Origin of the sequence: Pedobacter cryotolerans (assembly GCF_005116475.1) — a bacterium.
In the GTDB taxonomy this organism is placed as follows: Bacteria; Bacteroidota; Bacteroidia; order Sphingobacteriales; family Sphingobacteriaceae; genus Pedobacter; species Pedobacter cryotolerans.
This window is the reverse complement of record NZ_SWBO01000001.1, coordinates 461,371-519,041: the sequence shown is the minus strand read 5'-3', so window position 1 is coordinate 519,041 and position 57,671 is coordinate 461,371. Positions and strand designations below refer to the sequence as shown.

The following is a 57,671-nucleotide window of genomic DNA, read 5'->3' as shown; positions in this document are numbered from 1 at the left end:
AACTGCTTCTCCTCAACCAACAACACCTTCTACAACAGCAGCAGGTAGCGGTAAATTAAATCCAGCTCATGGGCAGCCCGGACACGATTGTGCGGTTGCAGTTGGCGCACCTTTAAGCTCAAAAAGCGCTCAAAGCGCTACAAATAATGCGGCACCCAAAATAAATGTTTCGCAACCTACAACAACATCAGCAACTCCTATTTTAAATGAAAAAGGAAAAAAATTAAATCCCGCACACGGACAACCCGGACATGATTGTGCGGTTGCAGTTGGCGCACCATTAACCTAAATAGAGCCATTTAATTTTGCATCTTTGCAATTAATGAAAATTCCAGCAATTAAAGGTTTTGATCAAGATGCACTAAACAAGTATTTTAAAAATACAGGTTGGTTAATGTTGGGCAGAGTTGGCAGCATGGCCATTAAGATGTTCATTAGCATACAACTTGCCAACTTTTTATTACCTGCCGGAAATGGTGTCTTAAAAACATCTATAGCTTATATTTATCTTTTTGCGGCATTGGCCAGTTTAGGTTTAGATAGCTTTATTGTAAAAGAACTCCATCAATATCCAAAAAATCGAGATGCCATTTTAGGCACTGCATTTATATTAAAAACAGCTGCCGGATTGCTCTGTTTACCAGTGATTTATGTTGCTTGGCTATTTTTCCCACTTTCAGATATCCCTTATTTTTTTATTCTCATTTTATCATTTGGTGGAGTATTTCAGTCACTTACTATTATCGATGCTTATTTCCAATCGGAGGTAAAATCAAAATACATTATGCAAGTGCAAATTGTAGGTAATTTGCTCTCGGCAGTCATCAAGCTAGTGCTTATTTTTTATTTTAAAGCAGCGCTGATCTATTTTGTTTACGCTTATGTATTTGATATTTTGTTGGTTTCTGTTGGTTATTTAATCGTTTATAAAAACCAAGGTTTAAGCTTTTTTACTTGGAATTTTGACCAAACATTAGCTAAAAAACTGTTGAGCTTATCATGGCCGCTAATCGTCTCTGGCATTATGGTTTCAGTTTACATGAAGATAGACATGCTTATGCTGAAAGAGATTTTGGGCGATGCTGGTGCCGCAGCATCTGGTGCTTATGACACCGTAGTAATCTTTAGTGAAGCCTTAAATTTTGTACCGGTTGTAATTGTAAGTTCACTTTTCCCGGCAATTTTAAATGCTCGCCGAGATGACCCTGAACGTTATAAAAAGAGGTTACAAAACTTATTTGATTTAATGGTTTGGTTAAGTTTATCATTTGCCATCGTCATTAGCATCGGCTCACCTTTAATATACAAATTATTTAGACCTGAATTTGCCTCAGCAGCACCCGTTTTGGCCGTTCATGTTTGGGGCAGTTTATTTGTGTTTTTAGGAGTTGCCAGTAGTCAATTTTTAATCACCGAAGGCTATAACAAACTCACATTCATTCGTACTGGCTTTGGGGCCATCATCAATATCGTCTTAAACTTCTTATTAATCCCTACCATGGGGATGATGGGAACTGCAATTGCAACTGTTATTGCCTATTTTTCGGCTACATTTTTAATTCTATTTATTCCAAAAACTCGCACACAAGGAATAATGATGTTAAAATCATTATTTTTGGTATCTGCATTTCAAAAAATATTTAAACGTTGAGCAAACTTAAAGCATTAGCTACATTAATTGGCAAACCAAAAAGGTTAGCAGCACTTTTATCATACGGACATAAAGGTTATTTATCAACTATCGGATGGTTTACCGCGTTCGACACACATCAAGCAGTAGATGAATCAGGCAATCCAATTCCATGGGTAACTTATTCATTCATCGATTTTATCAAAACTCGTTTAAATAAAAACTTAACCATTTTTGAATATGGCTCAGGTAATTCAACCTTGTTTTATGCGCAACGTGTAAAACGTGTAGTTTCTGTAGAACATGATGAAGCTTGGTTCAATAAAATTGTTAAAGAGAAAGCTGCCAATGCAGAAATGATTTTTACACATTTAGAAACTGGTGGCGAATACAGCAAAAAAGCATCTTTATTAGGAGAAAAATTCGATGTAATTATTGTAGATGGAAGAGATCGCGTAAATTGCTGCAAACACAGTGTGGATGCTTTATCTTCAAATGGAGTTTTAGTTTTAGACGATTCTGAAAGAGAAACTTATCAAGAAGCCAGAACATTTTTAACCGCAAAAGGGTTTAAAGAATTACCATTTACAGGTATATCTCCTGGATTGTTTTACAACAAAGCCACTTCTGTTTTTTACAAGGCAGATAACTGTTTAGAGATATAAATATTTACTACGTTCGTCACCCTGAATTTATTTCAGGGTCTTTTATGCTAAGCAGATGCTGAAATAAACAACGAAGCTATCTTGAAGACAAAAATCGGTATAAAGCGACTGAACAATTCATCATGACGAGAACAAAATAATAACCGCAATGCAAAACCTTGCTCCTATTGCTTTATTCGTTTACAATCGCCCGCAACATACCGAGCGAACAGTTAAGTTTTTAAAACAAAATGAATTAGCAGCCGATAGCCGTTTATTTATTTTTTCTGACGGAGCAAAAACTGACGCAGATGCCGATAAGGTTGCAGAGGTTAGGGAATTCATCAAAAAAATTGACGGATTTAAATCTATTGAAATCGTAGAAAGTAAAACTAATTTGGGTTTGGCCAATTCGGTAATTGCAGGTGTAACCCGCTTAAACGCAGCATATGGTAAGGTTATCGTTTTCGAGGACGATCTGATTTCATCGCCATACACACTCACTTATTTTAATGAAGCTTTAAATCGCTATCGCGATGAAGAAAAGGTAATGCACATTGGTGCTTACATGTATGTTTTGTCTGATAAAAACTTGCCCGATAGCTTTTTTTATAGAGCTGCCACAAGTTGGGGTTGGGCAACTTGGGATCGTGCTTGGCAACATTTCGAACCGAATATAGATACACTGCTTAAAAAGTTTGATAGTAAAAAGAAAAGTGAATTTGCTATAGAAGGAACCATGAATTTCTGGAAACAGATGCAAGATTTCAAGAAAGGTAAAAACAACTCTTGGGCAATTAGATGGTATGCTTCTATCTTTTTAAAAGGTGGATTGACTTTAAATCCTTCGCAATCTTTAGTAAACAATATTGGTCATGATGGTACAGGCGTACACTCAGGCTTAAATGATATTTACAATGTAATTATCAATCCGCAGCCGATTAAAGATTTTCCAACTGTTGTTGAAGAAAATAAAGCGGCTTACCAAGCGATTAAGACTTTTTTAGCGAATAGGAAGGGTTCAATGCTCAACAGAATTAAAAGATTTGTTAAAGAAAAACTTAATCAGTATTTCTCAATTTAGCAAATAACAATTCTTATCTAAAATTTGTAATTTGCATTTCTAATTACATCATAATGAGATCGATAATCATCTTTTTTTTAGCAGTCTGCAGCATTAATACTTTAGCGCAGCAACCACCCAAACCTTATGGAGCATTACCAACACAGCGGCAATTGGCTTGGCATGATATCGAAACTTATGGATTGATTCATTTTACGCCAACTACATTCGAAAACAAAGAATGGGGATATGGCGATGCTGATCCGAAAACTTTTAATCCGACTAATTTTGATGCAGAGCAAATTGTAAAAGCAGCCAAAGCTGGTGGTTTAAAAGGAATTATTTTGGTAGCCAAGCATCATGATGGTTTCGCCTTATGGCCAACAAAAACTACAGCTTACAATATTAGTAAAAGTCCGTTTAGAAATGGCAAAGGCGATTTAGTTAAAGAAATAGAACAAGCAGCCCGCAAAAATGGTTTAAAATTTGGTGTTTACTGTTCGCCATGGGATAGAAATAATGCTAATTATGGCACAGCCAAATATTTAAAAATTTATCAAGCACAACTTAAAGAATTATATAGCAATTATGGCGAATTGTTTATGAGTTGGCACGATGGTGCTAACGGTGGCGATGGCTTTTACGGCGGTGCTAAAGAAAAAAGAAGCATAGATAACACAACATATTACGATTGGAGTAACACCTGGCAAATTACCAGAAATATGCAGCCTATGGCAAACATTTTTAGCGATGTTGGTTTAGATGTGCGTTGGGTGGGCAACGAATATGGTTTTGCTGCTGATACCAGCTGGGCTACTTTTACGCCAATGCCACCAAAAGGTGTAAATGTTGCAGTACCCGGACAAGCAAATTATCCTGAAAGTCCGATGGGAATTAGAGATGGCAAGTTTTGGATGCCTGCCGAATGCGATGTACCTTTAAGAAAAGGTTGGTTTTATCATGCCAATGAAAAGCCTAAAAGTGTAAGTTCGTTGATAGATTTATACTTTAAAAGTGTAGGCAGAGGTGCGGCCTTAGACTTAGGTTTAGCACCAGATACCAGAGGTTTACTGCACGAAGATGATGTAGTAAACTTGAAACAATTTGGAGATATTATAAAAAAAACCTTCTCATTAAATTTTGCAAAAGGCGCTAAAATTACGGCTAGCCAAACTAGAGGAAAAACTTATGGAGTGAGCTTCTTAACCGATAACAATAAAAAAACTTATTGGGCAACAGCTGATGAAATTCATGAAGCAGAACTCATCATCGATTTTAGAAAACTAATTAATTTTGATGTGATTAGTTTACAAGAGTATATCCCCTTAGGACAAAGAATTGACAGTTTTACAGTAGAGGTTTTTGAAAATAACAATTGGAAACAGGTAAATGCTGGTGCAAGTATTGGTGCAAAGCGATTAATAAGAATGGAAAAACCTGTTAGTTCTAATAAAATAAGGATTAAAGTTAAAGCGCCTGTTGCAATTATGCTTAGTGAAATTGGAGTTTATAAGCTGGTCGATTAAATTTCGAAAAGCTTTTTAAACAATTAAATATAGTACTAGTCACCCTGAGCAGCTTGCCTGCCGTGGCTAGTAGTCGAAGGGCATAAATATTAAGCACTAATTAAACAGAGGCTTCGACTACGCTCAGCCTGACAATCGCTACACCTTCCTTGCCTCCAAAACAATATAGGGAGATAAACTCTTACTCTCAAAAGGGATAATTTTTGTAAGCACTTTCCCGCTAATCCAAACCAGTTTTTTAAACAACTTTACTCCGGTAGATTTCTCTTTTTCGTTTTCTAACCAAACACTAAATTTGCCAAAGTAACTAGACTTAATCTCTTTCAATCCAGCTTTTTCACAAATGGAAGCCAATAATACTGGGTTCATGCTATCAATATTGTGTTTATCGTAATTTTCTTTATCGAAGTTTTTTTGGAACCAACCATTAACCGCGGTAAAGTTTGGTAAAGTAATAAACAATGTTCCGCCTGGCTTTACTAAAGCTATGTGGCGATTAATGATATCTTCTGTATCCTTAAAATGCTCAATTAAACCGCATGAGAGTACCAAATCATATTGTTGCGGTGATTGATAATTGAATAAATCTGCTTCAATTACTTTGATATCATTTTCACTTAATCCATTAGTTTTTAACAGTTGATGTGTTATTGGCGGATGTACAAAATAATCTAAAAGCGTAACATCTAACTTTAAATATTTTTTTAAAAAAACCGCATAATAACCCGGAAAACCACCTAATTCTATCGCCGATTGAACATTATTTTGCTGTACAATATCCGCCAGTTGGCGATGAAATAAATAATTTGAAGGAATAGTTACCGATAAATCTGTTTTACTTTCCCAATACTTTACCCAAAAATTTCTGTCGGTTAAAAGGTTTTCCATACGTTTAGCAAAGAAACATAAACTAACGTGAATTTTAAAATTGTTAGCTTGTTGGATTGATTTATTGTTAATTTAACAAATATTAACAATTTGGTTTACTTGAATAAAATGTATTTTTGACTGATTTGAAAATTGTACACCTAAATACTTATGATGGAAACGGAGGCGCTGGAAGAGCTTGTCTTCGATTAAGCGATGCCTTAAAAGCAAATGGTGTTGATTCTAAAGTATTAGTTTATTACAAATTTGGCGACAACCCAAAAATCACCAATTTAAGTAACGGATTTTTCGCTAAACTATGGGCAATTTTCAACATCATGGCCGAGCGTTATTTGGCAAAGATTTTTGTTAAAGCAGTTAAAACTCCTTTTTCTTTACAATGGTTCGGCAAATCTGTAATCAATAGAAAAGAGTTAAAAGATGCCGATATTATTCACCTACACTGGGTTAATCATGGTTTTTTATCACCCAAATTTTTAGCTGAACTAGATTTATTAGATAAGCCAATTGTTTGGACATTTCATGACAGCAATGCCTTTACTGGTGGCTGCCATGTACGTTACAGTTGCGAAAATTTTCATAAACAATGCGGCAATTGTCCATTGCTAAAGTTTGATGGCAAAGATGACATTTCTCATAAAAATTGGTTACGCAAACAAAAAGCCTACTCAGAATTAAACTTCCACATTGTGGCGCCAAGTAGTTGGATGGCAAAATCTATTAAGGAAAGTAGCTTATTAGGTATGCGCAGTGTTGGTGTGATACCTAACACGATTGAAATTGATGTTTTTAAACCTTATGTAAAGGCCGAAGCGAAGAAAATTTTAAAAATACCCGCAAATCACTTTGTGATAATGAGCGGTTTTATGCCATCTAAAAACGATAAACACAAAGGAACGCAGTATTTAATTGACGCGTTAAATGAGTTGGCAGCAAGACCAGAAATACCAAATAAACAAATAGAGTTGGTTATTTTTGGCAATAAAGATACCAAAGACATGCCCGTATTTCCTTTTAAAACTACTTTTTTGGGCACGATTAATAAAGATGATCATTTGGCTAAATGTTACGCAGCTGCAGATGTTTTTGTACTACCCTCATTAGAAGATAATTTGCCAAACACTGTGATGGAAAGCTTGGCTTGTGCTACCCCTGTAGTTGCTTTTAAAACTGGCGGCATACCCGATATGGTTAAACATTTAACAAATGGTTATTTGGCAGACTATCAATCTGCAACAGATTTAGCAGACGGTATTGAGTGGCTATTTTTACATGATGATAAAGAAAGCATACAAAAGGAAGCACGAAGAACAATTTTAAATCATTTTTCGCCAACCGTTGTTGCCGCTAAACACGAAGAACTGTACCAAACATTACTTAACGCTTTGCCTAAATGACCGTAAATCCTAAACTAAGCGTTATCACCATCGTTTACAACAATGCAAAAGACATTGAGCGCACCATGCTTTCGGTGCTTAATCAAACTTACAGCAATATCGAGTACATTTTAATTGATGGCGCATCAACAGATGGAACGAAAGACATTATTTATAAATATAAAGATCGTTTAGCTCAATTTATTTCTGAGCCAGACAAAGGTATTTACGATGCCATGAACAAGGGTTTAGCTCTTGCCACAGGAGATTATGTTTTATTCATGAATTCTGGTGATGAAATTTACGATTCAGAAACTGTAGATCATGTTTTTTCTTCGGCGCCATCGGGCGATATTTATTACGGCGAAACCGAAATGTTTGATGAGAATTGGAAAAGCTTAGGACAACGCAGACATATAGCGCCAGAACATTTTGATTGGCATAGTTTTAAATATGGGATGAATGTGAGCCACCAAGCTATTTACATTAAGCGTAGCTTAACAGAACCTTATGATTTGCAATATAAATATAGTTCAGATATCGACTGGATCATTAAGGCGGCTAAAAAATCGTCTAATGTGGTAAATACGCACCTTTACGTGGCAAAATACTTAGTCGGCGGTATGTCTAAACAAAAACATTTAGAAAGTTTAAAGGAGCGCTTTAAAATCTTGACACATTATTATGGTTTAGTTCCAAACCTCATCAACCATGTTTTTATTGCTTTAAATTTGGCGCAATATTTTATAAGGCATAGAAGGACTAATGATTAGAAACTCCCTCCACATAGCGTCATTTCGAACGAGTTTTTCACGAGGAGAAATCTGTTCATTAAAGTACTTTATTAGAAAATTATAACTTATTATTAGATTATCTAAAATCCAAAAACGATATATCTTCTTCTTGCAGTTTTGAAATTAAAATACCGTTATTTTCAAATATGATATCGTATTCATAAGTATCTAAATATCGATTTGCTTCGTTAATCTCTTTACAAAAACTTAAGCTTCCTTTTACAATTATATATTCATTATCAACAATTATTGATGTCACACTATTTAAACTTGATTCTTGAATTTCCCAAACATCTTTCTTTATAAATATATTTAATGATTTTAAGGAAAGTAAGATTTCTGCATTATCAAATAGATTTATCTTAAATATTAATTTTTCATCATAACCATTAATCATTTCATTAGATAATGCCACCTTATCTAATCTTAAATTATTGTTTAAAAGTTGGATATTATTACCAGAATATTTTAATAAGATTTTCCCATATCTCCATGACGGATTGTTGACAATCATATCTTTAAAAATTATCTGGATAAATTCCATTATTTAATAACCATTCATTATCCAATTTTCCAAAATTTGGATTATCATTACGAACCCAATGACTTAATAATCTTTCCATAGAATTCCAAACAGGCTTACCTTGACCAGATGGTGTAAATATATTAGTAAAGTGCCTTCCAGAGATTGTAGAATTATTTTTGATCAATTCCCATTCATTTCCCCATATTTCCGTTGGTTTCCTTGTTAAATAAACATGTTTTATTTGCGGATTTGACTTAAGGTATTGAATGATATTTTGTGTATTCCAGTTTACCTGCCTCAGTATGTTCAATTCACAAAGTCCATTAATACCTTTTTCTCTTTTGTCTAGAATTAAATTAAATTGTTCATTGTTGAAAATCACATTATCGTTGGATTGAAGCTGAAATTGAGGGTTACCGGTATGCATAGTTTCAAGAACTATATCTGAGAATGTAAGTTTTAATTTGAAACAAATATCAAGTATTTCAGAAACCGATGGATTAAGTAAAACGGGTGGTATCCCTCTTTGTGGCATTCTCCTCTTACTTAGGATTCTGTTATTATTTATCAAATTTTTTAATGCAGGCCAAAAATAATTTCTTCCATAAAAAAAGTCGGCAAAATTAGCATTTTCAGTACCAGGATTAAATGTTCCTATAATCATTACCTCTGGTTCATAAGGAACAGTATCCAAAATTGCATTATGTGTTCGAAAACCATTTCCAAAATCAGTTTGATAAAATTTGTGTTGAATTGCCATAATTTGAGTGCGTTTTTATCTAAGTATAATAAATTAATTTATATTAATCAAGTATTTTATGAGTTTTCTCGTCGCTGCTCTCTTTTGAGTTGATGTGACTTGTTTTCCCAATTACCAAAAACAAAAATTTCCCATAACTGTCTTTTAATATATCATTCTATTAAAAACAAAAAATTATGGGACAATTAAGTAACCGCACTATTGCAGTGCTATCAGAAAACGGATTTGAGGAAAGTGAATTAACTGAACCAGTAAAAAGATTAAAAGAAGAAGGTGCAACGGTTCATATCATTTCTTCTAAAAGCGGCACAATAAAAGGCTGGAGCGATGGAAATTGGTCGGGCGAAGTTGAGGTTGACCATACCATAAGTGAAGTAAATGCTGATGATTATAACTGTTTACTGATACCAGGTGGAGTAATCAATCCTGATAAACTTCGTGTTAATGAGGATGCTTTAAGTTTTGTAAAAGCATTTTTTGAAGCAGGTAAACCTGTTGCAGCAATTTGCCACGGCCCACAAGTTTTAATTAATGCTGGTGTAGTTGATGGTAGAAAATTAACATCAGTGAAAAATATTTCTCAAGATTTAATTAATGCAGGTGCTGATTGGTCTGACGAGGAAGTTGTAGTAGACCAAGGTTTGGTTACAAGCCGTACTCCAGAAGATTTACCAGCATTTAACGATAAAATTGTAGAGGAATTTGCAGAAGGCGTGCATGAAGGGCAACATGCATAATTTTTGAACCACCTAAGGGGCCAAAGAAAAGTTAAGGCATTTTTAAAGTAGACAAACCTGTTGAGGCAATTTGGTGTATTTTTAGTAGCAAAAGACTTTGACAAAATTCTAGCAAATTTTATAGAATTTTGTCAAAGCTTTATACTTTAATTAAGATGCTGCAATAACTGAAATTATTTACAATTATATTTTATGCCCCAGCTAAAATTCGTATTATCGAGCGTGATTAATGGTTTCACACCGTCCTGACTTTGAATTAAATTATTTTGAGCTACATCTATAATTTTACCATTTGAATCTTTATTATAAATAAAAGTATCAGTAGTATAATACTTTATAATACCTTGATAAGTGCTTTTAGTAATTTTTTTAACTTGATTTTTTGAAACTTTTCCAAATACTCCATTAGGTATAAAAGCATCAACTAAACCTAGTCCAGAATTAAGAAATAATGGATCCGCAAGGTTCACAGAAGTTATAACATCTTCAGTAGAATATTCAAATTTAATATCTTCACTCAAGTTTTTATTATAGTCAAGAATATCAGCCTTTATTAAATTTCCATTAGCGTAAGTTAATTTTGCAACATCTGATAGTGGATTACCTCCATAACTTATCTCGCTAATGTATCCATCACTATTATATTTTAATACAGCAACTACAGTTCCAGCATCCACAATATCAATCACTCTCCCTTGAGCGTCTTGATTATAGACAATTAAATGTTTGTTAGAACCATTAGTTTCAACTCCATAGATATTGTTAGCATTATAAGTGATATCATATAATACGGGGTCACCATCAGAGCTACTACCAGCTAATTTTATAAGTTTATTGTTACTATTATAAGTTGCTTGTAGATTCCCCGATTTACTATTATAAGTCGGTATTATGGTCGTAACCAAACAATTGGTTTCCACAACAGGCTCTTCTGTTTTGTCTTTTTTACATGCTCCAACAGTAATTAACATTAAAGCAAATACAGTTAATAATTTAAAATGTTTTTTCATAAGTAAGTTTTCCTTACTTTATTCAAAACACAAACCATTATCTTAAAAAGAGAACTAAAATATATAACACCCTGATTATAAATTGTTTATTTTATTTTATTTTATTTTATTTTATTTTATTTTATTTTATTTATAAAAATAATTCTTAGTTATTGGAACTTTATACCCAACTAATGAATTAAATTCTACATACTTAATTAGTTAACATATCTAAAAATAACATATTGAATTTAGGTAGATCGAAATGTGGGAGGTAAGTAAGTTGATATTTTTACTAAAAATGTAGTTTTATCCCTCAGACGAAAAGCTTCTCCCGATTTAAGTTATCGTATGGACATAAATATCACAATTTATATTTGCCTCTATGCCGGCAGGCATCAAACTTTTGAAGCATTAAAAGTATGCAAAAATGCTTGTCAATTCCACTGTGTGTCTTTTCACAGGCTCTCGCTCATCAATAAACAGTGGCACTTCGTTTTGTTCGTATGTGATAAATTTAAGTGTCTGCTAATTCGAACACAAAACCACTGCGTTTAAGGTTTATTTATGCAATTTGTTCTTTTGTGCTCCTGTTTTTTGATTTGGCTGGCACTAGGGATTGACGGTCGTTCTTGGTAGAGGCTTGTAATTTATTAAGCAAATATAGCAAATTGCCAACATGCAATGAGCAAAAAAGATCTGTCACACGATAGTATTTAAGGGAACGAATTTCTTTTTGATTTAAGATTAAGTATCAAATCCCGATCATACAGGTCTGGAAGACAAAAACGAGCAAAAAATTCACATCATTTATATTGAATAAATAACCCATCATAAATCTTGGGTGAACTTAGGTTTCCTTAGGTGGTAAAAATAATTTGAGTTATTACAACCACCTATTCGCAGTCATCCAAGCTTTAAGTGTATTAAACCAATTCTCGGTAGTAGTTTTATTATTTAACCCAAATCCATGTCCGCCAGATTGGTAAATATGCATTTCGGCAGGCACTTTAAATTTTGCCAAGTTTTCGTTATACATCAAACTGTTTTTTACTGGCACCGTTAAATCATTGTTGGCATGTACTAAAAAAGCTGGCGGTGTTTGCGCATTAATATGATTTTGGTTAGAAAAATAAGTTTTTTGAGCCTGTGCAGGGTCATCGCCCAACAAGCGCTTAACTGAGCCAGCATGAGTTACTGTACCAAAACTAATTACCGGGTATATTAAAATAGAAAAATCTGGTCTTAAACTAATATCTTCCTGGTTTTCAATTTTCATATCGTTGTAATGTACACTTAAGCTAGATGCCAAATGTCCACCCGCTGAAAAACCCATGATGCCAATTTTATTAGGCTGTAAATTCCAAACGCTGGCATTTTTACGTACTAAATACATCGCTTGTAAGGCATCTTGCAATGGCGCCAATTTTTTATCAACCATAATGGTATCATTTGGCAAACGATATTTTAATACAAATGCAGTTACACCAATTTCTGCAAACTTTTTGGCAACATCATAACCTTCTTTGCCAATGGCTAAAATGCTATAACCACCACCCGGACAAATAATTACGGCAGTTCCATTTGGCTTTGCAGGTGCAAAAACAGTTAAAGTTGGCTCTGCAACTCTACTTACTCTAGCTACACCATCACTACCTGTAACTGTATTTTCTTTAAAATTAGCAGGTGCAGTTTTAGAACCAGGTATTACTCCTTTGTACAACGGAATAACATCTTGGGCTTTAATGCTAACTATGGTAAATAGCAAACTTGCAATAATTAATAATCTTTTCATCTAATAATTAATTTCAGCTTAAATGTATTAAAATAATGTTGGATTGATGTATTCCTCACATCTCATATCTCACTACTCAATTCTGTTCCTAAAACTCCATCAAATAAGCTTTTAAAAACTCATTGATATCTCCATTTAACACTGCATCTGGATTAGAAGTTTGGTAATTCGTTCGGTGATCTTTTACTCTTCTATCATCCAAAATATAACTTCTAATTTGCGAACCCCATTCTATCTTCTTTTTATTACCTTCAATTAAAGCGGTTTCTTCATCGCGTTTGCGTTGTTCAATTTCATACAACTGCGATTTTAGCAATCTTAAAGCGTTCTCTTTATTTTGCAACTGCGATCTCGACTCCTGATTTTTAATAATAATCCCCGATGGTTTGTGATATAAACGTACCGCAGTTTCAACTTTGTTTACGTTTTGTCCGCCAGCACCGCCCGCTCTAAAAGTCTCAAATTCAACATCAGCAGGATTGATATCGATATTTATCGTATCATCTACCAAAGGATAAACATAAACAGAAGCAAAGGAAGTGTGTCTACGAGCATTCGAATCAAAAGGCGAAATACGCACTAATCGATGTACTCCATTTTCTCCTTTTAAGTAACCGTAAGCAAATTGTCCAGCAATTTCTATGGTAACCGACTTTATTCCGGCAACCTCGCCTTCATTGTAATCTTGCTCGGTAACTTTATAGCCATTTTTTTCAGCCCACATCAAGTACATGCGCATCAGCATATATGCCCAGTCGCAGCTTTCTGTTCCGCCTGCACCAGCAGTAATTTGCACAACTGCGTTCAGCGAATCTTGCTTGGTTTTGAGCATATTCTTCAGCTCCAAATCTTCCACTGCTTTTAAGCTCATGTCAAATTGCTCTTGCAGCTCTTCCTCTGTAGCATCACCACTTTGAAAAAACTCAAAAAGTACTTCAATATCTTCTACAGCAGTATTGGCGTTATGCCAACCATCTGTCCATATTTTTTTAGCGTTAATTGCTGCGATGTGTTTTTCTGCCTTTTTCGGGTCGTCCCAAAAATTTGGGTGCAAGGTCATTTCTTGCTCAATACGAATGTCTTCTAGTTTCTCTTCAACGTCAAAGATACCTCCTCAGCGACGTTACTCTGTCCCTTAAATCCTGAACTTGTTCTTTTGTCATAATGGCAAATATACGTTATTAAGGTTGTAAAGTTGAAATGTTGTAAAGTTGCAAAGTTGAGCGAAGCGAAATACCGATGCTTCGGAATTGAAATGGTTTAACGTTTTTGAAAAGCGGTTGCAGTGGTTCTTATCTTCCGATAGTTTAGCCTGTCCCGAATTCATTTCGGGATTATTCGCTTTACTTCGGCTTTGCCTTCGTGTTCGCTACTACCGGGTTTAATGAACTAAGGCCATTCTACAAAATATTGTAATACCATAAAGATTAAAGTTGAAACGGTCTGTGCAATTAAATAATCAATGGATTACAAATTCTACGATATCATTTCGTCATTACAAATGTCAAATAGCAGGTGATAACATCAACTTCAAGAAATCAAGACTATTGCAGAGTGGCATGGGATGCTTTTATAAATTGGTTCAGTTTAATTATTTCGTCTATAGTATCATCTAAGTTCTTAAGGTGAGAAGAAATCACCTCATGATGAAAAATTTCTTTATCTCTTTGCTTAGCAAACTTTATAAGTTTTATTTCTGAGTAATCAAATGCATTTACCGTTTCAGGAGTTGTGTCTAATATATAGTGCGCTAATATATTTCTAACTCTAATAAATTCTGTTAACGATTTATCTATTTTTTTATTCCTATTCAAGAAAATATTATCATTTAGGGATAATAAATGCACAAATATTTGTTTCTTGAAATCAAAAGGCAGCAATTTTGAACCAAATACTAAATCCATCATCTCTATTTGCTTTTCCTTTTCATAACTAAAATGACAGCATAAATACTCATCAATATTTCTTTCCAGCATTATTGTTTGACTTATTATCATACCTCTAGTATGGGTGGAATAGTTAAACAAATCAGATAATTTCTTTTCGTCTACCTGTTCCATCTTATTTTAATTTTGGTTTTTTTGAATAGGTTATTGAAACAAATTTTGAATCAAATTCAACAATAGCCATTAGGTTTAGGGTTTTGTGATAGAACGTAGAGGTAGATTTTCTAATAAAATCAGACTTTAAGAAGTCATTTATATAATAGTTTTTAAATTCCACATCTTCTATTTTAACTAAGCTTACACACATACTACGGGAATCAAACTTATATATATCTGTCTTTTCAGAACTGCCAATCTGAAAAGTGTATAGCATTGAAAAACCCTTGGGTTCTGGACGCACCAATCTAAGAGCTGTGTTATATTTTTTGTTGGAAATCCAATTATTTTTCTCTTTTATAATTTGCTGGGCATTTTTGGTAAATGTATCTGCCTCGCTATCCCATTGGGATTGCGAAAAGCAATTTAGACACAGCAATATTGCAATATATAACATTAATAATTTTTTCATTGTCCTAATTTAAGTAAAAAGTAAGGGTTATTTTCGCAATTAATTTCGATGCTTTTGCTTAAACATTCAGCTTTATAACCACTTTACTTCTTCATCCCCAAATAATCAAATGTCAAATTACATAAAGCTTTTACACCTAAAGTAAATCCACTTTCATCTAAAAAGAAATCTGGTGTATGGTGCGATGGAGCTTTTAAAGGATCCTGATCTTTCGGCATTCCTCCTAAAAAGAAAAACAAACCTGATACTTTTTCTTGGAAGAAAGAAAAATCTTCGGCGCCTGTAACTGGTGGTTTTAATTTTACATTATCCGCCCCTGCGGTATATTGTAAAGTTGGTAACATTTTTTCTGTTAAAGCTACATCATTAAACGTAACCGGATAATGTGCACTGTAAGGAATTTTAACTTCGGCAGTTGCGCCAGCTGCTTCGGCAGTTTTAATTACAATAGTTTTAATTCGCTCGATAAACATTTTCTCATCAGCAGCGCTTAAATTTCTAACCGTACCTAGCATATCTACCTTTTCTGGAATAATATTAGACCGTACGCCGCCATGTATGCTACCAATAGTTACCACACCAGGGTTTTCGGTTACATTTAAGTTTCTGCTGACTATAGTTTGCAAACTATTGATAATTTGTGCTGACACCACAATCGGATCTACGCTACTCCATGGATATGCGCCATGTGCTTGTTTACCAGTAACGGTAATTTTCATATCATTTACTGCCGCCATTGTGCCGCCCGGTTTGTAAGTAATTTGTCCGACCGGTGTTTGCGAATTAATATGCAATCCAAATATTACATCAACTTTTGGATTTTGCAATACGCCTTCTTTCACCATCAACTCGGCTCCACCTTCTTGTCCAACAGGTACACCTTCTTCTGCTGGCTGAAAGATAAATTTTACTGTACCGGCTATATCTTTTTTCATGCTGGCCATTACCTCGGCTACACCCATTAAAATAGCCATGTGGCTATCGTGCCCACAGGCATGCATTACACCAACTTCTTGATCGTTATAGGTTGTTTTTACTTTAGAAGCAAAAGGCAAAACTACTCTTTCGGTTACAGGCAAACCATCCATATCTGCTCTTAAAGCTACTACCGGACCAGCTTTACCACCAACCAAAATACCTACAACACCAGTTTTTGCCACACCAGTTTTAACCTCGATACCTAATGATTGTAGATGTTTAGCAATAACTTCTGCAGTTCGGTTTTCTAAATTGCCCAACTCTGGATGTTCATGAAAATCTCTACGCCAATTGATTACTTTTTGTGTAATTGCGTCTGCTTTTTTTGCTGCATCAGTTTTTAAGTTGGTTTGCGCAAAGGTAAAAAGTGGGGTAATCAGCAATGCTGAGAAAAGAAAGGTTTTCATGATGATTGGATTGGTAGAACAAGGTAATTAAAAAGCAACAAAAAAGCCGAATTCCTCTAAAAGAATTCGGCTTAAAAATATTTGCTTAGCTTAATTAAACAGTCCTTTTAATTTATCCATCATTCCTCCGCCAGTTTGTTGTCCATTAGCTTGGTTTTGTCCGCCAGTAAACATACCCATCACATCTGTTAAGTCAAACTTACCATCGGTACCGCCAGCTAATTTGCCCAACATATTTTGTAAATTAAATGAACTATCATTTGGATCGTTGGTTTTATTAGCCAGTTTACCTAAAACAATAGGAATTAGAGCTGCACCAATACTTTTTGCAGTTTCTGCATTGATACCAAAGCCAGCTAATTTATCTGTTAAACTTGAAGTTGCTTGTTGTACAACTGGATTTCCTTCAGTTGCGTTACCTGAATTAAAAATATCTGCAATTTGCGATACATTTCCAGATGCTAATTGTGATTTCAACGTATCAAAAATTGAGCTTGAAGCAGCTTGAATAGCATTTTCATTTTGTTCATTTGGCACAGCATTGTTTTTTACAATTAAATCTTGTGCGTTATCTCTAATTAATTGTTCTAAATTTTCTAACATGATATGTGGTTTAAGTTTATTTGTTATTCGTATTTTTACAATATAAATAAACAATTATGCTTCCAAAAATTAATTTTACCGAAACAGCTGCGTATAAATACCTTACAGATCATTTTATAGCAATTAGTGAAACAGACATTAAGCATTTATTTGCTCAAGATGGGGAACGTTTTAAAAAATTCTCCATTTTATTTGATGAAATTTTAGTTGATTTTTCTAAAAATAGAATTGATGACACTACGCTTGCTTTGCTTGTACAATTGGCAAAAGAATGCAAATTAGATGAGGCAATAAAAGCGATGTACAATGGCGATAAAATTAACCAGACAGAAGATAGGCCAGTTTTACACATCGCCCTGCGTAACCAAAGTAACACGCAAATTTTGGTTGATGGTAAAGATGTTATGCCTGATGTAAATGCTGTTTTGGCTAAAATGGAGAAATTTAGCAATTCAATCATTTCTGAAGATTGGAAAGGTTACACCGGCAAAGCAATTACAGATATTGTAAATATTGGTATTGGAGGTTCTGATTTAGGCCCCGTTATGGTAACCGAAGCCTTAAAGGCTTATAAAACCAGACTAAACTTACATTTTGTTTCTAATATTGATGGTACGCATTTGGCAGAAACGTTGAAAGAGGTTAACCCAGAAACTACCTTGTTTTTAGTAGCTTCTAAAACTTTTACTACGCAAGAAACCATGACCAACGCCTACAGTGCTAGAGAATGGTTTTTAAAGAGCGGTGCAAAAAAAGAAGACATTGCTAAACACTTCGCTGCCTTATCTACTAACGCTAAAGATGTAGCAGAATTTGGCATTGATACGGAAAACATGTTCGAGTTTTGGGATTGGGTTGGCGGTCGTTATTCTTTATGGAGTGCGATTGGTTTATCTATCTCATTAGGAATTGGATTTGATAACTTTAAACAACTTTTAGCTGGGGCACATGCAAGCGATGAGCATTTTAAAAATGCTGAGTTTGAGAAAAACATTCCTGTAATTTTAGGATTATTAGGCATTTGGTATATTAATTTCCACGGTGCAGAAACGCAGGCTATTTTACCTTACGACCAATATTTACATCGCTTTGCGGCATATTTTCAGCAAGGCGATATGGAAAGTAACGGTAAACATGTAGATAGAAATGGCAACAATGTTGATTATGAAACCGGACCTGTAATTTGGGGCGAGCCAGGTACCAATGGGCAACATGCTTTTTATCAATTGATACACCAAGGCACTAAATTAATTCCTTGCGATTTTATTGCTCCTGCTCAAAGCTTAAACCCAATTGGCGATCATCATCCAATACTTTTATCTAACTTTTTTGCACAAACTGAGGCTTTAATGAACGGTAAAAGCGAAGAAGAAGTAGTTGCGGAATTAAAAAAAGCTGGAAAGTCTGAAAGTGAAATTAAAGAGTTAGCGCCATTTAAAGTTTTTGATGGTAACAGACCAACAAATTCAATTTTATTAAAAAAGGTTACGCCTTATACTTTAGGCAGCTTAATTGCACTTTACGAGCATAAAATTTTTGTACAGGGTGTAATCTGGAACATTTTTAGTTTCGATCAATGGGGAGTTGAATTAGGTAAACAATTGGCTCAAAAAATTCAGCCAGAATTGAAGGATGATGCTGAAGTAACCACACATGATTCATCTACAAATGGATTGATTAATTTGTATAAAAACTGGAGATAATATTGGTTCATTCGTCATTGGTTCATTTGTTGAGATAATTTGTAGCCGTGTTATTGCTTAAAATCTTTTTTCAACAAAAATTGATTCACAATATTTATTTCTGCTTCAGTTATGGATTTTGATTGATTTGATAATCATTAGTGTGAGTAAGCGTTTTATTTAAACTTATAAAAGAGTTTACTGTTATTAATTTATAATACAATGATTATGAACAAGATAAAAAATTTAGGATTTGCAGCTTTGTGTTTGCTAGCTTTTAATTCAAATGCCCAAACAGATAAAGCAACAACCACAAAAATTGTAGATGAAAAGAATTTCATTTTTGTTGCAACATCTGCTCTTCCGCTAAATGTAACTGAGGTAAGCAAAGTTTTAAATAGGATGAGTGGTCCACCAACTGGCGGAACAATTAATCTTAATGCTGATAATTACGATTTAAGGATAACACCAGATAGCGTAATTTCTTATTTACCTTTTTATGGAAGAGCGTTTAATGGAACACCCTACGGAGGCAGTAATGATGAAAGCGGTTACAAATTTACCAGCACTAAATTTACTTATGAAACCAAAAAAGGGAGAAAAAAAGGTTGGAATATTGCTATACAAACCAAAGATGTAAAAGAAAATGTGAGGATGAACTTAAGTATTTCTGAGGGCGGATACGCTACTTTAAGTGTTGTTAGCATGAACAAGCAATCTATTACTTTTAATGGTTACTTAAAAGAGGCTAAAAAAGCTAGTGCGGCAAAATAAAACAGAATTACAGCGAGATTATTAAATAGCTCGATATTAATTTATTGGGCTATTTCTATTTGATAGAGCTTTGGCCATTTTTTACCAGTTACAAAAAGCCTTTTACCATTTGCATCCCAAGCAATTCCATTAAGCACATTGTTTTGAGCATCATTTGATGTTTTGAAGAAGTTTTTGGGCACGAGTTCAGTCAAATCAATTTCAGCTTCAACCTCTCCATTTTTGGGGTTTATGATGACAATTTTGTTGGTTAAATAGACATTTGCATATATTTTACCATTAATGTATTCTAATTCATTTAAACTTTCTACTGTGCCATTCTGGTTATAAACTTCTATATAACCTTCTTCTTGATAATTGTTTGCGTTCATCAACCAAATACGGTTTGTACCATCAGAGCGCAAAATGTTTTTGCCATCGAAACTTAAACCCCAACCCTCTCTACTTTGCTGATAAGGGAATGTTCCTATCTGCTTAAAAGTTTTAGCATCAAACACAAAACCTAAATTTTCTCGCCAAGTTAACATGATAATTTTGTTGCCAATTTTCACAGATCCTTCACCAAAGTATTGAGCGTCTAAATCAGTTTTTTGTAATACATTTCCAGATCTTATATCAACATACCTCAGTTGTGAACTTCCATTTTCTCCTGTACTTTCTAACAACTTGCCATCAACATAACTTAAACCTTGTGTATAAGCAGAGGTATCGTGCGGAAAAGTTTGAACAACCTTATACTTCAATTTTGTTGGCGTTCTTTTGGTGGTTAAAACGATATTTGTATTAATGGTATCCTTAACATCACCCTGTGTTACTATAGCGGTTACCATTCTATAACCAAGTGGTAAATTTGCAGTTTTAAGCAATACAGAATCGGTTGATGTACTTTTGGCTATCATCTTTCCATCCACAAAATAAGCTACTGAATCTAACTTTACATTTGCTGTAAGATCTAATTTAAGTTTAATATTATCTCCTAAATTAATATTATCTCCTTGACTAGGGGAACTGAAATTAATGATTGTTCGTTCATCATTACAAGCTGCTAATAACACAATTAAACAAACTAAGCAAGTAATGTTTCTCCAGAGGGAAAAAAAAGATTTTTTATGAGGGCCAAAATGCATCTTCTATGTGTTTTATTGTATAATTATTCTGTTTATCAAAAAGTACCGAAATAATGTCAAATCTGATTTCGCCTTGATGATTCATAATTTCGATATATTCGTTTGCAGCTAAATCCATTTGTTTTTGTTTGGCGTTGCTTACAAAATCTTCTGGTAAGCCAAAGGCGATGGATGTTCTGGTTTTAACCTCAACAAAGATGATTTTTTTATCCTGATAAGCAATTAAATCTATTTCGGCTTTGCCATGCACCCAATTTTCATCTAAAATCTCATAGCCTAATTTCTCCAAATAAACTTTTGCAATTGCTTCACCTTTAAAACCTAAATCGTTGTGTTGAGCCATTACTTAAAATTATTAAATGAGTGAATTTTGAATGAATGAATAATTTATAGCTTCAGAACATGGTTTATTCACTAATTCTATAATTCAGTCCTTATTTTACAATTACAGAACCTAAAAATTTGGAGATTTCTCTTTCTACATTTTTAATAAAAACATAACGCTGCATTAAAATTGTATGATTGGTTTCATCAGTTTCTGTTTTAATTTCTTTTAATAAATCTAACAAAATGCGATCTACCTTACGCTTTTTTAAATGATACAAACCACCTAAAATTGTGGCTTTTAAATTTACGGTTTCATCTCTAACGTAAATATTATGTTTATTGTACCAGTTTTCGCTTAAGGTATATGGCGAGGTGGATAAAGTAATTGCTAAATCGGCAATTGCCCTATCATCGCTTTTTATAAACTGATTAGCTGTTGGCAATTGTCCGTTTTCAATTTCTATTCGGTAATGATCAATTATGCGTTTGCAAATTGGATTTTCGAAAGTTACATCGGTTAAATTTTGAATAATAAACGAACCGATGTACATGTTATCTATTTTATCCCAACTTACCAATTCATGGCCAAAAAATAGCAGCAAACGTACAATTTCGTGTTCCTGTAAATCATCATTTGAAATAACGTTTTCTGTAGCCGTTAGTGGGGTCGATGTTGCATCATCATCAAACAAATTATCAGGTGGCATATCCTGATATTGTGCTTGTTGCTTACTTTGTGTGTTATTTGCCTTTTTTAGCTTGGCAGCACGCATCGTATTGAGCTCGGTAAGCAAAATACGTTCTTCGATTTGTAATAAACTGCTACATTCTCTTATAAAAACCGAAGCTTTTATGTTGTCGGGGATTTTGGCAATACTCTCTACAATATCCCTAATAATGCCTGCTCTTTTAATCGGGTCGTTGCCTGCATCGGCTAAAAGAATATTGGCTTTGTAGAGTATAAAATCTTTTCGGTTGTCTTCAATATAAGTTTTAAATGCACCAGCACCAACTTTGTGCATGTATGAGTCTGGGTCGTCTCCTGCCGGGAAGGAAACAACTTTTACGTTCAATCCTTCTTCCAAAATCATATCCAAACCACGTAATGATGCTTTAATACCAGCGGCATCACCATCGTAAAGTATGGTTACATTTTGCGTAAAACGACTAATTAATCGAATTTGCTCAATGGTTAAAGATGTTCCTGATGAAGCAACTACATTTTCGATATTGGCTTGGTGCACCGAAAGCACATCGGCATAACCTTCTACCAAATAACAATTATCCTGATCTCTAATGGCCTTTTTTGCATGAAACAAGCCATATAAAACGTTAGATTTATGGTAAATTTCACTTTCTGGCGAGTTTACATATTTCGGAACATTTTTATCTGTTTTTAATGTTCTGCCGCCAAAACCAATAACCCTACCAGTAAAGTTATGAATAGGAAACATTACACGACCACGAAAGCGATCGTAAAGCTTGCCTTTATCATTTCTGATGGCTAAACCTGTTTTTTCTAGATATTCTTCAGCATGTTTATTTTTAATGGCATCTTGCGTTAGCGCATCCCAAACATCGGGCGAATAACCCAAATTAAACTTTTTGAGAATATCTTCTCTAAAACCTCGCTCTTTAAAATAACTTAAACCTATGGTTTTGCCTTCGGGGCTATTCCACATTTGGTCTTCGAAAAAATTTGCTGCAAATTGAGATACAATGTATAAGCTTTCTCGGGTATTTTGAGCTTCAAGATCCTGAACGGTTTCAACCGTTTCTTCGACCTCGATATTGTATTTGTTGGCAAGAAACTTTAGTGCTTCGGGATAAGAGTATTTCTCGTGCTCCATTACAAAGCGAACCGAATCTCCGGCAACGCCGCAACCAAAACATTTGTAAATTCCTTTACTTACCGATACGTGAAAAGAAGGAGTTTTTTCGCCATGAAACGGACAGTTACCAATTAAGCTAGAACCACGTTTTTTTAAATGCACAAAATCGCCTACCACCTCTTCTATCCGTGCAGTCTCCTTAATTTTCTCTATCGTTTCTCCTGTAATCATAACCCCAAACCCCTAAAGGGGCTTTTCCTTTCTATCGTTTATTGTAATCTACTAAATCAGTTCCCCCTTTAGGGGGTTAGGGGGTTTTCACAAATGGCAACATCGTATCTGCTACCAACTTGTTACCCACATCATTTAAATGAACTCTATCGGTTGTTAAAATGCCTTTTTCTTTATCTTCAGTATTATTAGCATTTTCATAATCTACAAATGCTTTTCTTAAATCGCAAAGCGGAAGATTATTTTTTGCAGCTAAACCTCTAACACCTTCAGCATATTTGTTTAAGTCTGCATCAACTTCGTTCACATTGTTTTTCTTTTCGCCAATTACAGTTGGGGTACACAAAACTACTTTACTACCGTTGGCTTGTATTTTGTTAATTAATGCCTGATAAAACTTTAAATATTTATCGTAATCCGTACCCGTTTTAGCACCCAACTTATGCCAAACATCGTTTATACCAACATAAATAAAAACTAAGTTTGGTTTTTTGTTCAATACATCATCTTCCATTCTAAGGTAAAGATCATAAACTTTATTACCTCCAATGCCTGCTCCAATTAATTCAAACTTTGTGGTATCAAGTGATTTCTTTAATACATCGATATAACCGTTTTTCCAAACGCCCATTTGCGTAATCGAATCGCCAAAGAAAATTACTTTTTTAGGTTTTGGTTTCATCGCCATGCTTAAAATAAAAATTGCTAATGCAGCAATTAGGGTAATTGATTTCGTATTTGCTTTCATCTTTTATTTGGTTGTTTTAAAGTCTAAATCTTGAAAATCGAAGCTAAAATCGGTTAATCTCTTATCGCCTCTCTGATGATGTTTTGAGATTACTTCGCAACCTTTTAAATTTTTGGTTGAAATAACAATTTAATTATTAAGTTTTATTTTAAATGAACTTAACTGCATAATTTTTGACTTGATTAAATGATAAAGATAATGATCTTTTATTTCCCTTTACCCAGCCTGTAATCTTTGTGTACTACTAAAAAGCTTGCTCGTTCTTCCTTTTTTAATGGATAATCCCAATTTCCTTGATAGGTGATTTTAGTTGGCAATTTCACCTCATTAAAATAACTCATTTCAATATTCATTTGCACATCAAAATCGAACAACATGTTGCTGTATTTCATGTCAACATATCTACCTAAAATTTCGAAAGTTCTTTTGTCGAATATGGTTACCAATTCTTTAATCATCAAGCCATCCTTCGTCCAATTGCTTAAATCTGGTTTTACCGAAACTTTAAATCTATAAACAGGAATTGAATCTAAATACGTAGCACTATAAAATGAATAATCATAATATTGGCGCATATTGGCCGTAAAAATTTCTGTTTTATTGCCAATAAATGGTAAGCCTTTAATTGGCCTACCGGGATTAAATATCAATGTCTTTAACTTATCCTTATAACTTTCATTTGTGCCGCCTTTGCCATCGCTTGCTGGAGCATTTGGTACAAAATCGGTATTATAGGCATTCATAAAAATATAATCGAACATCTCAATAGTGTAGAGCTGGTACTTGCCATTCTTTTTATACAAATTCCCGCTATTTTCTTTTACCAGATATTCCATTTTATATGGCCCATCGTTGTTGTGCCTAATTTTACGGTAAACCTTTCCATCAACTTTGTTATTTTTATCGTAAGAAAAAATGCGATTTTCAGCAATGAATGTGTACTTTTTCATGTTGCGAAAAGCTTCATAAAAACTCGTATCGTTTATAATAGCATTGATAAATGTTTCTATCCCGAATTTTTGAGCGGTAATTTTAACAACAGAATCTAACTGTATTGTTTTTATTGTGTCTGGATTAAAACGTTGAATTTCTTGGCTATTGGCCTTAAAAATTGTAAATGTTAATGCAAGTAGGAAGATTATTTTTTTCATTAATATGTTGATTGCAAATACCTTGCCCTAATTATATTGGATGATGTGTACCTGTAAAAATTGATGCCAATTTCAGATCTATTTTTTAATTGCCGAGTTGCTTTAATGCAATATAAGCCATCAAACCTGTTGATGTTTTTAACGCATCTTCATCAATGTCGAAATTTGGCGTATGTACCGAGTGCATGGTGTCTTTAGCTACATTACCCGTTCCTAAACGGTAAAAACAAGCATCTGTTACTTGTGAGTAATAAGCAAAATCTTCTGCTGCCATCCAAATATCTAAATCCAAAACGTTGGCTGCACCTAAATAGTCTTCTGCGAATTGTCGGGCATTTGCTGTTACTTTTTCTTCATTAATTAAAAAAGGATAACCGTGATGAATATCGAAATTACAGCTACCGCCCATACTTTCGGCTATACCTTCAGCCATTTTTTTCATTAACGAATGCGCTTGTTTTCTCCAATCTTCATTCAACGTTCTAAAAGTACCTTCTAATTTTACCTCATTCGGAATAACATTTGTTGCTCCATTTGCAATTACTTTTCCGAAAGAAAGTACTGAAGGTAAACGAGGATCAGCATTGCGACTAACAATTTGCTGCAAAGCGACAATGATATGAGCAGTGATCAAAACTGGATCGATATTTTGATGTGGTTGAGCACCATGCCCTCCTTTTCCTGTTACGGTAACATATAATTCATCGGTTGATGCCATGTAAATTCCTGAACGAAAACCAACTTTACCAGATTCTATCAATGGCATTACGTGTTGGCCAATCATGGCATGAGGTTTAGGATTTTCTAATACTCCCTCTTTAATCATGATGCTTGCTCCACCAGGTAAAATCTCTTCTGCTGGTTGAAAAACCAATTTGATGGTTCCAGCAAATTCATTTTTAAGTTGATTTAAAATATAAGCTGAGCCTAAAAGCGAAGAAGTATGTACATCATGTCCGCAAGCATGCATTACACCTGGGTTTTTAGATTTGTAAGGCTTGTCGTTTGCTTCAAGAATGGGCAGCGCATCCATATCACCACGCAAAGCGATAACCTGATCTGATGGTAAAGCCCCTTTAATTAAACCAACAACTCCAGTATTTGCCATCTCAACAAATACTATACCCCATTTTGTTAGTTTCTCCTTTACAAAAGCTGAAGTTTGGAACTCTTTAAAAGATAATTCGGGATTTGCGTGCAAATGTTGACGAAAACCGACAACTTCATTAAAAATCTGAGCGGCTAAATCTTGTATTTTCTGTTTCATTGTCTGTAGTTGTTGCAAGGTTTAAAGGGTATAAAGTTTCAATGTTAATCAAGTTGATAATATTGTTGGTCAACCGATTAAACGGTTTCAATAATTAATCAGCTTAGAATCTGCTAGTCTAAAATTGGTGCATTTATTTTTTCTCTAAAGATAAACAAGGTTGGAAAAGTACCTCTCAATTCATTTAAAAATGCTTGAGCTTCCATGCGTGTTCTAAAATCGCCCACTTTTAAATAATAATTAGGTTCTTTGTAAGTAATGTAGGTTCTAATGCTAGGATATAATGTCTGAAACCTTGTTTGTTCGCTAAAAGCTACTCTACGATCTGAACCGTAAAAAATTTGAACCCGATAGCCCATTCCGTTAAAAATTGTTTTACTAACTGGATTTGTAGTTGTTGGCTTTACCGTATTTAATTGAATCCGCTTTGCGATTAAACTATCTATTAAAGGATCTTTGATTTCTGTTACTACGCCTCTTGTTTGCGCAAAAGATTGATTTACGCAAATTAAAAAAACGAATAAGAGATATATTTTCATCATATCAAATCTGAATAATTGAAGTCGTGCCTTTTTTGAATAGCCTTGCAACGACTAACAAGGTGTAAAAAAAGAATGCCGAACTTTTTGCGAAATTCGGCATAATTGGTCGTTAAAACAAATTATAGCTTTTACTCTTCAATATTCCAACTGTAAGGATTTTGAACAATCAAATTATCAATTGACTTAAAATCGTTAATATTTCTTGTAATTAATATTAAGTTATTTGTAGTTGCAGTAGCGGCAATAATTGCATCAGGAAGTTTAATCTTTAAATGTTTCCTTAGCCTAATAGTTTCATCAATTATTTTTAAATTAATGTTATAAATATTTGCTGCGTTAATAAATGCTGCTATCTCTTCATTAGAGGATGAATGTCCTAAAACCTCTATTTTATTTATGAATGAAATATTATATTCATCATCAATAATTGAACTTAATTTAGAATGAGGAATTGGAGGTAAGAGTAAGCCTATATACTCGATAAGCACATTAGAATCTATTAAATATTTCGCTCCCATTCCTTACGATCTTTGTCAATATCTTTTAAAAGTTCCTGTGCTTTTTCTTTTGAAATAATTCCAGCAAATTCTGAAGGTTTACGCTTCGTTAATTCATTATTTAGAATGGTAACTCCCAATTCTTTAAGAATTTGTTTTACTATCGAACTTTTATCGTCTGGTATGTTGATTGTTAACGTTTCCATACATCTTAATTATTTCTAGACCCTGATTACTGATCTATATGCTCTCGATAACGAATATACGGATTTAATCTATATAAAATAAATTGACCTTTTAATATGAACTGTCAATCGTAAACAAAATAACCCTAGCTTTCACTAAGGTTATTTAAATGTAATACTTAAAATTTATCCATTTACACCATGGCAATTTTTATATTTTTTGCCGCTACCACAAGGGCAAGGCTCATTACGACCAACAGTTGCTTCTTTACGAATTGGCTGTTGTGGCGCTAATTCTCTGGTGTCTTCAATTGGCACATCGCCACCAGTTGCTTGGCCAAACTCTTGTTTGGTAGTTTGCAATTTAGGCTGGCGTTTAGGCGCTTGTGCTTCTCTTACATCATCAGCATCTTGCTGAACAGGAATGCCACCTTTATACAAGAAACTTACCACCTCTTTATTTACCACATTTAGCATGGTTTTAAATAGATTAAAAGCTTCCATTTTGTAAATAATTAATGGATCTTTTTGCTCGTAAACCGCATTTTGTACAGACTGTTTTAACTCGTCCATTTCACGTAAATGCTCTTTCCAACTGTCATCAATTAAAGCAAGAATAATAGTTTTTTCGAAAGCTTTCGTCACTTCACGACCGTTATTTTCGATTGCCTTTTTCAAATTAACAGGAACTTGAATATGTCTCATTCCATCAGTAAATGGAACTACCACTTGTTCAATTTGCTCACCGCGTTCTTCGTAAACTTGTTTCAAAACCTGCATCGATTGATTAATAATCGCTTCAGATTTACGGGCATAAAATGAAGTCACTTCTTCAAATAAAATATCTGTTAATGTATGGATATTTTTAGCGCCAAATTCTTGTTCTGTAATGGCAGTATCTGATGAGAAGTTTTTGATCACCTCTAATTTAAAGCCTTCGTAATTACCTTCTTCTTTGTATTCGGTTACGATATCTTCGGCAACATCAAACACCATGTTGTTCATATCAACATCTAAACGTTCGCCAAACAAAGCATTTTTACGTTTAGCATAAATAACTGTACGTTGCGAGTTCATTACATCATCATACTCTAACAAACGTTTACGAACACCGAAGTTATTCTCTTCAACTTTCTTTTGAGCACGCTCTATAGAATTGGTAATCATCGAATGTTGAATAACCTCACCATCTTCGATACCCATTTTAACCATGATGTTAGAGATACGCTCTGATCCGAATAAACGCATCAAGTTATCTTCTAACGAAACAAAGAACTGTGAAGTACCTGGATCACCTTGACGACCAGCACGACCACGTAACTGTCTATCAACACGACGAGACTCATGACGCTCGGTACCAACAATTGCTAAACCACCAGCATCTTTAACACCTGGGCCTAATTTAATATCTGTACCACGACCAGCCATGTTGGTTGCTATAGTTACTTGACCAGCCTGACCAGCTTCAGCAACAATATCTGCCTCTCTTTGGTGCATTTTTGCGTTTAAAACATTGTGCTTAATGCCACGTAATTTTAACATACGACTTAGCAATTCAGAAATCTCAACAGATGTTGTACCTACCAAAACTGGGCGACCAGCTTGTGTTAAGGTTACAATTTCTTCGGCCACTGCATTGTATTTTTCGCGAATGGTGCGGTACACATAATCCTGCTCATCTTTACGAGCCATTACACGGTTGGTTGGTATTTCTACTACGTCTAATTTATAGATAGACCAAAACTCGCCAGCCTCGGTAGTTGCCGTACCCGTCATACCGCAAAGTTTGTGGTACATACGGAAAAAGTTCTGCAAAGTAACTGTTGCATAAGTTTGCGAAGCATCTTCTACTTTCACATTTTCTTTTGCCTCAATTGCTTGGTGTAAACCATCAGAATAACGGCGGCCATCCATAATACGGCCCGTTTGCTCATCTACAATTTTAATCTTTCCTTCATCGATGATATATTCTACATCAATTTCGAACAAAGTATAAGCTTTTAACAATTGGTTTACTGAGTGAATACGTTCTGCTTTTACAGAATAATCACGCATCAAGGCATCTTTTTGCGCAATTTTTTCTTCGCTAGTTAAATTAGATTTTTCAATTTCAGCGATTAATGTACCTACATCTGGCAATACAAAGAAACTTTGATCTTCACCCTGTTGGGTAATTAACTCAATTCCTTTTTCTGTTAATTCAACTTGGTTATTTTTTTCGTCAATGTGAAAAAACAATTCAGAATCTACCTTAGGCATATTCTTAGATTGCTCTGCCATATAATGATTTTCGGTTTTTAACAAGGTTTGTCTTACACTACCTTCGCTCAAAAACTTAATTAATGCTTTGTTTTTTGGCAAACCACGGTGAGCACGTAATAATGCCAAACCGCCATCACCTTCTTCGGTACCAGCGTTACCACCGTTTATTAATTTTTTTGCTTCATTTAATGCCGATGAAACATAAGCTTTTTGTGCATTTACCAAACGCTCTATACGAGGTTTTAACTCATGAAACTCATGTTGATCGCCAAAAGGAACTGGACCAGAAATAATTAATGGTGTACGAGCATCATCAATTAAAACTGAATCGACCTCATCTACCATTGCAAAATGCAGTTTGCGTTGCACCAATTGATCTGGCGTTTGCGACATGTTATCACGCAAGTAATCGAAACCAAATTCATTATTAGTACCGTAAGTGATATCGGCTAAATAAGCGTTTCTACGTTCTTGTGAGTTTGGTTCGTGTTTATCAATACAATCTACACGTAAACCATGAAACTCAAATAAAGGGCCATTCCACTCACTATCTCTACGAGCTAAATAATCATTTACGGTTACAATGTGTACACCTTGGCCAGCTAAAGCATTTAAATATGCAGGTAATGTACTTACCAAGGTTTTACCCTCGCCAGTAGCCATCTCGGCAATTTTACCGCTGTTTAAAACCATACCACCAATTAACTGCACATCGTAATGAACCATGTTCCATACAACTTCAGTTCCCGATGCATCCCATTTATTTGCCCAATAAGCTTTATCGCCCACAATTTTAACATTGCTTTTGCGAGCCGCATAATCTCTATCAAATTGCGTTGCAGTAACCTCTAATTGCTCATTTTCGCTTAAACGGCGAGAAGTTTCTTTTACAGTAGCAAATGCAGCCGGCATAATTTGCAACAATACTTTTTCTAATTCTGTATCACGCTCCTTACCTAAAGCATCAACCTCATCATATAAAGCAGTTTTTTCTGTAAGAGATAACTCTTGATTTTCTGCTCTATGCTTAATCTCCGCAACTTTTGCATCAATATCTGCCAAAGCATCGGCGATTGTAGCTTTAAATTCTACTGTTTTATTACGTAATTCATCATTACTTAGCGATGAAAGTTTTGCGTACTCTTCATTAATTTGGGTTACTAAAGGTTGTAATACTTTAATATCTCTTTCTGATTTGCTTCCAAATATTTTGGCTAAAAATCCTAACATGTTTTTATAAATTATTAATTGTTTTTAATGTTGTAATGTTTTAAAATTGAAATGTTTGAAGGTTGCAAATCCAATTATTAACAGATTATGAAACTTTACCCATTTCAGTAGTTTAAGTCGAGTTGCAATACCAAAACTTTGCTTAATGCTAAGTCAACTTGGCAGTTATTTTAAATTTTAACTCGAAATAGTCTTTTGCATAAAGACTTTTAAAGGTGGGAATAGTATTAAGGACTATTGTTTTTAGCGTTTTGCCTAATGGTTAAATCGGCTACAATATGATTACGAACTTTATATTCAGCAACTTTAAAAGTTGGCAGTATACCAATTAAAGTAAGTTCGCTGTAAGATAAAAAGAATGGACTATGGTTGTCGTTTTGTTGCGTAACATCCTGTACAACATCTCCATTACCAACCTCTAACCTATTACAATAGCGTTCGGTTAGTATTCTTAAGCCATCAACTCTTTGCTCAGCTTTTGCTAAGTGAGTTAGGCTAAAAAATACAAGAGATATAGTAACAATGTGCTTCATTCTGGCGGCAAATCTAATTTTAATCTTTTACATATCGAAATTTGCATCAATTAAAAAGATTTCTACCCACCATCTTCAACTCTTGTGCCAAATAATCTCAGAAACCTCTTCATAGCTGTAATCATATTATTATCTTTGCTTACATGAATATTTTATTGTTAGGTTCTGGCGGAAGAGAATGTGCTTTTGCTTGGAAAATGAGCCAATCTGCGCTATGCTCAAAATTGTTTATTGCCCCAGGTAATGCTGGTACTGGCAATTATGGCAAAAATGTAAACATTAACCCGAATGATTTTGAAGCTGTAAAAGCTTTTGCATTAAAAGAAGGTATCGAGCTTTTAGTAGTAGGTCCAGAAGAACCTTTGGTAAATGGAATTCATGATTTTTTTGCTAACGATGCTTCGCTAGAGCATATCCCCGTTATCGGGCCTAAAAAAGAAGGTGCAATTTTAGAAGGAAGTAAAGATTTTTCTAAACAGTTTATGGAACGTCACGGCATTCCAACTGCAGCTTCCAAATCTTTTACCAATGAGAATTTAGCAGAAGGATTGGAATATCTATCAACACATGCTACGCCAATAGTTTTAAAAGCTGATGGTTTAGCTGCTGGTAAAGGAGTTTTAATTTTAGATAACGTTGTTGAAGCTCAAGAAGAATTAAAGTTGATGTTAGGCGGTAAATTTGGCAATGCTGGAAGCACCGTAGTAATTGAAGAATTTTTAACTGGAATTGAGATTTCTGTTTTTGTATTAACTGATGGTAAAAACTATGTGATTTTACCAGAAGCGAAAGATTATAAAAGAATTGGGCAAGGCGATACAGGTTTAAATACTGGTGGAATGGGTTCTGTTTCTCCGGTTCCTTTTGCTAATGAAGCTTTTATGGCGCAAGTAAAAGATGAAATTATACAGCCAACTATTGATGGTTTGTTAAAAGACAACATCGATTACACAGGCTTTATCTTTTTCGGCTTGATTAAAGTTGGCGATAAACCTTATGTGATTGAATACAATTGCCGAATGGGCGATCCTGAAACGGAAAGTGTTATTCCTCGTATGGAGAGTGATTTGGTAGAGTTATTTATCGCTTGTGCGGATAAAAAATTAGATACTTTTAATTTAGTAGTAAGCAAAAAAACTGCAGCTACCATTATGTTGGTTGCTGGCGGTTATCCTGGCGAATACGAAAAAGGTAAAGCAATTTCGGGTATCGAAAACCTAAGAGATTCTTTAGCTTTTCATGCGGGCACTAATTTAGAAGGAGGCATTGTAAAAACCAATGGCGGTAGAGTTTTAGCCATTACAAGTTTACAAGACGATCAGTTTAATGCCTTGCAACATGCTACTGCAGATGCGGGCAGAATTTATTTTGATGGAAAATATTTTAGAGAAGATATCGGTTTCGATTTGATGTAATGTTAAGTTCGTCATTTCGAACGAGGTTCTTCACCGAGGAGAAATCTGCCTAAAAATACCAATGGAATTACAGAACAGATATCTCCTATCGTCGATATGACGAAGATGATTTATAACAAGAAAGGCTCGATAAATTTCGAGCCTTTCTTGTTTATGTTATTTAGCTCTATTTAGATTTAGCACCTAAAAGTTCTGCAAGTTTAGTTTGCAGTTCTTCGCCTCTTAAATTTCTCGCTACAATTTTACCACTTGGATCAACTAAAAAGTTAAATGGAATACCTTGTACACCGTAATTTTTAGAAACTTCGTTTTCCCATCCTTTTAAGTCCGAAACATGTGCCCAAGTTAAGTTATCATCAGCTACTGCTTTTAACCAAATTTCTTTTGTTGTTCTGGTGGTACCGCCATCTAAAGAAACGCCCAAAATGGTGAAATTTTTATCCTTAAACTTATTATAAGCAACAACTACATTTGGGTTTTCTTGTCTACAAGGTCCACACCATGCTGCCCAAAAATCTACCAAAACATATTTACCTTTAAAATCTGATAGTTTAACGGGTTTACCTTCTGGGTCATTTTGAGTAAAATCAGCAAGCATACCTACCTGAGTCTTTTTCACTCCATCTATAACAAGTTTTATTTTTTTTCCTCTTTCTGATTCCTTAGCTGCAGCAGAAAGTTTCATGTAAACCGGCTCAACAGCTTTCGGGTCAAAATCAGCCCCCATCATACTACTAACCGAAACTAAAGAAATATATGAATTTGGATTTTCACCTACAAACTGCTCATAGACAGGGTTTTTCTCCTTATTTACAGCTTCATATTTATCATAAAAAACTTGCATAAAGGCGTCATCTTTTTTCTGTTCGGCCGTGTAAGTGTTGTATTCTTTCATTAAAACTGCAACTTTAGCATCTACTGGCTTTAATAATTCAGCAAGTTTTGCACTTTCGTCATTTATTTTAGAACCAACAATTTTTATGTTCTTTAAAGAGTCTGTTCCTTCAACCTTAAAAGCTACAGGCTCAATATAAAATGATTTACTATCTAATATTTCACCTTTTGCAGGGCGATTTACATAAGGGTTTTTGTTTAAAAACAAAGAGGCATTTACAGGAGCTTTTATTGATCCTTTAAATTCAAAAGCTCCATTTGCTACAAGTGCCGAGTCTGCTATTCGCTGACCGCCTTCAACGTAAGAAAGGAAAACTTTATCACCTGTTTTTAAAGCTTTAACATCACCTTTAATGGTAAATGGTTCTTGTGCCATTAAGCCTAATGGTAACAGGCAAAATGCCGATAAAATTATTTTTTTCATGTTAATATTTGAGGTTTAGGGGATTGTAATTACACAAATATAAAAAAATGTGTTTTAACAAGAGTTTTTTATTGTAAAATTAAGGTAAGGCTTTATAGTTAAAGTAAAATTTATAATTTGAAAATTCAAGTAACTGCTACTCACAACCGCTAGTCCCGCTTTTGCCCATAGCCCTTACGCCTGTAAAAACTGAAAGTTTGTACTTTACACGGGGCTATTTGGCGCAATCGGGTTTAGGCACAACGGTTGGTGCAAAAAAGCAAATTACCTACATTAATTAGCCCCGACATACGCGGAAATATTTGGTTGCAAATCACTTACAAAATGCGCTGCCATAGACCAAAATTATAGCATTGGCGGGACCAAACCTAAGTTTTTAGCACAGGTTTTGCGCTTCAAAAATTAAGAAAGTTTCTGATAAGTTCGCCACCACAAATCTGGCATTTCGCCATTTACTGCGGTGTTATAATCTTCATATCTGCAAGGTACCAAGTGATACCTTTCGTTTTTTGAAATTCCTGATGGATACGGCACCTGCATCCACCATCTATCCGAGCGCTTACTTTTTACAAAATTCATTTCGCCAGAACCATCTTTTAAACTAGCTCTGTAAATGATATATTGAGATTTTGGCGTAAGTGGAAAATCTTGTTTACGGTTGTAAAAACCATCTATAAAATACCAAACCATTTGCGCTAAAAGCATGGCAGTTTGCCCGTTTCTATCAAAAGCTGGATTAAACTCGTAAAAACCGATAGAGGTTAATTTATCATTCATACCAGCATAACGGGTAATTCTACAAGCATCTTCGCCGTAAAAACCGTTCGGACCAACATTTACATTTGCACCAGCATCTGCAGAGCGAATGGCTCCCATATCAAAACTAATCATATTTGCATTGCGCAAAACAGGCTCAGTTAAAGAAATATCATGCATAAACTCGCCTAATCTGTGTACATCAAAATAAAGCTTGTCCATCACTTTTAAACTATCTTGATTAACAAAATAAGTTTGATAACCAACATTGCTAAAATTAAACAAGTAATTTGGCTGATGTAAAAAAACCTTGCTCAAATAAGAATTTGAAGTTGTGGCTATGCTTTCATCCGTATCTTCATCTAAATCGAACTTAGAATCGATAACCACCAAATCTACTTTTTGCTCTAAATTTTCGTAAGCCATGTACTGGGCATAGGTAATATCTTGGCCGCCACCGATAATTATGGGTAAAATATTTAGCTTAACCAATTCTGCAACAGCTGTTTTAACTGCAAAATAAGTGTCCGAAATTTCTCTACCAGCTTTAATATTTCCTAAATCGATAATTTTACTAGTAAAAGCACCTTCATTTAGTGCATAAAAATGCGCTCTAAAATGATCTGCCGCTAAAGCGCAACCGTTGTTATTTATTGCGCCTCTATCGTCATTTACTCCAAAAATGGCTATATCGTGAGTTTTTTCTTCTAAATCTGGAAAACGATCTGTAAAAAATTGAGCCTTTAAACCTAGCTGACTAGTTAAAAATCCTTGCTTGGGACTAAACTTTTCTGAGTTAATGGGCGAAAAAAAATCTGATAAAGACATAAAAGCGATATAAATGTTTGGGCTCAAATATCTATTTTTGAGCGGACACTACCTAAAAAAAAATATAATGATATTGGTAACAGGTGCTACGGGATTTTTAGGAGCAGAATTAATTCATCAATTAACGGCTCAAAATTTAAAGGTTAGGGCCTTAAAAAGAGACACTTCTAAAATCCCCGATTTAATTGTAGCTAATCCGCTAATTGAATGGTTTGTTGCAGACATTAATGAGCCCGAAGATTTAGCAGATGCTTTTGAAGGCGTAACGCAAGTTTATCATTGTGCTGCCTTTATTTCTTTTGATCCGAAAGATAAAAACAAACTCATAAAAATTAACATCGAAGGCACTTCTAACATCGTAAACCTCTGTGTACACCATGGCGCTAGGCTTTTACATGTTAGTTCAATTGCAGCCTTAGGCGATGCCAAAAAAGGCGAACAGATTACTGAAAAAGATTTTTGGGAGTACAATCCACACGTACATTCTTATGCCATTTCTAAATACGAAGGGGAAATGGAAGTTTGGCGTGGCATAGCCGAAGGATTAAATGCTGTAATTGTAAATCCGGCAGTAATAATTGGCAAAAATGCTGGCTTTACGGGTAGTGGCGCAATTTTTAAATTGGTAAAAGATGGCTTAAAGTTTTATACCGATGGCGCTACAGGAATTGTTGACGTAGAAGATGTTGCCAAAGCAATGATTTTATTAATGAATGCTGAAATTAGCGATGAAAGATTTACCCTATCGGCAGATAACTTACACTACAAAGATTTTTTTGCAGCAATAGCTGATGGCTTTGGTATTAAAAGACCAAGTAGCGAAGCAAAACCTTGGATGTTAGGCATTGCTTGGCGAGCCGCAAAATTAGCTTCAATTTTTACAGGCAAAGCACCTTCGTTAACAAAAGATGCCGCCAGAAGTAGTTTTAATTTGAGCAATTACAGCAACGGAAAAATTAAAAAAGCAATAAATTTTGAATTTAAACCTTTAAAACAAAGCATTGCTGAAGTGTGCATAGCTTTGAAATAAATATGAAACAGCAAAACTACTACATTATTGATTTCGACAGCACCTTTACTCAGGTAGAAGCTTTAGATGAACTGGCTCGAATCTCGTTAAACAAACATCCTGATAAGGAAGCTATTTTTAAAAAAATTGAAGATTATACGAATTTGGCTATGGAAGGAAAATTATCCTTCTCAGAAAGTTTAGCTAAACGTGTACAATTATTAGAGGCCAACGAAGCTCATTTAAAACAACTGATTACGCGATTAAAAAAGAAAGTTTCTGCTTCATTTTCTCGCAACGCTGCTTTTTTTAAAAAACATGCCGATGAAGTTTTAATTGTTTCTGGCGGATTTAAAGAATTTATTACCCCAGTGGTAAGTCAGTATCACATTAAAAAAGAGAACATTTATGCCAATACTTTTGTAACCACAGGCGATGGAAAAATTATAGATTACGACCATGAAAATCCGTTAAGTGAAGAGGGTGGAAAGGTGAAACTGATTAGCAAAATGGCTTTAGAAGGTGAACTTTATGGCATTGGCGATGGTTATTCAGATTATCAGCTACGCGAAAGTGGTTTGATTAAAAAATTCTATGCTTTTACCGAAAACATTGCCAGAGAAAGCATTGTATCAAAAGCCGACCATGTTACGCCAAGTTTTGATGAGTTTTTGTATGTAAATAATTTGCCAAGGGCGATATCATATCCTAAAAATAGAATTTTATGTTTGGTAATTGGCGATGTACCTGATGATACGATTACCTTGCTTAAAAAAGACGGGTTTTCTATTCGCCATAAAACTTCTTTTGAAGAAAAATATGTGGCTGATGTTGGAATGATTTTGCTAGGTGATGGCGAAAAAATTGAACAAGAAAAATTAGAACGTGCTGTTAAACTTAAAACCATTGGTTATTTGGGCAGTGCAAAAAATAAATTTTCATTCCAAACCTGCACTAACATGGGCATAGTTGTTTTTGATGATCCAAAAAGCAATCCACGTAGTGCAACCTTTATTACTAAACGGGTAATCGATTTTATGAATAAGGGCACAACTTACATGAGCAGCAATTTTCCTAATTTACAGTTGCCTGCGATAGATAAATCTCATCGTTTAATTCATATCCATAAAAATGTACCGGGTATTATGGCGCAAATTAATACCATTTTTGCGAAGCACAACATCAACATTGTTGGGCAATTTTTAATGACAAACGCAACTTTGGGTTATGCCATTACAGATATTAATGCCGAGTATGATAAAACATTATTTAAATCGCTAAAAAAGATAGAAAATACAATTAAATTTAGGGTGTTGTATTAACACACGGGGAGCTTTGACAACTTTCTATAAAAGCGCAAAGAAAGTTGTCAAAGCTTAATAGATTTAAAAGTTTATTTATGGCTAGCGTAACAGAAAGAATAGATTTAATTAACTCTTTGGAGCTAATTGGACGAGAAAAAAATGAAAAAGTAGAAATGCATTTGCAGAGCAATTTCTATATTCTACTGTTAAGCTGTATTGCATTTTCAATTACGTTTATTATCGTTTTATTAGCAGCAATCACTGAAGTTTTCGGGATTGATTTTAGATTTAATTGGAACAAAACAAGCTTATTGGTATTACTTTCTATAAATGCTTATGATGCGATTGGAAATGCTTTGTATAAAAGAATAATTTTAAAACATTTGAAGTTTTTAGAAACATCATCTGCAAATAATTTTGATCTACAACTAAATGATGATTTAGCAGATATTGCATCAAAGCTTCATCAACCTTTAAGTCGAAATATAATATTAGGAGCTTTGATGATAATCATACTCATTGGCTGCATTACTCAGACGTTTATGGATAATCAATTTATCTACTATAAATTTTTCATCATACCAACATTATTGTTTTATGTGTTAGCCTCCTTAAATATTTGGAATAATTACAAAAAGTTAAAAGCAAATATTAATGAAGTTGAAAGTAGTCAACCTAGCTTTAGCACTGTTTAATTTTGATTTATTAACTTGCAGCAATACTTAAAAAACCACTGAAAATGAAGTTTGAGCAAAGTTTCAAAACTTGGAAATGGGCTTCTTTTATTAGCTTAATTATCTCCAGACCAAGCTAATTGATTAGTAGATCATTTATTGCTGCAATAAAATTTGCAGCTTATGTTTCATTACTAATCAAAATTTCATGGATTTCACACCAGATATCATTAACAAGATCAATAAGCTTCAAGAAAAGTATGAAGCGATGGGCCAAGACATGGCATCGTATCTTGATGGTTTATTATACGCCGACTTTTTAACCTATTGGGATTATATACACTTAGATACACTCCTAAGTTTACAAAATCCAAAAACACCATTTCCTGATGAAGAGATTTTCATCATGTACCACCAGATTACAGAATTGTATTTTAAATTGGCCTTGCATGAATGTAAACAAATTGCCGAGCATGAAAATTTAACTACTGAGTTCTTCACTGCAAGAATTAAAAGAATTAACGCCTATTTTAATGCTTTAACAACTTCGTTTGAAGTGATGGTAAACGGCATGGAAAAAGAGCAATTTTTAAAGTTCCGCATGTCGTTATTACCGGCTAGTGGTTTTCAATCGGGCCAGTACCGAATGATTGAAATTAATGCAACCAATTTTACCCAACTGGTTGATAAAAGCAAAAGAGAAGAACTAAAAGATGCCACAATTGAAGAAAAATTTGAGTTTTTATATTGGAAGTTTGGTGCCACCGAATTGGCAAGTGGCAAACAAACATTAACCTTAAAACAGTTCATCAAAAAATATGCTACAGAATTTTTAGCCTTGGCAAAAGAACGGGAGCAAAGCAACTTTTCGGCTTTGTACCAAAAATTACTTTCGCAAGGCGATGATGTAAGTGCACTCGCAGAAGAATTGCGCAAATTAGATTTATATGTAAACGTAGAATGGCCTTTGGCGCATTACAAATCCGCAGTGCGATATTTAGAAAAAGACCCCGTTGATGTTGCTGCGACAGGCGGAACCAACTGGCAAAAATATTTGCCTCCACGTTTCCAAAAACGAATTTTTTACCCTTTTTTATGGACCGAAGAACAAATGGAAGACTGGGGGAAAGGATGGGTGCTTAGTGTATTACAAACACTTCGAAAATAAGATTAATTTGGGTTTAAGGGCATTTTTTAGTACTTTTGACCCAAATTTAATACCTAAGGCAGTGATAGATACTTTACAAATTAAGGTTACCGAAAACAGCAATCCGAGATTAGCTGAAACAGATTTTAAAAACATCCCATTCGGAAAAACTTTTACAGACCACATGTTTATGGCCGACTACGAAGACGGCGAATGGAAAAATTTACAGATTTTACCTTACGGCCCAATTCCGATGAGCCCAGCAATTTCTGCTTTGCATTACGGACAAGCAATTTTTGAAGGAATGAAAGCTTATCGTTTGCCAAATGGCGATGTGAGTGTGTTTAGAGCTAACAAAAACTTTGAGCGTTTTAATATTTCTGCAGATAGAATGGCAATGCCAATTATCCCTGAAGAAATTTTTATGCAAGCTGTTGCTGCTTTAATTAATATTGATAAAGGTTGGGTACCAACTCAAGAAAATTACTCGCTGTATTTAAGACCAGTAATGTTTGCTACAGATGCTTCTTTAGGCGTTAAAGCAAGTGATACCTATAAATTCTTTTTGTTGGCTAGTCCGACCGGCCCATATTACACCAAAGCTTTAAAAGTAAAAATAGAAACGAAATATACCCGTGCAAACGAAGGTGGAGTAGGTTATGCAAAAACTGCCGGTAATTATGCCCGCTCTTTATATCCATTTGCCCAAGCACAAAAGGAAGGTTTCGATCAATTAATTTGGACTGATTCTTCTACCCATACTTTGGTAGAAGAATCTGGAGCAGCAAATGTAATGTTTGTTTTAGATGGAAAATTAATCACAGCAGCAATAGGCGAAACCATTTTAAATGGTGTAACTCGTGATACGATTATTGAGTTAGCAAAAGATAAAGGTATTACTGTTGAAGAAAGAAAAGTAACTGTTGCCGAAATTATTGAAGGCGCCAAAAATGGTAAATTAACTGAAGCTTTTGCAGTTGGTACTGCAGCTACGGTAACTCAAATTGGTGAAATTGGATTTGAAGGTGAATTGTATAAATTAAGCGAAACTAGCACTCGTACGGTTTCTACAAGCATTGCCAAAGAATTAAACGACATTAGAAACGGCTTAACCGAAGATAGATTTGGTTGGAACTGGATAGTTTAAAAAGGATTACACAGATTAATGTGATTTCATTGATTTGATAGTTTTGTCATCCTGAGCTTGTCGAAGGATTATAAATTAAAACCGCCTTGCATTAAATTTGCAAGGCGGTTTTTGTTATCGCTCTTGCCTTTCTCGGCGTTCAATTCTTAATTGCCTGCGCTTTCTACGTTCATCTCTATCTTCTTTCATTTGCTCAAATTTATTTACATGCGCTTTAATTTCAGCTTCTTTTTGCGGGGTAACACCTACGCTGTATTTTACTCCCTCAAAAAGTGTTCGCCATATAAAACTAAAAAATGATGCCGTTGGTTCTTTTTGATAATTGATGGTTGCAGAAGTAAATTTTCCATCCGCACTCGGATTATCAGAATATAAAACCAAAGCATTTGCTAAAATAGAAAGCAAACCTTGCTTTACTAAACGTTGCCTGCCTTCTTCCTTTTTTAATAGCGCTACAGACAAATCGTTAAATGCAAAATCAAGTTTTCCTTTGGCAACTTCTTGGTTAGCCTTAATATCAAAAGCTAGTTTTTTAATATCAGCACTATTTACCTGCACCATACCCAATGGCTTGGTAATTTTATTTAGTTGCCTTCCATCTAAATTTGTTAAAGCTCCTTTATAATCAAATGCGCCAATGGGCGAGTTTAAATCAAATTTAAAGTTGATAGTTAACCTACCTTGTCCCATTACATGGCTAAGCAAATCTGCTTGCATAAAATGATTGATTGCTTTAACCTTTGGTGCATTTGTAGCATTGCTAATAGTTCCCGAAGTTTTTTCGAATGATATTTTACCGATTTGTTTACTTGTTTTATCAAACTCTGCATAACTCACATCGATATTGCTGAGCTTTATTTTTTTTATAGTAAGCTTGGCATTTAGCTGTTGCAGCAATTGATGCGGAAATGCCCCTTTTTTAATCTTAACCAGCTTAGGATAAGAATTATTGTTAAATACCGCAACACTTCCATCAGCAATTTGCATCTGATTGGCAATTAATTCTCTCTTTTGCAAATAGGCCTGCAAATTGATCCCTAAAAGATTGATGTTATTTAATTGGATATTAAAACTATCACGGGCATAACCATTTACTTTAGCAAAATTTGCTTCACTATGTCGAGGTACCATGGCAAACTTTTTAATGTTAACCCTCCCGCTTGAAGCTTTAAAATCTAGCTGGTTAACATTTAAGTAATACACGCTATCTGGTGTAGCAAAACTGTAGTTATTTAAATTTACGGCTACATCTTTCAATAAATAAAATCTTTTGGGGTCTTCGGCAGATAGCGAATCGATTAACCAATCGCTTAATTTAATACTGATGTTATTAACCGAATCTATCTCTGGTATTGCTCCATTATTGTTAATGTACTTAAACTTCGCATTTCTAAAATCAACTGTTTCTACTCTGATAGATTTGAAAAGTTTTTTAATGTAATCATAAGGAGATTGACGAGGACGTGGTGGGCGATCATCATTAAAATCAAAATGCCTATTTACCATTTGAATGTCTGGCTTATCAAACAGCAACAGTTTCACATCTACTTTTTTATCAAAATAAACGGTTAATGGTTTAAAGTTTTTAATGGAAAGCTTTTTTAACTTAATGTAATAAAGGTTATTTGGTGCTTTTTGCTCGGCTATTAATTGTTTGTAAATAGCTGTATCAGGTGCAATATTAATATCAATTAAGGTAGCAGAGCCTGTAATTAAATTGGTATGGAGATCAGAAAATTCTACTTTGTACAAACCTCTTGTTGATTTCAATACCAACTCTTTTAATTCTTTTTGAATGATGGGTTTAAGCTTTGCACTTAAATACCATGAAACTGAAACTACAATTAAAGCAACAAAAAGCAAAATGCCTAAAATCCATTTGAGTAATTTTCTTCGGGATGCTTTTTCAGCCATACTAATCAATTATCTGTGTGTTCTTAACATAGCCTAATATAGTAAATTGATTTGTGATTCCGACTTCTCTGTATTCTCATTAGAAACATGGATTGAAATTCTTCTCCGCCACGGCGGATCTGAATGACAAATACTAATTCTTCGCCCGTTCCGCTCTACGCTCTGCTCTTCTTTGTTGACGCTCTGCCTTTGCTTTGCTAACAGGAGCTGGTTGCCCCTTAACAGGAACTATTCCCAATCCAACAGTTTCTCTAATGCCAGTAAAAATGCTCTTCCACATTAAATTAAAAAATGATGCTTGAGGCAATCTAGTAAAAGTAATATTTGCAGTTCTTATTGCTTCACCTTGTGTTGGATTATCGTTTTTAATTAAAACCGTATTTGCCAAAAACGATAACAATCCCTTTTTTTCTTTCACTCCATTTTCATTCTCTTTTAAGAGATTAACTTTTAAATCATTGTATAAAAATTTAACAGTTCCAGAACTTCCATTTTGGTTGGCATTGATATTAAAATCAACACTTTTAACGTTTCCGCTTTCTATGGCAACCAAACCTAAAGACCTAGATAATGGGTTTAAAACTTTTAAATTAAACGGACTAACATGACCAGTGTAGCTAAATGCTGAATTTTTATCTGTTAAGTTAAAATCAATTTTAACGTTTAGCTTTCCGGCACCCATTACAGAAGTAGTTAAATCTGCATAGGCATGATTTTTTTTAACCAATCTTGCTGAGTCGTTGGTGATGTTTAAGATTTGTCCGCTTAAATTATCAAGCTTTAAAGTTCCTCGTTCTTTAGTTTGCGGATTATATTCAGTGTAAGCGATATCTAATTTATTTAGCGTTAATGTATCAACCAATGTTTGCATCTCTAAACGTTTTAACGCATTATGCGGATAGTTTTTTCCTTTATCAAAAGCAGGTGGTGGTAATTCTCTATTTAAAAATACCGCTACTTTGGCTGGGCCGATGTTTAATCTTTTAGCATGAAAATTCCCATCGTTATTTAATCCAATAAAATCTACACCACTTAAACTAATCTCATCAAATTTTAAATCGTACCTATCTTTTCCAACCTTATATTTCCTGCTAAATGCTAAATCAGCATACATCGGTATCAATTGAACACCAACAACTCTTAAAGTTTTGTTACTAATAGAACCTTTTAGTGTATCCACCTTGATGGTGTACATTTTATCTGCTGTTAAAGAACTATAGCCACTCATATTAAATGCAATATCTTTACTATGAAAAACCCTAGTTGTATCAAATTGCGCCATCGAATCTATCAAAACATCTTTTACATTAATAGATAAATGTTTAACCGCATTCAATTTTTTTAAGCCATTGTAATAATCGAAATTGGCATCAATTACTTTAATATCCTTAACACGAATTGATTTTAAGGAGTTAGCAATCTGTTGATAAAGTGTTCTCTCGTCTTTAACAGTATCACTTCTTTTTGGCACTTTACTGTAAACCATATCTATCGATGGATGATCTAAAACGATTGAACTTATCTTAACATCCTTATTAAAATAAGCTTTTAAAATCCCTACTCGAATAATTTTTAAATGCGCTAATTTTAACCTAAATAAATGAGTTGGAGCCTTTTTAATTTCTTTTAGTCGATTAAAAACTACACTATCCGGATACAATGAAATACTATCCAAAACAACAGAACCTGTAATTAAATTAAGGTGGATATCGCTAAAATCAATTTTATACAAACGATCAGATCCTTCATAAACTCCAGTTTTAATTTTTTCTGTAATTAAAGGTTTCCACTTTGCACTTATAAAAATAGAAACAGCCGCAATAAGCACTATTAAACCTACTAAAATTCCACCTATCCATTTTGCTAATCGCCTTGATCTCTTATTTTTGAGCATAGATTTAAGATTAAACCAATAATACAAATTGCAATAGCTTTTTGTTTGAATAATGTAAGGAGCAATAATTTTGATGCTGACAATTTGTCATTTATGAATATAATTTTGTATTTTTGAGACCCAATAAAATTGAATAATTGATGATTGAATTAACTTTAGCCGACAAGAAACACGATGAAGAGCGCCAAGGTGAGGCTTTGATTTTAGCAAACACTAAAAGCGACGGCAGGAAACTTTACATTGAAAGTTATGGTTGCCAAATGAATTTTGCTGATAGCGAAATTGTGGCTTCTATTTTAGCAGAAACTGGATTTGAAACTACTGGAGATTACCACCAAGCAGATGTAATTTTCATTAACACATGTTCTATCCGTGAAAATGCTGAAACTCGTGTTCGTAATCGATTATCTCAATTTGGGGTAGAAAAAAGAAGAAATCCGAAATTAATTGTGGGAGTTTTAGGCTGTATGGCCGAGCGTTTAAAAGCTAAGTTTTTAGAAGAAGAAAAACTGGTTGATGTAGTTGTTGGCCCAGATGCTTACCGCGATTTACCGGGCTTAATTAGTCAGGTAGAAGAAGGACATAAAGCTGTAAACGTAATTTTATCTCGCGAAGAAACTTATGCAGATATTAGTCCGGTGCGTTTAAACAGCAATGGCATTACTGCTTTCGTAACTATTATGCGTGGTTGCGATAACATGTGTTCTTTTTGCGTAGTTCCGTTTACCAGAGGCAGAGAAAGAAGCCGTGATCCTTTTTCAATTGTAGAGGAGTGTCGTCAATTATTCGAAAATGGCTATCGCGAAGTTACCTTACTTGGGCAAAATGTTGATTCGTATTTATGGAAACCCAACCCCAACCCTTCCCAAGGGGAAGGGAGTACCATTACACAAAAGCAAATCGATGAAGCGGATGAAATGAACACTTTAACTGGCGATGCTTTATTAGAAGCTTTGGTTAGCAAAAATGAGTTACCAGAAAAATTGGTTAAAAAAGATGAAGAATTAGGATCGGTAAATTTTGCGCAATTGTTAGAAATGGTTGCAGCGATTAATCCAGATTTACGCGTTCGATTCTCTACATCGCACCCTAAAGATATTACCGACGAGGTTTTATATACCATAGCCAAACACGATAACATTTGTAATTACATTCATTTACCGGTTCAATCTGGTAACAGCAGAATTTTAGCCTTAATGAACCGTACTTATACGCGTGAGTGGTACATGAACAGAATTGATGCCATTCGTCGCATTATTCCAGGTTGCGCCATCTCGGCGGATATTATTGCAGGTTTTTGCACAGAAACTGAAGAAGAACATCAAGATACTTTGAGCATTATGGATTATGCGAAATACAATTTTGCTTATACATTCTCCTATTCTGAACGCCCAGGTACTTTAGCTGCACGTAAATATGTTGATGATATTCCTGAAGATGTAAAAGCTCGCCGATTAGCAGAAATATTTAAGAAACAACAAGAAGATTCATTGGCTTGTTTAGAAGAATTTGTTGGACAAACAGTTAGAATTTTAATCGAAGGTTTTTCTAAAAAATCTGATAAAGAATTTAGAGGACGAAACGATCAAAACGCAATGGCAGTTTTTCCGGTAGTAGAAAATGTAAAACCTGGCGAATATGTAAATGTTTATATAGAACGTTGTACATCAGCTACGCTAATTGGAAGAATCGTTTAATCCCTCCAACCCCCCAAAAGGGGAAAGGAAAGCTTAAAGACCAAAGCAAAAAGAAAATAGTTGATGGGTTAAGGTTATAAGACTTAAAGTCTCATATCTCACATCTCAATACTCATATCTAAAAAGAAAATGGATATACAAGATATAAAAAATAGGTTCGGTATTATTGGTGGTTCGCCGCTATTAAACCGTGCTATAGATACTGCCAGACAGGTTTCGCCTACTGATATGTCGGTTTTAATTACTGGCGAAAGTGGTAGCGGAAAGGAAGTTTTTTCGCACATCATCCATCAAATGAGTGCTCGTAAGCATGGTGCTTTTATTGCTGTAAACTGTGGCGCTATACCAGAAGGAACTATAGATTCGGAATTATTTGGGCACGAAAAAGGTTCATTTACTGGTGCACACGAAGCTCGTAAAGGCTATTTCGAAGTTGCCAACGGCGGAACAATTTTTTTAGATGAAGTTGCCGAATTGCCTTTGGGTACACAAGCTCGTTTATTACGCATTTTAGAAAGTGGCGAATATTTACGTGTAGGTTCATCTAAAGTCCAAAAAACAGATGTAAGAATTATCGCTGCAACAAATGTTGATGTTTACAACCGAGTTAAAAACGGCAAATTTCGTGAAGATTTATATTACAGATTAAACACGGTGCCACTTCGTATACCAGCTTTAAACGAAAGAAAAGAAGATATTTATCTTTTATTTAGAAAATTTGCAGCCGATTTTAGTGACAAATACCGCAGTCCGGGGATACAGCTAGAACCCGAAGCCATACAAATTTTAAGCAACTACAGCTGGCCAGGAAATGTTAGGCAATTAAAAAATATTGCAGAGCAGATTTGCGTTTTAGAGAAAGATAGAAATGTAAATGCACAGGCTTTGTTAAATTATATTCCTAATGAGCAGGCCAATAATTTGCCAATGGCGATTAATGGCAGCAACAAAGAAGATTTTTCTGAAAGAGACATTTTGTACAAAGTGTTGTTTGATATGAAAAAGGATATGGTTGAGCTGAAGAAATTAGTGGCAGAAATCATCCAAAATGGAGGGAATACCGATCATGTTATTGCAGATAACCCTCAATATATTAATCAGTTATACCACGACATTGATTTACCCAACCAAAATGAGGCAACGTTAACCATCAAACATCCTACGCAAAATAATCCTACCGATTATAATTATGCGCATGATGCCGAAGAAGTAGAAGAGTCGTTATCCTTAATTGATAAAGAATCTGATTTGATCAAAAAAGCATTGAAAAAACACAAAGGCAAACGCAAATTTGCAGCACAAGAGTTGGGTATATCAGAACGTACACTTTACCGCAAAATAAAAGAACTTAACCTATAATGATGAAGAAATCTGATAACTGCCTGCGGTCAATGTCATTAAGTTAAGCGTTGGCGGGGACGCCAACATAAGAAACTTCCAGCGTTGGCTTCCCCGCCAACGTGTTAATTTTTCTTAACTTAATAACATTGCGCCTGCGGTAGGCAGGGCTTCATCACAATTAAAAAACAAACTATATACAGATGAAAAAGCTGATCTTAATTTTAACAGTTTTCGCTCTTAGCGCTCTCAGCGGTTGTGGCTATAAATTTAATGGCGCATCTACCACAGGTTTAAAAACCGTTCGTGTGCAATTGTTCGAGAACAATGCACCATTGGTAATCCCAACTTTAAGTAACGTTTTTACTGAAGATTTAAAAGAGCGTATACGCACACAAAGTCGTTTAACCTTAACCCAAAACGAAGCCGATGTAGTTTTTGAAGGCAGAATTACAGGTTATGACATTAAGCCAATTGCCATACAAGATAACAGTGCCCCAATTGCCGGAGCGAATAGGCTAACTATAACAGTTGCAGTAAAATACACTAACAATACCGAATTTAAAGAGAGTAAAAGTTTTGAGCAATCTTTCACTGCTTTTGAAGATTTTTCTTTAGCCGGACAAAGTTTAGAAGCCCAGCAAGCAAGGTTAATTAAAGCGGTAAATTTTAAACTTACCGAAAATATATTTAACCAAGCTTTTGCACAATGGTAATAAATTTGCACTTTCAATTATTAACTTAGCGGCATGGAGCTAGATTTACAAACCAAACAACAGCTGGCAAATTTACTTGCAAAACCATCATTGGTTACGCAAGAGCATGCCTTTATGTTGCAAAATCTTGTAGATAAATATCCATATTACCAACCATTGCATTTGCTATTGGCTAAAGCTAGTTTCAATAGCGAAAATTCAAACAATCAGTTGGCAACCGCTGCACTTTACAATAATGGTAATTTGTTGCATCAGGTTATTCATGCACCAGAAAGTTTAGCTCAAAAACCTTATCATTTGCTTTCTTTTGGCGCCATCCAGGCGGATGAATTGCAAGTTGCAGATAAACCAAACGAAGTTTCTTTAATTGATGAACAGGAAGTTTTTGAAGAAATTAACGAGTTCGGTGATGTTCAAGACAATCATTACGATGTAGAACAAGATGAGATTTTTGAAGAAATTAACGAAGTTAGTTCGGTTCAAACATCAAACGCATCAATAACTGATGAGCAAGAAACTTTTGATGAAATTATTGAGCTTAATGCTGCAGCTTACATCCCTACAGAACAGTTAAAACCTGCTCCAGTTTTTGAAATAGAGGAAAAAACAGCAGAAGAAACTTTACCAGATGAATTTGCAATTGAAAGTATTGTAGCTTCCGACTTTTTTGCTTTCGAAAAGAGTTTTAGTGCAGATCAAATTACGGTTGACGAGCAGAAACCTAACATTGCTTTGGTTGAAGAATACGACCAAGAAGCCGAAGCACAAACAGTTAGCAAATACGACGACGATAAATTACCTTATACTTTTTTATGGTGGTTGGCTAAAACGCGTAAGGAGCATGAGCAAATTTTTCAGCCTTATGTAACGCCAAAAAAAAATAACAACCCCAACCCTAGCGAGCTGCAACAACAATATGTAGAGCATATTTTTCACTTGCAAACACCCTTTAACGTTGCCGATGAAGCCAGTAAGGGGCCAATTAATAGACAGATTACGCATAAAGGAGCCGATATTATCGAATCGTTTATTAAAAACGAACCACAAATAAGGCCACCAAAGGCAGAGCAGATTAACACAGAGAATAAAGCCAAGAAAAGCGCAGAAGATCATAACGACCTTGTTTCTGAAACCTTGGCTGCAATTTATATAGAGCAAATGCTTTACCACAAGGCAATAGACACTTATGAAAAATTAAGTTTGAAGTTTCCAGAAAAAAGCCGTTACTTTGCCGACCTTATTCAATCTTTAGAAAAGAAAATTTAACAACATATTATACATGGTAACCTTATTAGTCATTTTATTAATTATTTTTTGCGTTGCATTGGGTTTATTTGTTCTAATACAAAACCCTAAAGGTGGCGGTTTAGCTACTGGCGGTTCGGGCAGTAACATGTTTGGTGTACAACGTACTGGCGATGTTTTAGAAAAAGGAACTTGGGTATTGTTAACTTTAATTGTAGTAGTTTCATTGGCAATTACAACTATTGGCAAATCTGGCGCTGGTGTTTCTACTGGTGCAGCTGGCAAAGCCGATGAGTTAATCAATAAAGCAGCTACTCCATCTGTTTTAGGTGGTGGTTCACAACAAAAAGCTACTCCAGCAGCAACACCTGCTGATACGACTAAAAAATAATTCGTTCAAACGAAATAAAAAGAACTCTCTAGTTTAATTACTAGGGAGTTTTTTTGTTTATAATACTGTCGTCATTTCGAAATGAGCTTTTCGCGATTGAGAAATCTGTTTTATTCAGAAGCGATGGATTGATGGTAACACCAACCAAAAGAAAAATACTTTAATACAACCAAAATACCCTTCATACAACGCAAACACCCTTTCGTACAAAAAACTTGGAGCTGTAGTTTTTTATAATTAATATTATAGAAATAAAAAACGCGATCATGTATAAACTTTTTACCCCCCCTCAAAAAATTTAACCTTTGCTTAATTTTAATCCTTTTAACCTCAGCCTTTATTATTCACTCCTGCAAAAAGGAATTGCGTATGGGTTCGGAAACTCCACCAGCAATTTTGCTGGAAAAGGCCAAATTATTCTACAATAAACAAACGACCACCTTACCTAAGGTAAGTTCGGCAAACCAGGGAGGATCTGGAAACAAGCCCCATAATACTAAGATTGAAAACAAAAAGACACCCATATGGGCAGAGGCAAAAATGGAGAAAACCAAGGATGGCAAAACCGTAATGACCGTTCCATTAGAGAAGTACGAGCTAAACAACAAAGATATTGACTATGCCAGAAAATACATATTTGAAGAACGAGATGGCGAAATCACCGATGGGAAGGTCATAGAGGTGATAGGAGCTACCGAAATTATCAATGAAAAAGGAGAATCAACAGTTACGAGATACAAAGACAAGCAGATAGAAGGATTTAGTGGAGCTATGATTAGCTATAACCTAAATTACAGCTATCTAGAAGGCCATTATTATAAAGAAGGCAGGCAAGTTCCTGGCACTGTGAGAATAACCTCTAAACTACCTAACACACAAAGCAAAGGTGGCTTAAAAGGCAAACTCGCTAATGCGAATATCCCCAACAAGTTAAGCACAGAGATAACTGAAGATGGATCGACCATAACCTGTAGCAGCCGGTACTTACATGTTTATTATTATGATCAATATGGTGATTATATGTTTTCGACAGTAACTTATCTGGGTGAATTTTGTAGTGGACCTACAGGTCCTGTTGGACCTCCTCCTGTTGGAGGTGTTATAACAGAGACTGTGGTATACGATTGTGCAGGCGAGCCAAATGGAACAGCTTCTGATAACAATCCTTGCAATATCTGTATGGGTGGGAATACGGGGATAACGGCTTGCCCCCGGATCTTGAAAGAAATTAAAGTTGATTCTACAGCTAGACCTTGCGTTGATACAATTGCAACTAAAATTATTTCTGAGGCAGGTGAAATACAAAATGTTCTTTCTGATTTATTATCAATGGCAAACCTAAATGCTTCTGCTTCGATAAGTACAATTGCGAATTCAGGCACTTTCAAAATTAAGATAGGTGAACATCTATTTAATGACCAAACTAAGTACGATGCAGCCGGGAATTCTTTTATCTTAAGAAGAAATGGTGTTACCAACGACACTACGGGGTATATCCATCTTAATAAGTTAATGTTAAATGAGGCTACAGATTTAGCAGTTGCAGCTACATTAATCCACGAGTTAATGCACTCATATATGGTATACGGCATACATCATACTTCAGGCTTGGAACATGATATATTTGCGGGTATGAATACATTTCTATTTGACCAATCAGGAACCCCCTATTCAAACCAAGGCATACCGCAGCATACACAAATGGCAAATACTTATGTAAATTCGATGGCCTCATTATTAACAAGATTTGCCATTTCCCGTGGAATTTTAACATCACCTGATAGCTCAATTTCATTGACTGAATATTGTCAAGATATCTTTTGGCAAAACCTTCAACACAGTCAAGCATATATTGCTGCTCCAAACAAAAATCGTTCAACTAGCAATGGAAATAGAGAATATAAAAACACATCTAATTCATCTAAAAAAAAGAAATGTTAATATGAGAATTATTCTAACATTTATTTTTATTTCTATAACATCCGTTATAAATGCTCAAAAAGCAGATAGAAATAGTCATTTATGCCTATATGCCTTAGCTATTGATTCTCGTATTAAACAAGGAGACCCAAGGCTACCCAAATCAATAATCATAAATGATAGCATTTGGGAAGAGCTAAAAGAGTTGCAATCATTTGGTTCTTCCATAAAATTGGATTCAATGTTAAAAAGTAATAATTGGAGTTTCATAAATGAAGTAATTTTCAATGAAAAAGCTAAACCTTCATCCATAATCAAATCAAATAAAATATTACCTTATCTAAAAAATTCTGCCATCTTGTATAAAGCTAATGATTGGTCTATTGAAGCAAGTAAACTAAAGTTTTCTAAAAAATGCGACAGGGCGGCACTCACTGTGAGAACTTCATCTAAAAATGAAGTCTTAAGTTTGAGCATCTATTTTTTTGAATGTAGAAATGAGCAGTGGATATTAACGAAAGAACTAGCTCCTTGGTTGATGTGATCCCAGCTATTCGAGATGTTCTGAAAGGCATCTCGAACTTCCTTATATCAGGGATGATAATCTCTTTAATCTTACCATCTGGTTTAAATGTTCGCTTTTTCAGCGGCCACTTAAACCTTTAATTGGAAACGAAGCCTTTGCCGGGAGATATATTACCCGCAAAGCCATAAAAATAAAACGGTTATATTCCTTAAGCCAGTCATTAAAACCAGCTGTTCGAGATGTTCTGCAAGGCATCTCGAACTTTCTTATATCAGGGATTTGTAATCCCCAATCTGGTTTGAGTGTTCGCTTTTCAGCGGTTACCTAAACTAAAAATGTAAAAGAAGACTTTGTCTTGAGATATAACACACCTAAAGCCATGACAGTAAAACGATTATATTCCCTAAGCCATTCTTTGAAATAGTTTAATGCCTCGGTGCGTGTCCTCACGCACCGAAATTTGCATTCGATTGGTTCGCGGAGACACAAACCATGGCATAAGCTACCAACAACAGGGTGTAATTAATAAATATATTATGAAATATCCAGCTGTTCGAGATGTTCTGAAAGGCATCTCGAACTTTCTTATATCACGGATTTGTAATCCCATTAATGTTTGGTTGGCGATATCGCCAATGAGAAGAGAAAGGATGTCTATTTTAGATGGTGGTGTTGAAAAAGCTACTCCAGCAGCTATAACTTCTGATAAGAACAACACAAAACACCAGTGGATAGGTTAATAAACTTTATACAATTGCTAGGGCAGTATTAATCGTTTTCTTTAGCGCTGATAATATAACCTCTTTGTAAGCGTTAAAACTTTGTTCTTTTGTTAAATCTGTATCGCTTTCTTTTAATGCTTTTTTGCCTAATTTAATAGCCTGCAATTCATCAGTATAATGAATAGTAAATACTTCTGGCTCTTTATTCTTTAAAATTCTAACAGTATGAGAATATTGCTCATGGATATCAAAAAGCGCATCAAGGCTCTTCTCGTTATAACTCTTAACCTCATTTAATTTAACCAATAGCTTTTCTAACTTTACTCTTTCCTTTGCGTAACCCATAATGGTGCAAATATATTAGTTATCCATCTAACTATTTCTATTTAATAGTTTTTAACTTTAATAATTAACCTGTAGTGGTCAGAAGTTTTTTTGTTTTGAAGTTAGCTCTTCATTCCCGTAAAAACGGGAATCGTAATGCGATAAACAAACTTTTTAATTGTCCAAAGCCTACTATCGCTTTACGATGCCCAGTCAAGCTGAGCATGACGGCAATGAGTAAAACCATGGTTCGTATCATCACTAATTCTTACTTTGGGTTATCTTTTTGCTACCTGCCCAGCACCTGAACCACAAAAGAACTACAAGCTTTTGTTATATAAACCTTCTTGAAACGGCATCCTTTGAGCGCAGCGAAAAGATATAGAGAAAAGAAGGACCGAAATTGCCGAAATGTGATAACATTCATTTTCCGAATTATTTCTTGAAGGATTAAACTATGGTCTAAAATGATTTCTTTTCTGACAGTCTGACACCTCCATTTAAACTCGAAAAAGTATAAACTGACAGCAAATGCAAATTTGACAAGCAAAACAAGCTTGGCATAAAAACTGATTAACCCTAAGCATCGTATAAGATTACGAACTAATTCAATTACAAAAACTAAAAATAAAAGTATTTATGGCTTTAAACTTTAAACCTTATGCAGACAGAGTAGTTGTTGAAACTGCTGCGGCAGAAGAAAAAACAGCTTCGGGTATCTATATTCCTGATACCGCTAAAGAAAAACCACAACAAGGTGTTGTAGTTGCAGTTGGACCAGGCAGATTTGCTGATCAAACCGGAACTTTAATTCCTTTAACAGTAAAAGTTGGTGATCAAGTTTTATACAGCAAATACGGTGGTACTGAAGTTACGATCGAAGGTAAAGAGTATTTGATCATGAGAGAATCTGATATTTTAGGATCATTATAAAAAAATGATTGAAGGATTGAATTTAGAATGATTGAAGATCCTATCATTCGCCAATTCTGCCAATCAAAATTCACTTAAAAAAATCATTAAATTAGATATGGTTTGAGTTCGACATCATGTCTCAAATCTCAATACTCATATCTCAAATCTATTAAATAATGGCAAAACAAGTAAAATATAACGTTGAAGCACGTGACGCCCTGAAACGTGGTGTAGACATTTTAGCAAATGCAGTAAAAGTAACTTTAGGCCCTAAAGGTCGTAATGTAATTATCGATAAAAAATTCGGTTCGCCTTCAATTACTAAAGATGGTGTTACAGTTGCAAAAGAAATTGAATTAAAAGACCCAATTGAAAACATGGGTGCTCAAATGGTAAAAGAAGTGGCTTCTAAAACTGCAGATATTGCTGGTGATGGAACTACTACTGCTACTGTTTTAGCACAAGCAATTGTAACTGCTGGTATTAAAAACGTAGCTGCTGGTGCAAACCCAATGGATTTAAAACGTGGTATTGATAAAGCTGTAGCTGCTGTTGTTGAGAACTTAAAAGCTCAATCTCAAGCTGTTGGCGATGACAATAATAAAATTAAACAAGTTGCTTCTATTTCTGCTAACAACGATGACGTAATCGGTTCGTTAATTGCTGAGGCAATGCAAAAAGTTGGTAAAGATGGTGTAATTACTGTTGAAGAAGCAAAAGGTACTGAAACTGAAGTTAAAACAGTAGAAGGTATGCAATTTGATAGAGGTTATTTATCTCCATACTTTGTAACCAATGCTGATAAAATGGAAGCGGAATTAGAAAGCCCTTACATTTTAATTTACGACAAAAAAATTAGCAACATGAAAGAATTGTTGCCAGTATTGGAAAAAACTGTTCAAACTGGTAAACCACTTTTAATTATTGCTGAAGATTTAGACGGCGAAGCTTTAGCTACTTTGGTAGTTAACAAAATTCGTGGGTCACTGAAAGTTGCTGCTGTTAAAGCGCCAGGTTTTGGTGATAGAAGAAAAGCAATGTTAGAAGACATCGCGATTTTAACTGGTGGTATTGTAATTTCTGAAGAAAGAGGTTATAAATTAGAAAATGCTGATTTAACTTATTTAGGTACTGCAGAAAAAGTGGTAATTGACAAAGACAACACTACTGTAATTAACGGTGCTGGTGAGTCTGAAGATATTAAAGCTCGTGTTGGACAGATAAAAGCTCAAATTGAAACTACTACTTCTGATTACGATAAAGAAAAATTACAAGAGCGTTTAGCTAAACTTTCTGGTGGTGTTGCTGTACTTTATGTAGGTGCTGCAAGTGAAGTAGAAATGAAAGAGAAAAAAGACCGTGTTGATGATGCTTTACATGCAACTCGTGCAGCTGTAGAAGAAGGTATTGTTGCTGGTGGTGGTGTTGCTTTCATCCGTGCTGTAGAATCTTTATCAGAATTAAAAGGTGCTAACGAAGACGAAACTACTGGTATCGCTATCGTTAAACGTGCGATTGAGGAGCCATTACGTCAGATCTGTGAAAACGCAGGTATTGAAGGTTCTATCGTTGTACAAAAAGTAAAAGAAGGCACAGGTGATTTCGGTTACAATGCTCGTACTGATGTTTACGAAAACTTAATTGGTGCTGGTGTTATCGATCCTACTAAAGTTTCTCGTGTTGCATTAGAAAACGCAGCATCTATTGCAGCGATGTTGTTAACAACAGAAGTTGTTTTAGCTGACGAACCTGAAGAAGCTGGTGCTGGTGGCGCTCATCCTCCAATGGGTGGTGGCGGCATGGGCGGCATGATGTAATAACCCTTCTAAATCTCCGCCGCGGCGGGGACTTATCCATATAAAATCCCTCAAGGCTGTAAGTTTTGAGGGATTTTTTTGTTCGTAAAATTTTCGTTAAAGAATAATAATATAATTTTAAATTAAACATTATATTTACGAACCCTATTGTTTATTTGTGAGAAATATTTGTTTGCTATTTATTGGCATACTGTTTGGCTTTGTGTTTTCTGCGCAGGCACAACTAAATACTGTTGTTGTTGATCCTGGTCCGTATACACCAGGGAGCACCATTGCGGCAACATTTAATATTGATCCGAATTCTTGCATTAGAACTGGTAATCGTTTTGACCTTGTGTTAGTGTCTCCATTAGGTGTAGAACTAAGTGTTATTGGAAGTTACACAGGGTTTTACACAAGTTTTGTTAATGGTATAATCCCTGATAATACTCCGATTGGAACTGGGTATAAATTAAGGATCAAATCCACAAGTCCGGTATTAGTTTCCACGGATTCTGCTCCATTTGAAATTAGAGCAGGAACAGCTATAAAGGCAGAAATAAGCTCAGGGCCGGTGTTATCAGAGTTTATGTTCGGTTTTTGCCCTGGACGTAATAATTTTTCTTTTTCATTTACAAATCAATCTACTGCAACAAGTACCGTTACAGGCACAATTAAAAATGAGCTGAGCGGATCAATTGTGGGAAATCTCAATTTCACAACTACTATTCAATCTTTTAATGCAGCCCTTGCTCATTATACCGTAAGTATTAAAGCCGTTATGCCTGATGGTAGCATTGCTACTCGGGCATATATGGTGGTAAATAATAATGTTTTTAATAATTTTTCTACATCTGGTACTAATGTGGTTTGTTTGCCTGGAGGCTTTCTTGAGTACGGGGTAGATGTAAGCTCACAAACGGGAATACAGAATAACTATCCTGGTAATACTTACCAAATTTCATGGGGAGATGGAATAACAGAAACATATACTTTTTGTGATTTAAAAACTGGCTCCGTAAAACACGAATACTTAACATCTTCTTGTGGAAACCCA

52 protein-coding genes (2 of these 52 only partly in view) are annotated in these 57,671 nt (G+C 34.8%); 26 read left to right on the top strand and 26 right to left on the bottom strand.

Annotation, left to right across the window (positions count from 1 at the left end; genetic code table 11):
- From FA045_RS02350 to FA045_RS02330, 5 genes are all read left to right on the top strand, one after another.
- A protein-coding gene (locus FA045_RS02350; RefSeq protein ID WP_136874041.1) for a hypothetical protein crosses the window boundary here: on the top strand, positions 1 to 289 show its 3' portion. 287 nt of this gene lie to the left of the window's left edge; the window shows 289 of its 576 coding nt (coding positions 288-576); its start codon lies beyond the left edge, outside the window; the stop codon is at positions 287 to 289.
- A gap of 33 nt (positions 290 to 322) precedes the next feature.
- Entirely contained in the window at positions 323 to 1,651 is a 1,329-nt protein-coding gene (locus FA045_RS02345; protein WP_136874039.1) for a flippase, read from the top strand.
- A complete protein-coding gene (locus tag FA045_RS02340; RefSeq protein ID WP_136874037.1) occupies positions 1,648 to 2,295 on the top strand; it encodes a class I SAM-dependent methyltransferase in 648 nt (215 codons plus the stop codon). The genes FA045_RS02345 and FA045_RS02340 overlap by 4 nt, the downstream gene beginning before the upstream one ends.
- A 148-nt stretch (positions 2,296 to 2,443) precedes the next feature.
- Entirely contained in the window at positions 2,444 to 3,358 is a 915-nt protein-coding gene (locus FA045_RS02335; RefSeq protein WP_136874035.1) for a glycosyltransferase family protein, read from the top strand.
- A 53-nt stretch (positions 3,359 to 3,411) separates the two neighbouring features.
- Positions 3,412 to 4,863: an alpha-L-fucosidase gene (locus FA045_RS02330; RefSeq protein ID WP_136874033.1), complete on the top strand. Its 1,452-nt coding sequence runs from the start codon at positions 3,412 to 3,414 to the stop codon at positions 4,861 to 4,863.
- A 138-nt stretch (positions 4,864 to 5,001) separates the two neighbouring features.
- On the opposite strand, the gene FA045_RS02325 is transcribed toward FA045_RS02330, so the two are convergent.
- Positions 5,002 to 5,751 carry a class I SAM-dependent methyltransferase gene (locus FA045_RS02325; protein ID WP_136874031.1) on the bottom strand — a complete coding sequence of 250 codons (750 nt, stop codon included), beginning with the start codon at positions 5,749 to 5,751 and terminating at the stop codon, positions 5,002 to 5,004.
- 116 nt (positions 5,752 to 5,867) lie between these two features.
- Here FA045_RS02325 and FA045_RS02320 point away from each other — a divergent pair, with 116 nt between their 5' ends.
- Positions 5,868 to 7,148 (top strand): glycosyltransferase family 4 protein, encoded by a 1,281-nt coding sequence (locus tag FA045_RS02320; RefSeq protein ID WP_225871242.1) that lies wholly within the window; start codon positions 5,868 to 5,870, stop codon positions 7,146 to 7,148.
- The gene (locus FA045_RS02315) at positions 7,145 to 7,900 is read left to right on the top strand and encodes a glycosyltransferase family 2 protein (RefSeq protein WP_136874029.1); all 756 of its coding nucleotides are present in this window, start codon (positions 7,145 to 7,147) and stop codon (positions 7,898 to 7,900) included. The genes FA045_RS02320 and FA045_RS02315 overlap by 4 nt, the downstream gene beginning before the upstream one ends.
- A 97-nt stretch (positions 7,901 to 7,997) precedes the next feature.
- Here the strand turns inward: FA045_RS02315 and FA045_RS02310 are convergent, their stop codons facing one another.
- Entirely contained in the window at positions 7,998 to 8,465 is a 468-nt protein-coding gene (locus FA045_RS02310) for a hypothetical protein (protein ID WP_136874027.1), read from the bottom strand.
- A complete protein-coding gene (locus FA045_RS02305) occupies positions 8,440 to 9,207 on the bottom strand; it encodes a hypothetical protein (RefSeq protein ID WP_136874025.1) in 768 nt (255 codons plus the stop codon). Before FA045_RS02305 ends, FA045_RS02310 begins: the two co-directional genes overlap by 26 nt.
- A 176-nt stretch (positions 9,208 to 9,383) precedes the next feature.
- Between FA045_RS02305 and FA045_RS02300 the strand changes: the two genes are divergently transcribed.
- Positions 9,384 to 9,944, top strand: coding sequence for a type 1 glutamine amidotransferase domain-containing protein (locus FA045_RS02300; RefSeq protein ID WP_136874023.1), 561 nt, complete (start codon positions 9,384 to 9,386; stop codon positions 9,942 to 9,944).
- A 173-nt stretch (positions 9,945 to 10,117) separates the two neighbouring features.
- On the opposite strand, the gene FA045_RS02295 is transcribed toward FA045_RS02300, so the two are convergent.
- The 7 genes from FA045_RS02295 to FA045_RS02265 all read right to left on the bottom strand — a co-directional run bounded on the left by FA045_RS02295 (position 10,118) and on the right by FA045_RS02265 (position 17,230).
- A complete protein-coding gene (locus FA045_RS02295) occupies positions 10,118 to 10,954 on the bottom strand; it encodes a hypothetical protein (protein WP_136874021.1) in 837 nt (278 codons plus the stop codon).
- Positions 10,955 to 11,819: 865 nt separating this feature from the next.
- Positions 11,820 to 12,728: an alpha/beta hydrolase gene (locus FA045_RS02290; RefSeq protein ID WP_136874019.1), complete on the bottom strand. Its 909-nt coding sequence runs from the start codon at positions 12,726 to 12,728 to the stop codon at positions 11,820 to 11,822.
- 88 nt (positions 12,729 to 12,816) lie between these two features.
- Positions 12,817 to 13,891, bottom strand: a protein-coding gene (gene prfB, locus FA045_RS02285; protein ID WP_136874017.1) for a peptide chain release factor 2 whose coding sequence is annotated in 2 segments (ribosomal slippage) — positions 12,817 to 13,830 and positions 13,832 to 13,891 — 1,074 coding nt in all. Because the reading frame shifts where the segments join, the coding sequence is not laid out codon by codon here.
- A gap of 381 nt (positions 13,892 to 14,272) precedes the next feature.
- Positions 14,273 to 14,788, bottom strand: a complete 516-nt coding sequence (locus FA045_RS02280) for a hypothetical protein (RefSeq protein WP_136874015.1) — start codon at positions 14,786 to 14,788, stop codon at positions 14,273 to 14,275.
- A gap of 1 nt (position 14,789) precedes the next feature.
- Complete coding sequence (locus tag FA045_RS02275) at positions 14,790 to 15,242, bottom strand: hypothetical protein (RefSeq protein ID WP_136874013.1); 453 nt, start codon at positions 15,240 to 15,242, stop codon at positions 14,790 to 14,792.
- 83 nt (positions 15,243 to 15,325) lie between these two features.
- Positions 15,326 to 16,627: an amidohydrolase gene (locus tag FA045_RS02270; protein WP_136874011.1), complete on the bottom strand. Its 1,302-nt coding sequence runs from the start codon at positions 16,625 to 16,627 to the stop codon at positions 15,326 to 15,328.
- Between the two features lie 90 nt (positions 16,628 to 16,717).
- Complete coding sequence (locus tag FA045_RS02265) at positions 16,718 to 17,230, bottom strand: hypothetical protein (protein WP_136874009.1); 513 nt, start codon at positions 17,228 to 17,230, stop codon at positions 16,718 to 16,720.
- A gap of 56 nt (positions 17,231 to 17,286) precedes the next feature.
- Here FA045_RS02265 and pgi point away from each other — a divergent pair, with 56 nt between their 5' ends.
- Positions 17,287 to 18,933, top strand: coding sequence for a glucose-6-phosphate isomerase (pgi, locus tag FA045_RS02260; RefSeq protein WP_136874007.1), 1,647 nt, complete (start codon positions 17,287 to 17,289; stop codon positions 18,931 to 18,933).
- A 207-nt stretch (positions 18,934 to 19,140) separates the two neighbouring features.
- Positions 19,141 to 19,686, top strand: coding sequence for a DUF4251 domain-containing protein (locus tag FA045_RS02255; protein ID WP_136874005.1), 546 nt, complete (start codon positions 19,141 to 19,143; stop codon positions 19,684 to 19,686).
- A 41-nt stretch (positions 19,687 to 19,727) separates the two neighbouring features.
- Here FA045_RS02255 and FA045_RS02250 read toward each other — a convergent pair whose 3' ends face one another.
- The 11 genes from FA045_RS02250 to FA045_RS02200 form a co-directional block, all read right to left on the bottom strand.
- Positions 19,728 to 20,741 (bottom strand): glutaminyl-peptide cyclotransferase, encoded by a 1,014-nt coding sequence (locus FA045_RS02250; protein ID WP_225871241.1) that lies wholly within the window; start codon positions 20,739 to 20,741, stop codon positions 19,728 to 19,730.
- Between the two features lie 52 nt (positions 20,742 to 20,793).
- On the bottom strand, positions 20,794 to 21,156 hold the full coding sequence (locus tag FA045_RS02245) for a YraN family protein (RefSeq protein ID WP_136874001.1): 363 nt from the start codon (positions 21,154 to 21,156) through the stop codon (positions 20,794 to 20,796).
- 91 nt (positions 21,157 to 21,247) lie between these two features.
- Entirely contained in the window at positions 21,248 to 23,203 is a 1,956-nt protein-coding gene (dnaG, locus tag FA045_RS02240) for a DNA primase (protein WP_136873999.1), read from the bottom strand.
- A 76-nt stretch (positions 23,204 to 23,279) separates the two neighbouring features.
- A complete protein-coding gene (locus tag FA045_RS02235) occupies positions 23,280 to 23,951 on the bottom strand; it encodes an SGNH/GDSL hydrolase family protein (RefSeq protein ID WP_136873997.1) in 672 nt (223 codons plus the stop codon).
- A 206-nt stretch (positions 23,952 to 24,157) separates the two neighbouring features.
- Positions 24,158 to 25,102, bottom strand: coding sequence for a hypothetical protein (locus FA045_RS02230; RefSeq protein WP_136873995.1), 945 nt, complete (start codon positions 25,100 to 25,102; stop codon positions 24,158 to 24,160).
- Positions 25,103 to 25,187: 85 nt separating this feature from the next.
- A complete protein-coding gene (locus FA045_RS02225; RefSeq protein WP_136873993.1) occupies positions 25,188 to 26,369 on the bottom strand; it encodes a M20 metallopeptidase family protein in 1,182 nt (393 codons plus the stop codon).
- A 113-nt stretch (positions 26,370 to 26,482) separates the two neighbouring features.
- Entirely contained in the window at positions 26,483 to 26,911 is a 429-nt protein-coding gene (locus tag FA045_RS02220; RefSeq protein WP_136873991.1) for an SPOR domain-containing protein, read from the bottom strand.
- A 128-nt stretch (positions 26,912 to 27,039) separates the two neighbouring features.
- Complete coding sequence (locus FA045_RS02215) at positions 27,040 to 27,429, bottom strand: type II toxin-antitoxin system VapC family toxin (protein ID WP_136873989.1); 390 nt, start codon at positions 27,427 to 27,429, stop codon at positions 27,040 to 27,042.
- On the bottom strand, positions 27,411 to 27,614 hold the full coding sequence (locus FA045_RS02210; protein WP_136873987.1) for a hypothetical protein: 204 nt from the start codon (positions 27,612 to 27,614) through the stop codon (positions 27,411 to 27,413). The genes FA045_RS02215 and FA045_RS02210 overlap by 19 nt, the downstream gene beginning before the upstream one ends.
- 165 nt (positions 27,615 to 27,779) lie before the next feature.
- On the bottom strand, positions 27,780 to 31,085 hold the full coding sequence (secA, locus tag FA045_RS02205; RefSeq protein WP_136873985.1) for a preprotein translocase subunit SecA: 3,306 nt from the start codon (positions 31,083 to 31,085) through the stop codon (positions 27,780 to 27,782).
- Positions 31,086 to 31,312: 227 nt separating this feature from the next.
- Complete coding sequence (locus tag FA045_RS02200) at positions 31,313 to 31,618, bottom strand: hypothetical protein (protein WP_136873983.1); 306 nt, start codon at positions 31,616 to 31,618, stop codon at positions 31,313 to 31,315.
- Positions 31,619 to 31,761: 143 nt separating this feature from the next.
- Between FA045_RS02200 and purD the strand changes: the two genes are divergently transcribed.
- Positions 31,762 to 33,033 (top strand): phosphoribosylamine--glycine ligase, encoded by a 1,272-nt coding sequence (gene purD, locus FA045_RS02195; RefSeq protein ID WP_136873981.1) that lies wholly within the window; start codon positions 31,762 to 31,764, stop codon positions 33,031 to 33,033.
- Between the two features lie 166 nt (positions 33,034 to 33,199).
- Here purD and FA045_RS02190 read toward each other — a convergent pair whose 3' ends face one another.
- Both FA045_RS02190 and FA045_RS02185 read right to left on the bottom strand, forming a co-directional pair.
- A complete protein-coding gene (locus FA045_RS02190) occupies positions 33,200 to 34,351 on the bottom strand; it encodes a TlpA disulfide reductase family protein (RefSeq protein ID WP_136873979.1) in 1,152 nt (383 codons plus the stop codon).
- Between the two features lie 402 nt (positions 34,352 to 34,753).
- Positions 34,754 to 35,935: a formimidoylglutamase gene (locus FA045_RS02185; protein ID WP_136873977.1), complete on the bottom strand. Its 1,182-nt coding sequence runs from the start codon at positions 35,933 to 35,935 to the stop codon at positions 34,754 to 34,756.
- A gap of 67 nt (positions 35,936 to 36,002) precedes the next feature.
- Between FA045_RS02185 and FA045_RS02180 the strand changes: the two genes are divergently transcribed.
- From FA045_RS02180 to FA045_RS02160, 5 genes are all read left to right on the top strand, one after another.
- Entirely contained in the window at positions 36,003 to 36,965 is a 963-nt protein-coding gene (locus FA045_RS02180; protein WP_136873975.1) for an NAD-dependent epimerase/dehydratase family protein, read from the top strand.
- Positions 36,966 to 36,967: 2 nt separating this feature from the next.
- Positions 36,968 to 38,266, top strand: coding sequence for an HAD-IB family phosphatase (locus FA045_RS02175; protein ID WP_136873973.1), 1,299 nt, complete (start codon positions 36,968 to 36,970; stop codon positions 38,264 to 38,266).
- 77 nt (positions 38,267 to 38,343) lie between these two features.
- On the top strand, positions 38,344 to 38,943 hold the full coding sequence (locus tag FA045_RS02170) for a hypothetical protein (protein ID WP_136873971.1): 600 nt from the start codon (positions 38,344 to 38,346) through the stop codon (positions 38,941 to 38,943).
- A gap of 187 nt (positions 38,944 to 39,130) precedes the next feature.
- Complete coding sequence (locus tag FA045_RS02165; RefSeq protein WP_136873969.1) at positions 39,131 to 40,090, top strand: tryptophan 2,3-dioxygenase family protein; 960 nt, start codon at positions 39,131 to 39,133, stop codon at positions 40,088 to 40,090.
- Between the two features lie 61 nt (positions 40,091 to 40,151).
- The gene (locus tag FA045_RS02160) at positions 40,152 to 41,216 is read left to right on the top strand and encodes a branched-chain amino acid aminotransferase (protein ID WP_136873966.1); all 1,065 of its coding nucleotides are present in this window, start codon (positions 40,152 to 40,154) and stop codon (positions 41,214 to 41,216) included.
- A 114-nt stretch (positions 41,217 to 41,330) separates the two neighbouring features.
- On the opposite strand, the gene FA045_RS02155 is transcribed toward FA045_RS02160, so the two are convergent.
- Together FA045_RS02155 and FA045_RS02150 are read right to left on the bottom strand one after the other, a co-directional pair.
- Positions 41,331 to 43,130: a hypothetical protein gene (locus tag FA045_RS02155; protein ID WP_136873964.1), complete on the bottom strand. Its 1,800-nt coding sequence runs from the start codon at positions 43,128 to 43,130 to the stop codon at positions 41,331 to 41,333.
- A 133-nt stretch (positions 43,131 to 43,263) separates the two neighbouring features.
- On the bottom strand, positions 43,264 to 45,024 hold the full coding sequence (locus FA045_RS02150) for an AsmA family protein (RefSeq protein WP_136873962.1): 1,761 nt from the start codon (positions 45,022 to 45,024) through the stop codon (positions 43,264 to 43,266).
- Positions 45,025 to 45,164: 140 nt separating this feature from the next.
- Here FA045_RS02150 and FA045_RS02145 point away from each other — a divergent pair, with 140 nt between their 5' ends.
- The 7 genes from FA045_RS02145 (at position 45,165) to FA045_RS02115 (ending at position 52,875) form a co-directional block, all read left to right on the top strand.
- Entirely contained in the window at positions 45,165 to 46,721 is a 1,557-nt protein-coding gene (locus FA045_RS02145; RefSeq protein ID WP_136873960.1) for a MiaB/RimO family radical SAM methylthiotransferase, read from the top strand.
- Between the two features lie 129 nt (positions 46,722 to 46,850).
- Positions 46,851 to 48,080, top strand: coding sequence for a sigma-54 interaction domain-containing protein (locus FA045_RS02140; RefSeq protein WP_136873958.1), 1,230 nt, complete (start codon positions 46,851 to 46,853; stop codon positions 48,078 to 48,080).
- Positions 48,081 to 48,262: 182 nt separating this feature from the next.
- On the top strand, positions 48,263 to 48,775 hold the full coding sequence (locus FA045_RS02135; RefSeq protein ID WP_136873956.1) for an LptE family protein: 513 nt from the start codon (positions 48,263 to 48,265) through the stop codon (positions 48,773 to 48,775).
- 33 nt (positions 48,776 to 48,808) lie between these two features.
- Positions 48,809 to 50,041: a hypothetical protein gene (locus tag FA045_RS02130; protein WP_136873954.1), complete on the top strand. Its 1,233-nt coding sequence runs from the start codon at positions 48,809 to 48,811 to the stop codon at positions 50,039 to 50,041.
- A gap of 13 nt (positions 50,042 to 50,054) precedes the next feature.
- Positions 50,055 to 50,411, top strand: coding sequence for a preprotein translocase subunit SecG (secG, locus tag FA045_RS02125; RefSeq protein WP_136873952.1), 357 nt, complete (start codon positions 50,055 to 50,057; stop codon positions 50,409 to 50,411).
- A gap of 369 nt (positions 50,412 to 50,780) precedes the next feature.
- The gene (locus FA045_RS02120; RefSeq protein WP_136873951.1) at positions 50,781 to 52,352 is read left to right on the top strand and encodes a hypothetical protein; all 1,572 of its coding nucleotides are present in this window, start codon (positions 50,781 to 50,783) and stop codon (positions 52,350 to 52,352) included.
- Position 52,353: 1 nt separating this feature from the next.
- A complete protein-coding gene (locus tag FA045_RS02115) occupies positions 52,354 to 52,875 on the top strand; it encodes a hypothetical protein (RefSeq protein WP_169305003.1) in 522 nt (173 codons plus the stop codon).
- Positions 52,876 to 53,603: 728 nt separating this feature from the next.
- On the opposite strand, the gene FA045_RS02110 is transcribed toward FA045_RS02115, so the two are convergent.
- Positions 53,604 to 53,924: a hypothetical protein gene (locus FA045_RS02110; RefSeq protein WP_136873947.1), complete on the bottom strand. Its 321-nt coding sequence runs from the start codon at positions 53,922 to 53,924 to the stop codon at positions 53,604 to 53,606.
- Positions 53,925 to 54,542: 618 nt separating this feature from the next.
- Here FA045_RS02110 and groES point away from each other — a divergent pair.
- The 3 genes from groES to FA045_RS02095 form a co-directional block, all read left to right on the top strand.
- A complete protein-coding gene (gene groES, locus FA045_RS02105; protein WP_136873945.1) occupies positions 54,543 to 54,836 on the top strand; it encodes a co-chaperone GroES in 294 nt (97 codons plus the stop codon).
- Positions 54,837 to 54,994: 158 nt separating this feature from the next.
- Positions 54,995 to 56,635: a chaperonin GroEL gene (gene groL / locus FA045_RS02100; protein WP_136873943.1), complete on the top strand. Its 1,641-nt coding sequence runs from the start codon at positions 54,995 to 54,997 to the stop codon at positions 56,633 to 56,635.
- 157 nt (positions 56,636 to 56,792) lie between these two features.
- A protein-coding gene (locus FA045_RS02095; protein ID WP_136873941.1) for a PKD domain-containing protein crosses the window boundary here: on the top strand, positions 56,793 to 57,671 show its 5' end (the start). Its footprint extends 5,073 nt past the window's final position; 879 of the gene's 5,952 nt are visible here — the first part of the coding sequence; it begins with the start codon at positions 56,793 to 56,795; its stop codon lies beyond the right edge, outside the window.

What these genes read in the sequence shown, in the direction of transcription:
- FA045_RS02345 (WP_136874039.1), top strand. Translation starts at nt 323, where the DNA reads ATGAAAATTCCAGCAATTAAAGGTTTTGATCAAGATGCACTAAACAAG.
- FA045_RS02335 (WP_136874035.1), top strand. Translation starts at nt 2,444, where the DNA reads ATGCAAAACCTTGCTCCTATTGCTTTATTCGTTTACAATCGCCCGCAA.
- FA045_RS02330 (WP_136874033.1), top strand. Translation starts at nt 3,412, where the DNA reads ATGAGATCGATAATCATCTTTTTTTTAGCAGTCTGCAGCATTAATACT.
- FA045_RS02325 (WP_136874031.1), bottom strand. Translation starts at nt 5,751, where the DNA reads ATGGAAAACCTTTTAACCGACAGAAATTTTTGGGTAAAGTATTGGGAA.
- FA045_RS02315 (WP_136874029.1), top strand. Translation starts at nt 7,145, where the DNA reads ATGACCGTAAATCCTAAACTAAGCGTTATCACCATCGTTTACAACAAT.
- FA045_RS02310 (WP_136874027.1), bottom strand. Translation starts at nt 8,465, where the DNA reads ATGGAATTTATCCAGATAATTTTTAAAGATATGATTGTCAACAATCCG.
- FA045_RS02305 (WP_136874025.1), bottom strand. Translation starts at nt 9,207, where the DNA reads ATGGCAATTCAACACAAATTTTATCAAACTGATTTTGGAAATGGTTTT.
- FA045_RS02300 (WP_136874023.1), top strand. Translation starts at nt 9,384, where the DNA reads ATGGGACAATTAAGTAACCGCACTATTGCAGTGCTATCAGAAAACGGA.
- FA045_RS02295 (WP_136874021.1), bottom strand. Translation starts at nt 10,954, where the DNA reads ATGAAAAAACATTTTAAATTATTAACTGTATTTGCTTTAATGTTAATT.
- FA045_RS02290 (WP_136874019.1), bottom strand. Translation starts at nt 12,728, where the DNA reads ATGAAAAGATTATTAATTATTGCAAGTTTGCTATTTACCATAGTTAGC.
- FA045_RS02280 (WP_136874015.1), bottom strand. Translation starts at nt 14,788, where the DNA reads ATGGAACAGGTAGACGAAAAGAAATTATCTGATTTGTTTAACTATTCC.
- FA045_RS02275 (WP_136874013.1), bottom strand. Translation starts at nt 15,242, where the DNA reads ATGAAAAAATTATTAATGTTATATATTGCAATATTGCTGTGTCTAAAT.
- FA045_RS02270 (WP_136874011.1), bottom strand. Translation starts at nt 16,627, where the DNA reads ATGAAAACCTTTCTTTTCTCAGCATTGCTGATTACCCCACTTTTTACC.
- FA045_RS02265 (WP_136874009.1), bottom strand. Translation starts at nt 17,230, where the DNA reads ATGTTAGAAAATTTAGAACAATTAATTAGAGATAACGCACAAGATTTA.
- pgi (WP_136874007.1), top strand. Translation starts at nt 17,287, where the DNA reads ATGCTTCCAAAAATTAATTTTACCGAAACAGCTGCGTATAAATACCTT.
- FA045_RS02255 (WP_136874005.1), top strand. Translation starts at nt 19,141, where the DNA reads ATGAACAAGATAAAAAATTTAGGATTTGCAGCTTTGTGTTTGCTAGCT.
- FA045_RS02245 (WP_136874001.1), bottom strand. Translation starts at nt 21,156, where the DNA reads ATGGCTCAACACAACGATTTAGGTTTTAAAGGTGAAGCAATTGCAAAA.
- dnaG (WP_136873999.1), bottom strand. Translation starts at nt 23,203, where the DNA reads ATGATTACAGGAGAAACGATAGAGAAAATTAAGGAGACTGCACGGATA.
- FA045_RS02235 (WP_136873997.1), bottom strand. Translation starts at nt 23,951, where the DNA reads ATGAAAGCAAATACGAAATCAATTACCCTAATTGCTGCATTAGCAATT.
- FA045_RS02230 (WP_136873995.1), bottom strand. Translation starts at nt 25,102, where the DNA reads ATGAAAAAAATAATCTTCCTACTTGCATTAACATTTACAATTTTTAAG.
- FA045_RS02225 (WP_136873993.1), bottom strand. Translation starts at nt 26,369, where the DNA reads ATGAAACAGAAAATACAAGATTTAGCCGCTCAGATTTTTAATGAAGTT.
- FA045_RS02220 (WP_136873991.1), bottom strand. Translation starts at nt 26,911, where the DNA reads ATGATGAAAATATATCTCTTATTCGTTTTTTTAATTTGCGTAAATCAA.
- FA045_RS02215 (WP_136873989.1), bottom strand. Translation starts at nt 27,429, where the DNA reads ATGGGAGCGAAATATTTAATAGATTCTAATGTGCTTATCGAGTATATA.
- FA045_RS02210 (WP_136873987.1), bottom strand. Translation starts at nt 27,614, where the DNA reads ATGGAAACGTTAACAATCAACATACCAGACGATAAAAGTTCGATAGTA.
- secA (WP_136873985.1), bottom strand. Translation starts at nt 31,085, where the DNA reads ATGTTAGGATTTTTAGCCAAAATATTTGGAAGCAAATCAGAAAGAGAT.
- FA045_RS02200 (WP_136873983.1), bottom strand. Translation starts at nt 31,618, where the DNA reads ATGAAGCACATTGTTACTATATCTCTTGTATTTTTTAGCCTAACTCAC.
- purD (WP_136873981.1), top strand. Translation starts at nt 31,762, where the DNA reads ATGAATATTTTATTGTTAGGTTCTGGCGGAAGAGAATGTGCTTTTGCT.
- FA045_RS02190 (WP_136873979.1), bottom strand. Translation starts at nt 34,351, where the DNA reads ATGAAAAAAATAATTTTATCGGCATTTTGCCTGTTACCATTAGGCTTA.
- FA045_RS02185 (WP_136873977.1), bottom strand. Translation starts at nt 35,935, where the DNA reads ATGTCTTTATCAGATTTTTTTTCGCCCATTAACTCAGAAAAGTTTAGT.
- FA045_RS02180 (WP_136873975.1), top strand. Translation starts at nt 36,003, where the DNA reads ATGATATTGGTAACAGGTGCTACGGGATTTTTAGGAGCAGAATTAATT.
- FA045_RS02175 (WP_136873973.1), top strand. Translation starts at nt 36,968, where the DNA reads ATGAAACAGCAAAACTACTACATTATTGATTTCGACAGCACCTTTACT.
- FA045_RS02170 (WP_136873971.1), top strand. Translation starts at nt 38,344, where the DNA reads ATGGCTAGCGTAACAGAAAGAATAGATTTAATTAACTCTTTGGAGCTA.
- FA045_RS02165 (WP_136873969.1), top strand. Translation starts at nt 39,131, where the DNA reads ATGGATTTCACACCAGATATCATTAACAAGATCAATAAGCTTCAAGAA.
- FA045_RS02155 (WP_136873964.1), bottom strand. Translation starts at nt 43,130, where the DNA reads ATGGCTGAAAAAGCATCCCGAAGAAAATTACTCAAATGGATTTTAGGC.
- FA045_RS02150 (WP_136873962.1), bottom strand. Translation starts at nt 45,024, where the DNA reads ATGCTCAAAAATAAGAGATCAAGGCGATTAGCAAAATGGATAGGTGGA.
- FA045_RS02145 (WP_136873960.1), top strand. Translation starts at nt 45,165, where the DNA reads ATGATTGAATTAACTTTAGCCGACAAGAAACACGATGAAGAGCGCCAA.
- FA045_RS02140 (WP_136873958.1), top strand. Translation starts at nt 46,851, where the DNA reads ATGGATATACAAGATATAAAAAATAGGTTCGGTATTATTGGTGGTTCG.
- FA045_RS02135 (WP_136873956.1), top strand. Translation starts at nt 48,263, where the DNA reads ATGAAAAAGCTGATCTTAATTTTAACAGTTTTCGCTCTTAGCGCTCTC.
- FA045_RS02130 (WP_136873954.1), top strand. Translation starts at nt 48,809, where the DNA reads ATGGAGCTAGATTTACAAACCAAACAACAGCTGGCAAATTTACTTGCA.
- secG (WP_136873952.1), top strand. Translation starts at nt 50,055, where the DNA reads ATGGTAACCTTATTAGTCATTTTATTAATTATTTTTTGCGTTGCATTG.
- FA045_RS02120 (WP_136873951.1), top strand. Translation starts at nt 50,781, where the DNA reads ATGGGTTCGGAAACTCCACCAGCAATTTTGCTGGAAAAGGCCAAATTA.
- FA045_RS02115 (WP_169305003.1), top strand. Translation starts at nt 52,354, where the DNA reads ATGAGAATTATTCTAACATTTATTTTTATTTCTATAACATCCGTTATA.
- FA045_RS02110 (WP_136873947.1), bottom strand. Translation starts at nt 53,924, where the DNA reads ATGGGTTACGCAAAGGAAAGAGTAAAGTTAGAAAAGCTATTGGTTAAA.
- groES (WP_136873945.1), top strand. Translation starts at nt 54,543, where the DNA reads ATGGCTTTAAACTTTAAACCTTATGCAGACAGAGTAGTTGTTGAAACT.
- groL (WP_136873943.1), top strand. Translation starts at nt 54,995, where the DNA reads ATGGCAAAACAAGTAAAATATAACGTTGAAGCACGTGACGCCCTGAAA.